Origin of the sequence: Streptomyces roseirectus (assembly GCF_014489635.1) — a bacterium.
Lineage (GTDB): Bacteria > Actinomycetota > Actinomycetes > Streptomycetales > Streptomycetaceae > Streptomyces > Streptomyces roseirectus.
On record NZ_CP060828.1, the window covers coordinates 2,455,200 to 2,512,870 of the forward strand.

Consider the following 57,671-nt stretch of genomic DNA (forward strand, 5'->3'; position numbering starts at 1 on the left):
CCGTTGAGGGAGCCGCCGGCGCCCTGGACCAGTTCGAAGTGGCCGTTGCCCTTGACCTGGGCGGAGCCCTGGAACATCAGGTGCTCGAAAAGGTGAGCCAGTCCGGTGCGCCCCTTGACCTCGTGGCGCGAGCCGACGTCGTACCAGAGGCACACCGCCGCGACGGGGGTCAGATGGTCCTCGGAGAGCACCACGCGCAGGCCGTTGGCCAGGCGGTGCTCGGTCGCTGTCAGGCCCCCGGAGCCTGCCTGGGCTGTGGCCGTGTGACCCATGGGCATGTACGTCCCTTCGATGGCGGACGCGGTCGTCGAACCGCGGACTTTCCTGCCGGTCCTGTCACTGTATGCAAGCGCGCGGACGGTCGGCGAAGTTCCCGGCGCGCGTACGCCGAGAGCGGATCGCGTAACCTGCGGGCGGCCGTGGGGGAACGGCCCGCGCTCGCCCGGCCGGGCCCGTGACACCGGGCCTTGGCCCGGGTTGTCAGTGCCACGGTCCACAATGGTCGACGTCAGACCCTTCACCACCGTACGTACGAGCAAGTCCGGCCCCTTCCCGGGGTCCGGGCTACCGGGGCAGGGGCAACCCGGCCCGCTCGGCACCGACTTGAGCGCCCCGCAGGTAAGCGACCAGAAAAGAGGAGCCGGCAGCGATGGCCCGCCGCAGCACGAAGACCCCACCGCCCGACGACTCGTTCGAGGAGCGGATCCTCGACATCGACGTCGTCGACGAGATGCAGGGCTCCTTCCTCGAGTACGCCTACTCGGTCATCTACTCCCGCGCCCTGCCCGACGCCCGCGACGGCCTGAAGCCGGTCCACCGCCGCATCGTCTACCAGATGAACGAGATGGGCCTGCGCCCCGACCGGGGCTACGTCAAGTGCGCCCGTGTGGTGGGCGAGGTCATGGGCAAGCTGCACCCGCACGGCGACGCGTCGATCTACGACGCGCTCGTGCGTATGGCGCAGCCGTTCTCCATGCGCGTGCCCCTCGTCGACGGGCACGGCAACTTCGGCTCCCTGGGCAACGACGACCCGCCCGCCGCCATGCGGTACACGGAGTGCCGGCAGGCCGAGGCGACGAGCCTGATGACGGAGTCGATCGACGAGGACACGGTCGACTTCGCGCCCAACTACGACGGCCAGGAGCAGGAGCCGGTGGCGCTGCCCGCCGCCTTCCCGAACCTCCTGGTGAACGGCTCCTCCGGGATCGCCGTCGGCATGGCGACGAACATGCCGCCGCACAACCTGGGCGAGGTCGTGGCCGCCGCCCGCCACCTGATCCGCTACCCGAACGCGGACCTGGACGCCCTGATGAAGTTCGTCCCGGGCCCCGACCTGCCCACGGGCGGGCGGATCGTCGGCCTGGGCGGCATCCGGGACGCGTACGACACGGGCCGGGGCACGTTCAAGATCCGGGCGACGGTCTCGGTCGAGACGGTGACGGCCCGCCGCAAGGGCCTGGTCATCACCGAACTGCCCTTCACCGTCGGCCCCGAGAAGGTCATCGCCAAGATCAAGGACCTGGTCGGCTCGAAGAAGATCCAGGGCATCGCCGACGTCAAGGACCTCACCGACCGCGCGCACGGGCTGCGCCTGGTCATCGAGATCAAGAACGGCTTCGTCCCGGAGGCCGTCCTGGAGCAGCTCTACAAGCTCACCCCGATGGAAGAGTCCTTCGGCATCAACAACGTGGCCCTGGTGGACGGCCAGCCGCTCACGCTGGGCCTCAAGGAACTGCTCGAGGTCTACCTGGACCACCGGTTCACCGTCGTGCGCCGCCGCAGCGAGTTCCGGCGCGGCAAGCGGCGCGACCGGCTGCACCTGGTGGAGGGCCTGCTCACCGCGCTCGTCGACATCGACGAGGTCATCCGGCTGATCCGGTCCAGCGACAACAGCGCGCAGGCGAAGGAGCGCCTGATGGAGCGCTTCTCGCTGTCGGAGATCCAGACGCAGTACATCCTGGACACCCCGCTGCGCCGGCTCACCCGGTTCGACCGGATCGAGCTGGAGTCGGAGAAGGAGCGGCTGACCGCGGAGATCGCCGAGCTGACCCGGATCCTGGAGTCGGACGCGGAGCTGCGCAAGCTGGTCTCGGCCGAACTGGCCGCGGTCGCCAAGAAGTTCGGCACCGAGCGGCGTACGGTCCTGCTGGAGGCGTCGGGCGCCACCGCGTCCGCCGTGCCGCTGCAGGTGGCGGACGACCCGTGCCGGGTACTGCTGTCGTCGACGGGGCTGCTGGCCCGTACGGCGAACGGCGAGCCGTTCGCGGCGGAGGAGGGCGCCACGCGTGCGAAGCACGACGTGATCGTCTCCGCGGTGCCCGCGACGGCGCGCGGCGAGATCGGCGCCGTGACCTCCGAGGGCCGGCTGCTGCGGATCAACGTCGTCGACCTGCCCCAGCTGCCGGACACGGCGGCCGCGCCCAACCTGTCGGGCGGCGCCCCGGTGGCGGAGTTCGTGTCGCTGGCGGAGGGCGAGACGCTGGTCTGTCTGATGACGCTGGACGAGTCGTCGCCGGGCCTCGCGCTCGGCACGGAACAGGGCGTCGTCAAGCGCGTGGTGCCGGACTACCCCTCCAACAAGGAGGAGCTGGAGGTCATCACCCTCAAGGACGGCGACCGGATCGTCGGCGCGGTCGAACTGCGCACGGGCGAGGAAGACCTCGTCTTCATCACGGACGACGCCCAGCTGCTGCGCTACCAGGCGTCCCAGGTGCGCCCCCAGGGTCGTCCCGCGGGCGGTATGGCGGGCATCAAGCTCACGGACGGCGCGAAGGTCATCTCGTTCACCGCGGTCGACCCCGCGGCGGACGCGATGGTGTTCACCGTCGCGGGCTCGCGCGGCACGCTGGACGACTCGGTGCAGACGACGGCCAAGCTGACCCCGTTCGACCAGTACCCGCGCAAGGGGCGCGCGACGGGCGGCGTGCGCTGCCAGCGGTTCCTGAAGGGCGAGGACTGCCTGTCGGTCGCCTGGGCGGGTCCGGTGCCCGCGCGGGCCGCCCAGAAGAACGGGATGCCCGCCGAGCTGCCGGAGATCGACCCGCGCCGGGACGGTTCGGGTGTGTCGCTGCCGAAGACGGTGGCGGTGGTCGCGGGGCCGTTCTAGCCCGCGCCTAGCCCTCGTCCGGGAGGTCGTCGTCCCGGGGGTCCTCGACGAGAGGGTCCTCGCCGGGGGCCTCCTGCTCGGCCTCCGGGTCGCGCACGTACCTCAGGACGCCCCACATGCCGCGCTCGTCGGCCTGTGGGGCGTCCTGCACGCACGCGTGGAGCTCTTTGGCGAGCGCGTCCCGGTCGATCCCCGCGCCGATCAGGACAAGCTGCGTACGGCGCTCCTCGCCCTCGCTCCAGGGCTCCGGGACAAACCTGAGGAACCGTCCGACCGCGTGCACGGCGTACCGGTTGAGGGGGTCGTTCGGCCCGAGGTCGACGTACCCCTTGATCCGGTACAGCCCTTCGGAACGGCCGTCCAGGAACGTCATCAGCCGCCTCGGGTCCAGGGGCGCGGCCGAGGCGAAGGAGACGCTGTCGTACGCGGTGTGCAGGTGGTCCGCGTGGTCGTCGTCATGGCGGTGCAGGTCGTCGAAGGAGAGCTGCCCGACGCGCTCCTCGCTCGGCCGGCAGTCGAACAGGAACTCCGGGTCGATGCGGCCGTAGCGGGCGGGTACGACGGCCGCACTCCCGGCAAGGGAACGAACGAGCCCGAGCACACGTTCCCCGTCGTCCGCGCGGTCCAGCTTGTTGACGACGACGAGGTCGGCGAGGCCGATGTGCCGGTCGATCTCGGGGTGCCGCGCGCGTGTGGCGTCGAACTCGGCGGCGTCGACGACCTCGACGAGCCCGCCGTACTCGATCGCCGGGTGTTCGCTCGCGAGCACCATGCGGACGAGTTCACCGGGCTCGGCGAGGCCGCTGGCCTCGATGACGATGACGTCGACACCGACGGCCGGCGCGGCCAGGCGCTCCAGGTAGGAGTCCAGTTCGCTCGCGTCGACGGCGCAGCACAGGCAGCCGTTGCCGAGGGACACGGTCGAGTCGCCGAGGGCTCCGGCGACGGCCATGGCGTCGATCTCGATCGCCCCGAAGTCGTTGACGATCGCGCCGATACGGCTGCCTCCGCTGCGGTGCAGCAGGTGGTTGAGCAGCGTCGTCTTGCCGGAGCCGAGGAATCCGGCGAGGACGACGACGGGGATCTGCTTCGGGGTGCGGCCCTGCGCCACGTACGACCTCTTTCGCGCCTGCGCGTGCGCCGGTTCACGCTCCGGAGCACGGCCGAGGGATGACTGCGACCTCAGGATACGAGCCGGAAGAATCACCGCGAAGTGAACGATTGTTAGCTGCGTGTCCGGGGCAGACGTCAGGCAAGGCGCCGGGGTGTGCGACCCTCGCTTCCTTCCGTGCGCCTCCTCTCCGCCTCCCCGCCGATCAGAGCCGCTCGGCACTCTGGGAGACGGCAAGCGCCGCCCACCGCTCGCCGGTCCCCGTCACCACACCCGCACCCCGACGACCGGCGCACGGCCGCCTGGACCGGGGGTTGACATGGCCACACAGACTGCAGGGATCCGCGGGATCGTCTCGGCCGCGAAGCAGAGATTCTCGGTCACCCTCGACTCCCTGGGCATACCGGGCGCCGGCCATCGCAGGCGGGCCGCCCTCACCGAACAGCACAGGCTGTCCTTCGACCTGCTCTGCAAGGCCATGGACGATCCCGCCCTCGCCGCCGTCCTCGACACCTACGAGTCCGACGTGCCGCTCGACAAGCAGCGGCAGTTCCTCTTCGCCAACGCCCTGTACGTCAACAACCTGTACTTCTACCGGATCGGCGCGCTCACGCGCGCGGAGCTGTACGGGCACCTGCGCGTGATGTGCCGGAACAAGGTCTTCCGCGAGTACTGGGAGGCCACCCGGCACCACCGCAAGAGCCTGCCGGAGACCTCCGAGGAGTACATCCTCGGGCGGATGATGGACGACCTCATCCACGATCTCGACGACGCCGACACGGACGAGTGGTGGGTGGTGGGCGAACCTCCGGAGGAGTCCGCGTGAGGCGGCCGGAGGGGGGCGTCACGAGGCCCGGTGCCATCGCTCCGGGCCTCGGCGGGGAGGTGGCGCGTCAGGCGTCGGGGATGTCCTGCTTGGCGCGGACGAGCGTCTCGCGCGTGATGACGACGATCCGCTCGTAGTCGGCTCGTGCGGCGTCCGAGGGCAGCTCACGGTCGAGTTCCTCGGTCGCTTCGCGCCCGATCACGGCGAAGTCGCCGTTGCTGAGCTCGAAGATGTCGGGGCAGGTCTGCCCTGTGGTGCTGCCGCGCTCCCTGGGGGACGCCCCGACCCGTCGCACGATCTTCACGAAAACGTACCGCCTTCTTATGACTTGGAGGGATGGCTGTGCCCTCCGAAGTCAGCCGCGGTGGTGGTCGGTGGTGGTCGGAGTGCGCTCTCCGCGCGCAGGGGTGTTCGCCGGAGCGCCCTGAGCGGGCCAGCACAACATACCCACTCGCTTTGCCCGGCCGCGCACGCTACTCCGGAAAGCGCAGGGAAATTCACCGGACCTGCCCGCCGTCCCGCAGTGGCCCGAAGCACCTCACCCGGAGGGGTATCTGACCTTGCGTCAGCTCCCGAAGGTGCGCTTGCCCCTGTCAGCTCACGACCGGTACCGCCACCGGTGCCTCCGGGCCCACGTACCGGGCCGCCGGGCGGATGATCTTCGGGTCCTGGGACTGTTCCAGGATGTTGGCGCTCCATCCGACGACGCGGGCAGCGGCGAAGGTCGGGGTGAACATCTCGCGGGGGAGGCCACAGAGTTCCATCACGACGCCGGCGTAGAACTCGACGTTGGTGTGGAGTTCGCGGCCGGGTTTGAGTTCGGCCAGGATCGCCTCCACCTGGCGTTCCACCTCGACGGCGAAGGCGACACGCGGCCCGCCGAAGCGCTGGGCGATCTCACGGAGCATCCGGGAGCGAGGGTCCTCGGTGCGGTAGACGGCATGACCGAACCCCATGATCCGGTCGCCGGCCAGTACATGTTCCCGGATCCATGGATCAATGCGTTCGGGGGTGCCGATCGCGTCCAGGGTGTCGAGGGCCCGGCTGGGCGCCCCGCCGTGCAGAGGCCCGGAGAGCGCGCCGACGGCGCCGACGAGGCAGGCGGCGACGTCCGCACCTGTGGATGCGATGACGCGCGCGGTGAATGTTGACGCGTTGAAGCCGTGGTCAATGGTGGAGATCAAGTATTGCTCGATCGCCCGCGCCTTGTGTTGATCAGGTTCAGCGCCAGTCAACATATACAGATAGTTCGCCGCGTAGGACAGATCCGCCCGGGGCTCGACCGGTTCGAGCCCCTTCCCCAGCCGGTACAGCGCGGTGAGCAGCGTCGGCACCGCCGCGGCCGCCACGAGCGTGTCCGCACGCCGCCGGCCGGCGTCCGTGTCGTACACCGGCCGGAACCCCTCGACCGCGCCCAGCAGCGACAGCGCCGTCCGCATCCCCGCGAGCGGCCCGGCCCCGCCCACGCTCGACGCGGCGACGGCGGGCAGGGCGGCCGCGATCTGGGCGGGCAGCGCACGCAGGGCCGCCGTCTCGGCCGCGAAGGCGGACGCCCGTGCGGGATCGGGGAGTTCGCCGTGGACGAGGAGGTACCAGACGTCCTCGAAGGAGCGGGTCTCGGCGAGTTCGACGGCGGAGTACTGGCGGTAGTGGTAGAAGCCCTCAAGGCCGCGCACGTCACCGACCCGGGTGTCGGTGACGACGACGCCGGCGAGTCCGCGCGGGACGTCGACGAAGGACGCGGTGGACCTGTTGACAGACATGGATTCCCTCCTTGAACTTGATTCGACTGTCCATCATTGACTAAATTGCTGTCAATATTGATCCAATCAATATGTACTCATCCGGATACGGTGACCCCCATGCGCGATCAGGAACCCGCCCCCGGCCACCCCGAACGGCGTCTGACCACCAAGGAGGCCGCCGAACTGCTGGGCGTGAAGCCCGAGACGGTGTACGCGTACGTCAGCCGGGGCCAGCTCAGCAGCAGACGCGTGCCCGGCGGCCGCAGCAGCACCTTCGACGCCGCCGAGGTCGAGGCACTGGCGCGCCGCAACAGGCGCGAGAGCGCCGGGACTCCGGGCACGAGCGGCGAACCGGCCGTCCGCACGCGCCTCACGTACATCGACGGCGACCGGTACTACTTCCGGGGCGTCGACGCGGTCGACCTGGCCGTCGCGCACTCCTACGAGGCGGTCGCGGAGTGGCTGTGGACCGGAGAACTGCGCGCGGGAGCCACGTTCACCGCACCCGAGGCGTCCCTGAAGGCCGCCCGCAGAGCGGCCCGCGCGCTGCCCGAGCACACCGGCCCCGCCGACCGCCTGCGCGCCGCGGCCGTGGCGGCGGCCGTGGCGGACCCCCTGCGCTTCGACCTGTCCGAGGACGCCGTCGTCGGCACCGGACGGACCCTGATCCCGACCCTGGTCGCCGCCCTCCCGCCGAAGCACCCCGGCCACCGGGACGAAGGACCCCTGGCCCGGCGTCTGTGGGCACGGCTGACGACGCGCACGCCCGACGAGGCGTCCTTGAACGTCCTGGACACGGCGCTCGGCCTGCTGGCCGACCACGACCTCGCCGCCTCGACGCTGGCCGTCCGGGTCGCCGCGTCGGCCCGCGCACACGCCTACGCGGCCGTCTCGGCGGGCCTGGGCGTCGTCGAGGGTCCGCTGCACGGCGCGGCCAGCGGACTCGCGCACCGGCTGCTGGACGAGGTCCTGGAGCGAGGCGACGCGGCGCCGGTGATCGCCGAGGAGTTGCGGGCGGGCCGGCGGATCCCGGGCCTCGGCCACCGGCTGTACCCGGGCGAGGATCCACGCGCGCGTGCCCTGTTCGCCCTCCTGGAGGAGATCCCCGACGCGCACCCGGCACGCGCGGCGGCGCGGGACGTCGTGGCCACCACCGCCCGCCACACACCCCTGCACGCCAACGTCGACCTCGCCCTCGCCGTCCTGACCCTGTCCTTCGGCATGCAGCCGGCGGCCGGCGAGGCGATCTTCGCCGTGGCCCGTACGGCGGGCTGGATCGCGCACGCGCTGGAGGAGTACGGCGAACGCCCGCTGCGGATGCGCCCCAGCGGCCTCTACGTGGGCCCCAAGCCGCCCCGACCGCTCCCCGCGGACCACGCACGCGCACCAGGCGCGCACTCTGCGTGATCCGCCAGGCCGAGCCCCCTCACGGAAACCCGACCGGATCAGGACACACCGCCGTCGACAAGTCACCCTGCGCCAAGTCAGGTTAGGCTCACCTCTGTGAGTACGTGCACGACTGTCGCGCGGGATCTCGACGAGCCCTTTTCCGGGACCGCGGCCACGGCGACGACCTGGCTCCTGCTGGAACAGCCGGGCCCCTGGGGCGCCAAGGCGCTCACCGAGAGCCACCTGGACCGGCACCTGGGCCGCGCCCTGGAGAGGGCCGCCAAGGGCACGGGCGTCCGGGTCGCGCTCATCCGCCGCCCCGGGCGCCACGCCGACGTCGGCGCCCCGCCCCCGCGCCAGGTGTTCGCCGCGCACACCGTCCCCGGCGGGGTGTGGCTGCGCGCCGCCACGATCCAGGACCCCCGACAGCTCCTGGACCTCGACCTCGGCGCGCTCGGCCGGGGCGACCACCGCACGTTCGACACCGTCCTCGGCGGGCGCCCGCACACGGGCGACCCGCTCGCCCTGGTGTGCACGAACGGCAAGCGCGACCGCTGCTGCGCCCTCCTCGGCCGCCCCCTGGCCGCCGAGCTGACGGCCTCCGACGTACCGGGCGTCTGGGAGGTCACCCATCTGGGTGGTCATCGTTTCTCCCCCACGGTGCTCGTCCTGCCCTACGGCTACGCGTACGGGCGCGCCGAGGCCCACACCGTCAAGGACGTCCTGCACGCCGCCCGCGAGGGTCGCGTCGTGGTCGACGGGTGCCGCGGGTGCTCGGCCTGGGAGCGGCCCGGCCAGGCAGCCGAACTCGCCGTCCGCACGGCCGTCCACGAGTACACCGCCGAGGCGCTGGGCGTCGTCCGCACGACGGGGGACGCGCCCCGCTGGGAGGTCACCGTCGCCCACACGGACGGCCGGCGCTGGCGGGTCGTCGTCGCCCAGAGCAACCCGCTGCCGGCCCGCCCGGAGAGCTGCGGGGCGTCGGTGCTGGGGACTCCGGCGCGGATGGACGTCGTCGAGGTGCGGGAGCTGACGGCGGCGAGGGCGGCGCTGGCGAGCTGACGCGGCCGGTCCGCGAGAGATCCCCGCCACACACCCCTACGGCACTGTCACACCCTCCGCGTACCGTCGAGGCATGAGTCCCACCGCCCCCGTCCGCCGTCTGCGCCTCGGCCTTCCCCGGCGCGCCTTCTCGCAGATCCTGCTGATGCAGCTGTCGATCGCGGCCGGCGTGGTGGTGCTCGCGACGGGCCTGTTCCTGGCCCCGCTGAGTGACCAGCTGGACGACCAGGCGATGCGCCGCGCGCTGGCGATCGCCCAGACCACCGCGGCGATGCCGCGGCTCGCCGAAGACCTGAAGCACAGCTCGCCGTCGGTGGACGGCCCGGTCCAGCGGGAGGCCGAGCGCATCCGCCGGGCCAGCGGGGCCGAGTACGTCGTGGTCATGAACGGCGCCGGGGTGCGCTGGTCGCACCCCGACCCCGCCCAGATCGGCGGCGTCGTCTCCACGGACCCGCACAAGGCGCTGGCGGGCCAGGCGGTCATGGAGATCGACGACGGCACCCTGGGCCGCTCCGCGCGCGGCAAGGTGCCCCTGCGAGGCGACGACGGGCGGATCGTCGGGGCGGTGTCGGTCGGCATCGAGTACGACAGCGTGCGCGCCCGCCTGGTCCACGCGATCCCGGGGCTGTTCGCGTATGCGGGCGGCGCCCTCGCGGTGGGCGCGCTGGCGGCCTGGCTGATCTCGCGCCGGGTGCACCGGCAGACCCGGGACCTGGCGTTCTCGGACATCTCGGCGCTGCTCGCGGAGCGCGAAGCGATGCTGCACGGCATCCGGGAGGGCGTCGTGGCACTGGACCGCGCGGGCCGCGTACGGCTCCTGAACGACGAGGCGCAGCGCCTGCTGGGCATCGGCGACGAGACGGTGGGCCGCTCCCCCGACGAAGCGCTCGGCGCGGGCCGCACGGCCGACGTCCTGGCCGGCCGGGTGACCGGCACCGACCTGCTGACCGTGCGCGGCCCGCGCGTCCTGGTCGCCAACCGCATGCCCACGGACGACGGCGGCGCGGTCGCCACCCTGCGCGACCGCACGGAGCTGGAGCAGCTGGGCCGTGAACTCGACTCCACGCGCGGGCTGATCGACGCCCTGCGCGCGCAGGACCACGAGCACGCCAACCGGATGCACACGCTCCTGGGGCTGCTCGAACTGGAGATGTACGGCGAGGCGGTGGAGTTCGTCGGCGAGGTGGTCGGCGACCACCGGGCCACCGCCGAGGAGATCACCGAGCGGATCCAGGACCCCCTGCTCGCGGCGCTGCTGGTCGGCAAGGCGACGGTCGCGGCGGAGCGCGGCGTCGCCCTGAAGGTGTCCGACGGCACGCGGCTCCCGGACCGGCTGGTCGACCCGAGGGGGCTGGTGACGATCGTGGGCAACCTGGTCGACAACGCGCTGGACGCCGTCGCGGGCACCACACACGCACGCGTGGAGGTCGAGTTGCGCGCCGAGGGGCGTACCGCCGTCCTGCGGGTGCGCGACACCGGTCCCGGGATCCCAGCAGACAAGCGTGAGCTGGTGTTCACGGAGGGCTGGTCCACCAAGAAGCCTCCGGCGCACGGCCGTCGCGGCATCGGACTGTCCCTGGTGCGCCGGCTCGCCGAACGGCAGGGCGGGCGAGCCTCCGTGGGAGAGGCCGAGGGCGGGGGCGCGGAGTTCAGCGTGATCCTGCCCGACGCGCTGTCCGAGGACGCCCCGGCGGCCCCGACAGCCCCCGCCGTCACCGCGCGTACCGCCGAGGAGGAGGCACGGTGATCGAGGTCCTGGTCGTCGACGACGACACCCGGGTCGCCCGGGTCAACGCCGCCTACGTCGAGAAGGTGCCGGGCTTCTCCGTCGCCGGTCAGGCGCACAGCGCGGCCGAGGCGCTGCGTCTGCTGGAGCTGCTGCCCCGGGTGGACCTCGTGCTCCTGGACCACTACCTGCCCGACGCGACGGGCCTCGACGTCGTCCAGGAGATGCGCCGCCGCGGCCACCAGGCGGACGTCGTCATGGTGACGGCCGCGCGGGACGTCACGACGGTCCAGGCGGCGATGCGGCACGGCGCGCTCCAGTACCTGGTCAAGCCGTTCGCCTTCGCGGGCCTGCGCGCCAAGCTGGAGGCGTACGGCGAGCTGCGCCGCACCCTGGACGTCGGCGGCGAGGCCGAACAGGCCGACGTGGACCGCATGTTCGGCGCCCTGTCCGCGCCGTCGGAGCCCGGTCTGCCCAAAGGGCACTCCCCCACCACCACCGAGCTGGTCCGCCAGTGCCTGATGCACGCCGACGGACCGCTGTCCGCCCAGGAGATCGCCGACCGCACGGGCGTGAGCCGTCAGACCGCCCAGCGTTATCTGAAGCTCCTGGAGCGCACCGGCCGCGCGCGGCTGACCCTCAAATACGGCGACGCGGGCCGCCCTGAGCACCGTTACGTGTGGGCGACCCGCGCCTGAGAGCACGGCTCGTTGAGCATCTTGACGAGTACCGAATGCCTTGATGAGTACCAGGCACCGTGATTGATGTATGGACCAACTTCTGCACGGATCATCAATGTCGTCCACATGTACGGACGACCCGCCCGCCCCTGCCCGCCGCCGCGCCTGGGCCGCGCCATGACCCAAGCCCCGCGACCCGCCGCACGGCTGTCCCGTGTGCCGTACGGCAGTGAGGGCACCGCCGCGCTACACGGCTCCCGCTCCTGTCAGCGAACGCACCTCCGTCTCCGCGTGCCGGGCCTCGTCGGGCTCCTCGGACGAGGTGACCGTGCCGAACCAGCCCGCGAGGAAGCCCATCGGGATCGAGATGATGCCCGGGTTCTGGAGCGGGAAGAGCTGGAAGTCGACGCCGGGGATCAGCGACTCGGGGCTGCCCGAGACGACCGGCGACAGCACGACGAGCAGCAGCGCCGGGATCAGCCCGCCGTAGACCGCCCACACCGCGCCCCGGGTGGTGAAGTTGCGCCAGAACAGCGAGTAGAGCAGCACCGGCAGGTTCGCCGACGCGGCGACGGCGAAGGCGAGGCCGACCAGGAACGCGACGTTGAGTTCGCGGGCCAGGATGCCGAGCGCGATCGCGACGATGCCGATGCCGACGGCCGCGACCCGTGCGACCCCGACCTCGCTGCGCTGCTTGGCGTGCTTGCGGCGCAGCGACGCGTACAGGTCGTGGGCCACGGACGCCGAGGAGGCGAGCGTGATGCCGGCGACCACCGCGAGGATGGTGGCGAAGGCGACGGCGGCGACGACCGCGAACAGCACCGTGCCGCCCATGGAGTCGGCGCCGCCGCCGAGGTCGAGGGCGAGCAGCGGGACCGCCGTGTTGCCGGCCGCGTTGGACTGGCGCACGGCGTCCGGCCCGACGATCGCGGCGGCGCCGAAGCCCAGCACGATCGTCATCAGGTAGAAGCTGCCGATCAGGCCGATCGACCAGACCACCGAGCGGCGGGCCGCCCGCGCGGTCGGCACGGTGTAGAAGCGGGACAGGATGTGCGGCAGGCCGGCCGTGCCCAGCACGAGGGCGAGACCGAGGCTGATGAAGTCGAAGCGCGAGGTCCAGTCCGCGCCGTACTTCAGGCCGGGCGCCAGGAAGTCGATGCCGTGCCCGCTGCGTTCGGCCGCGGTGAGCAGCAGCCGGTCGAAGTCGCCGTGGAAGCGGACGAGGACGAGGACGGTCAGCGCGACCGTGCCGCCGAGCAGCAGGACCGCCTTGACGATCTGGATCCAGGTGGTGGCGCGCATGCCTCCCAGCGACACGTAGATGACCATCAGCGCGCCGACCCCGATGACCGTCCACACCTGGGCCGCCGCCCCGCTGCGGCCCAGCAGGAGCGCGACCAGACTGCCCGCGCCGACCATCTGCGCGACCAGGTAGAAGATGGACACGATGACGGAGGAGGCGCCCGCCGCGATGCGCACCGGCCGCTCGCTCATCCGCGCCGCGACGACGTCCGCGAGCGTGAACCGCCCGCAGTTGCGCACGAGTTCGGCGATGAGGAGCAGCACGACCAGCCAGGCGACGAGGAAGCCGACCGAGTACAGCAGGCCGTCGTAGCCGAACAGGGCGATCAGGCCGGAGATGCCGAGGAAGGAAGCGGCCGACATGTAGTCGCCCGCGATGGCGAAGCCGTTCTCCATCGGGGAGAACAGGCGCCCGCCCGCGTAGAACTCCTCGGCCGAGCCGTGCCGGTTGCGGCTGACCCAGGTCGTGATGCCCAGTGTGACGGCGATGAACACGCTGAACAGCACGAGGGCCAGGGTCTGATGGTTACCGCTCACGACGTACCGCCCTTCACGCCGCGCGTCAGCTCCTGGGTGTCCCAGCGCAGGTCGAGGGCGGCCCGGTCCCTGCGCAGCCTGGCGTGCCTGGCGTAGGCCCAGGCCAGCACGAAGGTGGTGAGGAACTGGCCGAGACCGGCGACCAGTGCCACGTTGACGGCGCCCACGACGGGACGGGCCATGAACCCGGGCGCGGTGGTCGCGGCGACGACGTACGCCACGTACCAGAGGAAGAAGCCGATGCCCGCCGGGACCACGAACCGCCGGTAGCGGCTGCGCACTTCCTGGAAGGCGGCGCTGCGCTGGACGGCGAGGTAGACCTCCGCCATGGCGTCGCGGGCCGGTTCCTGGCGGGGAGCGGGGACCGCCGGCGCGGGTGCGCCCGGTGGTTCCGTTCCGGGCCAGTCCGGAGCCAGGGCGCCGAACCAAGGATCGTCATGACGCACGCCCGCCGGCTCTTCGGGGACCGGGGGTCGCACCTCTCGGTGCTCGCGTGCTCTCTCGGGACCGCCCCCGCCACTGCGGGCACGGTCGTTGCTCAACTGCATACCCAATGATGGACAGAACGGGAAGATCCCCTACTCTCTTTCCCGCATTCTTCACCCCATCAAGCGACAATGGGCCGACTTATCCCATTTCCGATTTTGGTGGTTTTACCAACCCCTTTCTGTATGCGTAACTCACTGCCTGCGCACGGTCCTTGAGCCCCGTCTTCGCGAACAGGTTGTTGATGTGGGTCTTTACCGTCGTCGTGGAGACGTGGAGTCTCCGGGAGATCTCCTGGTTGCTCAGCCCCTCGGCGATCAGGGTCAGAACTTCGGCCTCGCGCGCCGTCAACCCGTCGGGCGGCCCCGCCGGCTCGACCGGCTCCGGTTCCGGCTCCGACAGCCGCTCCAGCAGCCGCCGTTGGATGCTCGGCGACAGTCCCGCGTCCCCGGACAGGACGCTGTGCACCGCCCGGACGATCTCCTCGCCGCCGGCGTCCTTCGTCAGGTAGCCGCGGGCGCCTGCCCGAAGCGCCGGGAACAGGGACTCGTCGTCCGCGAACGTCGTGAGCACCACGACCTGGGTGCCGGGGTGACCGGCCCTGATCCGCCGGGTCGCCTCGACGCCGTCGCAGCGGGGCATGCGCAGGTCCATCAGGACGACGTCCGGGGCGAGTTCGGCGACCAGCCGCACCGCGTCCTCGCCGTCCACCGCGGCGCCCACCACCTCCACCTCGGGCAGCAGCCCGAGCAGCGTCACGATGCCCTCGCGGACGACGGTCTGGTCGTCCGCCACCAGCACCCGCGCGGGCCTCCTCGCCGTGTCCAGCGTCATACCGGCACCCTCAGCCTCACCGTGAACCCTTCCTCGTCCGGCCCCGCCTCCAGGGAGCCGCCCAGCAGTTCGGCACGCTCCCGCATGCCGAGGAGACCGTATCCGCCTCCGGCACCCGCGAGTTCACCCGGCGAGCCGCCCGAGTCCCGCACGTCGAGGGTCACTTCACCGGGGCCGTACGCGAGCCGGAGGCTCACCCTGGCGCCGGGGGCGTGTTTGCGGACGTTCGTCAGGGCCTCCTGCGCGACCCTGCGCACGGCCTGGGACGCCTCCACCGGCAGGGGTCTGCGCTCACCCTCCACAGTGACCTCCGTGCCGTCGGCACCGCGCGCAAGGCCGGTCAGGAAGTCCTCCAGCGGGGTCAGGTCGCCGCGCAGGGCGGACAGCGCCTGGCGGGTCTCGTCGAGGCCGTCACGGGCCATGGCGCGGGCCGCCACGACCCGGTCGAGGATCTGCTGCCGGTCGGCGCCCCGCTCGATGAGGAGCCGGGCCGCCTCCAGGTGGACGAGCTGGGCGGAGAGACTGTGGGCCAGCACGTCGTGGATCTCCCGGGCGATGCGGGCCCGTTCGGTCAGCGCGGCCGACTCCGCCTCGGCCTCCCGCGCGGCCCGCTCCTGGGCGAGCAGCCGGGCCGCGCTGCCCCGCGCCTCGGCGTCGAGGCGCAGGGTATAGCCGACCATGGCCAGGGCGCCGAGCGTGGCCGCAGTGGTCAGCCACATGTCCTCGTTGACGGCGGCGAACGCGCTCAGGGCGACCGAGGCGAAGGGGAGCGCGGCGCCCAGCGGAAGCCGCTCCAGCGCCACGACGGCGCAGCCGCACCACAGAACGATGGCCGGCGAGCCGAACCCCAGCGCCTCGGCCGCGACCGCGAGCCCCAGCAGGAGCGTCAGGAGCAGCAGGGACGGCCACAGCCGGTGAGCCAGCGTCATCCGGAAGAACCCCCGCGCCGCCCCCGCCGCGACGAGGACGATCGCTCCCCCGGCGGCCAGCGTCCAGCCGTGCGCACGCGGGCTGTCGACCGCGCTCCACAGCAGGACCCCGAGCGCCAGCAGCCGCAGCGCCCGGCCCAGCGAGCGCCGGGCCGGGGTGTCGTCTTTACGGGCCAGCGCCTCCCGGGACGGCCAGCGCGTCCATGGGTTCTCGGTCACACGCGCTCCTTCGTGCGGTACCGGGGCGTCTCGTCACCGTACGGCGCGGGGCTCTCGCGCGCCTTGTCGAGCCACTGCGCACGCCAGGCCACGACCCCGGAGCGCACGAGCAGCGTGGCCGCCAGCGACAGCATCAGGGCAGAACTGTGCGGGTGGACGCCGATCGCGGCCCCGATCCCGATGAGCCCCACCCGCAGCACGACCCCGACCCCCCAGACAGCGGCACTCGCCTTCCCGCTCCTGCACCACACGACCCCGTCCGCGGCGACCCACATCCGCGTGGTCCACGCCCACCCGGCCCCGGTCACCAGCCCGACCAGCACCTCACTCCCGAGCAGTACGGCCGAAGCGGTCCGATGCCCGGCGTCGAGCAGCCCAGGCTCCCGCACCGCCATGACGGCCAGCACCCCGGGCACGAGCCACCACCGCCGCCCGGCGTCGACCGGCGCCGCCCGGAACTGCCGCACGACCACGAGAGCGACGACCGCCCCTATCACCAACGCATCGACAAACCCGGCCATCCCAGCCTCCGTGAACGAAGAACACCGACGGCACCACCACCGCCACCTCCGAACCTACGGAAACCAGCCCCTGCACCGGATCGGAGCCAGGGTGGATCAAGGGTGGACATCCCCCTCACCCTTCTCCACCCAGAGGTGGAGAAGGGCCCTGTCAGTGCCCCCGAAGGGGCACTGACAGGGGCGCGGGGAACTGCGCGACAAGCCACACACAACCCGCACCCCGACAACACCCCGAACCCACCACGACGAACCGCCCCGGCCAAAGCCGAGCGCAGCGGCTACGCGTCGATCCGCGACCGGTCCAACGTGGCCGCCGAGCTGGAGATGAACTCCTTACGAGGTGCCACGTCGTTGCCCATCAGCAGGTCGAACACCTGCTCCGCCGCCTCCAGGTCGGACAGGTTGATCCGCCGCAGCGTCCGGTGCCGGGGATCCATCGTCGTCTCGGCCAGCTGGTCCGCGTCCATCTCGCCGAGACCCTTGTACCGCTGGATGGAGTCCTTGTACCGCACGCCCTTGGTCTGGAACTCCATGAGCTTGTCGCGCAGTTCACGGTCCGAGTACGTGTAGACGTACTTGTCCTGGCCCTTCTTCGGCTGGACGAGTTCGATCCGGTGCAGCGGCGGGACCGCGGCGAAGACGCGCCCGGCCTCGACCATGGGCCGCATGTACCGCTGGAACAGGGTCAGCAGCAGGCAGCGGATGTGGGAGCCGTCCACATCGGCGTCGGTCATCATGATGATCTTGCCGTAGCGGGCGGCTTCGAGATCGAAGGTCCGGCCGGACCCCGCTCCTATGACCTGGATGATCGCGCCGCACTCGGCGTTCTTCAGCATGTCCGTGACGGACGACTTCTGGACGTTGAGGATCTTGCCGCGGATCGGCAGCAGCGCCTGGAACTCGGAGTTGCGGGCGAGCTTGGCGGTGCCGAGCGCGGAGTCGCCCTCGACGATGAAGAGTTCGCTGCGGTCGACGTCGTCGCTGCGGCAGTCGGCGAGCTTGGCCGGCAGGGAGGACGACTCCAGGGCCGTCTTCCTGCGTTGCGCGTCCTTGTGCTGGCGGGCGGCGACACGCGTGCGCGCGGCGGCGACGACCTTCTCCATGACGACGCGGGCCTGGGCGGCGGCGTCCCGCTTGGTGGAGGTCAGGAACGCCTTGAGCTCCTTGGCGACCACCTGGGCGACGATCCGGCGGGCCGCCGAGGTGCCGAGGACTTCCTTGGTCTGGCCCTCGAACTGCGGTTCGGCGAGCCGGACGGTGACGACGGCGGTCAGGCCCTCCAGGGCGTCGTCCTTGGTGACGCCGTCCTCGGCGACGCGCAGCAGCTTCTTGGCGCGCAGCACCTCGTTCATGGTCGTCGTGACGGCCTGCTCGAAGCCGGCGACGTGGGTGCCGCCCTTGGGGGTGGCGATGATGTTCACGAACGACTTGAGTGTCGTGTCGTAGCCGGTGCCCCAGCGCAGGGCGACGTCGACGCCGAGTTCGCGGGTGACCTGGGTGGGGGTCATCTGGCCGTGCTCGTCGAGGACCGGGACGGTCTCGCGGAAGGTGCCCTGGCCGGTGAAGCGGAGGATGTCGCAGACCGGCTTGTCGGCGGCCAGGTACTCGCAGAACTCGCTGATGCCGCCGTCGAAGCGGAAGGACTCCTCGCCCTTGCTGCCGCCCTCACCGAGGCCGAGTTCGTCGCGGACGACGATGGTCAGGCCGGGCACCAGGAACGCGGTCTGGCGGGCGCGCTGGTGGAGGTGTTCCAGGGAGAGCTTGGCGTCCTTGAGGAAGATCTGACGGTCGGCCCAGTAGCGCACGCGCGTGCCGGTACGGGTCTTCGCGACCCGCTTGGTCTTGCGCAGTCCGCTGTCCGGGTCGAACTTGGCGTCGGGCCCGGCTGCCGCGAAGGCGCCGGGGACACCGCGGCGGAAGCTGATCGCGTGCGTGTTGCCGCCGCGGTCGACCTCGACGTCGAGCCGGGCGGAGAGTGCGTTGACGACGGAGGCGCCCACGCCGTGCAGACCGCCGGAGGCGGCGTAGGAGCCGCCGCCGAACTTGCCGCCCGCGTGGAGCTTGGTCATGACGACCTCGACGCCGGACAGGCCGGTCTTGGGCTCGACGTCGACCGGGATGCCTCGGCCGTTGTCGCGGACCTCCACCGAGCCGTCGTCGTGGAGCACGACGTCGATGTGGTCGCAGAAACCGCCCAGCGCCTCGTCGACGGAGTTGTCGATGATCTCCCACAGGCAGTGCATCAGACCGCGGCTGTCGGTCGAGCCGATGTACATGCCGGGGCGCTTGCGTACGGCTTCAAGTCCTTCGAGGACGAGCAGGTGCCGCGCGGTGTAGTTGGAGCCGTCCCGGTCTGCTCCTGCCAGCAGCGCTGTGGACGGCACGGACGTATCGGCGGTCACGCGGTTCGCTCCTCGCTGAATTTCAGGTGGGGCCCTTCTGGGTAAGGGCACGGCTTCGGTCGCCGTCAAGAGGGTACCGAGGCCAGGTAGAGCCGTTGTCACGCCACCCTCGTCTGGAGTTCAGACTAGTCCAGGATCGCATGCGTGTTCGATCGCTCGATGGAGTGAAGTACATATCACGTTCCCTTCGAGGCATGAACCATTTAGGCTCCGGGCACGTCCTCAAGAACGAACCGGCAACCCCGCCGGGAGGACCGACCACATGATCGACAGCGCGAAACCGTAAGCACACCAGATACGCAATACGGCACATTCGCCGCCAACCCGGCAGCAGACAGCCGCCTCGAAAGATTTTTTCGAGGGAAAGCCGCAAGCGGGAACGTTTGAGGCTGGTTGGATGTTGACCCTGGTACGACAGCTCGTCGAGCTAGAGAAGAGGCGACGTGACTACTGTTCTGACCCCCGCGAGCCCGCTGACGGCCGGCGATCGCTGCGACCGCTGCGGCGCCCAGGCATACCTGCGCGTTGTCCTGGCGAGCGGCGGAGAACTGCTCTTCTGCGCCCACCACGGCCGGAAGTTCGAGCCGGAGCTCAAGAAGATCGCCGCTGAGATACAGGACGAGACGGAGCGGCTGACGGCCGTTCCCGCGACCGCCTCCGAGGATGAGCGCTGACCTTCGGCGTTCACGACGAGCAGCAAAACCGGCACAGGCCGGCGTGAGGGCGGCGGTCCCTGGAAACAGGGGCCGCCGCCCTCACGCGTTGCCCGTCAAGGCCGCTCAGCGCCCGCCTGACGGCCCGGCAGCCCCTCCCAGCCGTGCGGTACCGCCCAGCACCCGCAGGACGTCGGACAGGCGCGTGTAGACCCCGGGGCTCCCGGCGCGTGCGCAGCCGCTCCCCCAGGACACCAGGCCGATCAGTCTGCCCCGTGCCACCAGCGGCCCGCCGCTGTCACCCTGACAGGCGTCCCGGCCACCCCCGATCTCCCCGGCGCACAGCATCGTCCGTGCGTCGTAGGTGCCCTCGGGCCCGCCCGGATAGGCCCGCTCGCAGCGCGAGTCGGCCAGCACGTGCACCCGCGCCGCCCGCAGGCTGCGCGGGTAACTGCCGTACCCGGTGGTGTCGCCCCAGCCGTAGACCGTGGCCTCCGTCCCCGCCTCGTACGCGGTGTCACCGGCGCCGGCCGCGCCGATGACCGAGGTCTCGGGCAGCGGTTCGGCGAGGATGAGGACGGCGAAGTCGCCGGAGTTGCTGTAGCGGTCGTACTCCGGGTTCACCCAGGTGTCCGACACGGCGATCTCCCGGCCGGCGTCCGAGTACAGGTCGGTGCGTCCGGCGATGACCTTGAAGTCGCGCACCTCGTTCGCGGGCGCCCCCAGGACGTCCTCGCCGACGCAGTGGGCCGCCGTGAGGACCGCGGTCGGGGCGACCACCACACCGCCGCAGAACTGGCCCGACCGCGTACCGCCGAACCGGTCACGGCTGGACAGCGCGACCGTCCAGGGGCTCTGGGAGACGTCGATCGGGAAGCCGCCGACGACGATGGTGTCGGAGGCCGCCGGGGCGGCGTTCATCAGCGGTATGGCGACCGCCGCGGTAGCCAGGACCAGCGGCCGGGCGAGCGCCCGGACCAGGGGACGACGCATGCGCATTCCTCACTCTGGGATTAGTAGTGAAAACCCAGAGTGATCGAGGGTGCTTCGGCGCGCACGCGCACGGGGAACGCGAAGGCCCGGCTCCCCTTGAGGGAACCGGGCCTTCGGCGTCGTACGACAGACCTAGTCGAGGTAGTCGCGCAGCACCTGGGAGCGGGACGGGTGGCGCAGCTTGGACATGGTCTTGGACTCGATCTGGCGGATCCGCTCGCGGGTGACGCCGTAGACCTTGCCGATCTCGTCGAGGGTCTTCGGCTGACCGTCGGTGAGACCGAAGCGCATGGAGACGACGCCCGCCTCGCGCTCGGAGAGCGTGTCGAGGACGGAGTGCAGCTGCTCCTGGAGGAGCGTGAAGCTGACCGCGTCGGCCGGGACGACGGCCTCGGAGTCCTCGATGAGGTCACCGAACTCGCTGTCGCCGTCCTCGCCCAGCGGGGTGTGCAGGGAGATGGGCTCGCGGCCGTACTTCTGGACCTCGATGACCTTCTCGGGGGTCATGTCGAGTTCCTTGGCCAGCTCCTCCGGGGTGGGCTCGCGGCCCAGGTCCTGGAGCATCTGGCGCTGCACGCGCGCGAGCTTGTTGATGACCTCGACCATGTGCACCGGGATACGGATGGTGCGGGCCTGGTCGGCCATCGCGCGGGTGATCGCCTGCCGGATCCACCAGGTGGCGTACGTGGAGAACTTGTAGCCCTTGGTGTAGTCGAACTTCTCGACCGCGCGGATCAGACCGAGGTTGCCCTCCTGGATGAGGTCCAGGAAGAGCATGCCGCGGCCGGTGTAGCGCTTGGCCAGCGAGACCACCAGACGGAGGTTGGCCTCCAGGAGGTGGTTCTTGGCGCGGCGGCCGTCCTCGGCGATGATCTCCAGCTCGCGCTTGAGCTTCGGGGCCAGCTTGTCGGCGTTGGACAGCTTGTCCTCGGCGAACAGGCCCGCCTCGATGCGCTTGGCCAGCTCGACCTCCTGCTCGGCGTTGAGCAGGGGGACCTTGCCGATCTGCTTGAGGTAGTCCTTGACCGGGTCGGCGGTGGCACCGGCGGCGGCGACCTGCTGGGCGGGCGCGTCGTCCTCGTCCTCGTCGGAGAGGACGAAGCCGGCGCTCTCGGTGCCCTCGGGCTCGTCGCCGGTCTTGCCGCCGGGCGCGTCCTCGAGGACCTCGTCCTCAAGGAGCTCGACGTCGTCCTTCTTGGCCGCGGTCTTCTTCGCGGCCGTCTTCTTGGCGGGGGCCGCCTTCTTCGCGACCGCCTTCTTGACCGGCGCGGCCTTCTTCGCGGCGGCCTTCCTGGCGGTCGTCTCCTCGGCGTCGTCGCCCGCCGGGGAGGCGGACGGGGCGGCCGTGGTGGCGGTGGCCTTCCGGGTGGTCACCGTCTTCGCGGCGACCGTCTTGGTGGCGGTGCGCTTGGCCGGACTCTTCGCCGCGACGCTCTTTCGGGTGCGCTTGGGCTCTGCGGCACTGACCATCAGCGTCACACCCTCTTCCTCAAGAATCTGGTTGAGGCTGCGCAGTACGTTCTTCCACTGAGTGGCCGGGATCTGGTCAGCTTCGAAGGCCCGACGCACATCGTCGCCGGCGATCTGCCCCTCAGCCTTTCCCCGCTCAATGAGCGCCATGACAGAGACGGACTCGGCGATCTCCGGCGGGAGCGTACGGGATGTGCTGGCCGACACGAACAACCTCTCGGAACGTTGGAAAACGGCTTCCGGCCCCGTCCATGACGGACAGGAGCCGACCACCGGCCTTGGGGATTGGGCCGACGGCGCGGGCGGGGGCCGGGAGAATGCACAGCGCCATGAACGGCGTCCGTATTCCCTCCTCGGCTGTCACCTCTTAGGTCATCGCGCTGTTCCCACGAGTGTTACGCCCAATCTACGTGGCCCGAGTCACACCCCGTAAGCGCTCAAAATCGGTCAGACATGGTCAGAGGTGTCGCTCTCGTGATCGAAGCGGCTCTCCGGCCGTGTCGCACCGTCGGACTCCGCAGGGCCCGCGACGGGTCCTGCGGAGTCCGACCGGAGGGCGGGGCACCGGCCCTGAGGGACGCGGGAGGGGAAGAGCGTCCCCGGCCGCACCGCCCGTGAGGCGCGGTCAGTGCTCGCGCGGCGCCGGGACCACGCGCTCCACCTCGGGGTGGACGGTCAGCAGCTGCCGCATGGCCGCCTCCGCGCCCGCGCCGTCACCCGCGCCGAGCGCGTCGACCATGCGCGCGTGGTGCGCGAGGGACGCCTCGTTCGGCCGGTCGCAGCCGGTGGCCGGGCCGCCGGAGACCTGGAGGGCGGCCGAGACGATCCCGGACAGGTGCTCCAGCATGCGGTTGCCGGCGACCTGGATGAGCAGCGTGTGGAACTCGGCGTCCGCGCGCGAGTACGTCAGCGCGTCACCCTGCGCCATGGCGTGGCCCATGATCTCGACCATGTCGGACAGTCGCTGCTGGACGTCCTCCCGGCCGTGCCCGGCGGCGAGGCGGGCGGCGAGCGGTTCGATGGTCCAGCGCAGCTCGGTCAGCTCGCGGCGCTGGTCGTCGCGCTGCGGCCCGAAGGCGCGCCACTCGATGATGTCGGGGTCGAGCAGGTTCCAGTCGGCGACCGGGCGCACGCGCGTGCCGACGTTCGGCCTGGCGCTGACCAGGCCCTTGGCCTCCAGGACGCGCAGCGACTCGCGGACGACGGTGCGGGAGACCTCGAAGCGCTGCCCGATCTCCTCGGGCACCAGGGGGCGGTCGGCGCCGAGGTCGCCGGAGACGATCATCTGGCCGAGCTGCTGGACGAGTTGGCCGTGCAGCCCGCGTCCTCGGCTGCCCGTGGCGCGGCGGCCCACGCGGCCCAGCTCGGGCTCGACGCCGTCCCAGATGGGAGAGCGGTCGGCGGGGGTCTCGGCGTAGGGGTAACGGTCGAGTTCGCCCGGGGCGGCCAGACCGGAGTCGGCGGAACGGGCGGCGGTCATCATGGTGTGCGCAAGGGTACTCACGGATCCTTTGTCGGCGCCGTCCCCAACTCCCTTGAGGGCTTTGGTGAAAAGCACACGAAAGGGTGATCGCTCACCCCGTCGGAATTGACGCCTTATCGGAAAGAAATGGGCTTTCTACGGGGAGTTGTGCGCACCGCGTCCACCGGCGGCCGTCAGCGGGTCCGGCCGCGCAGGGTCGTGAGCAGATACGCGCACAACAGGGTGGTGAGCGACAACGCCAGTGCGCCGCCCACGGGTTGGGCCACCACGCGCGCGGCGGCGTCGAGGTAGCGCTCGCCCCCGAAGGGCCAGCGCAGCAGGAACATCTCGCGCGCCCGCGCGGGCATCCCGGCGGCCACGCGCACGGAGGAGCCCTCCAGGAGCCGGTGCAGCAGCGGCACGACGGCCACCGGTACGGCGAGCACGGCCGCGAGCCCGGCCGTCGTCGACCGGAACACGCCGGCCGCGAGGACCCCGGCCCAGGCGCACCCGACCACCAGGCCGGTCCAACTCGCGCCGAGCGAGAGCCAGTCCGCAGGAACTTCCGCGACCTCCCGTCCGTAGACCAGGTACAGCGCCTCGGCGTCGCAGCCCACCGTGAGGAAGGCCAGCATCATCGCGGTGAGGGCGCTGACGAGGAGTTTCGCGGCCAGCAGCCCCAGCCGCCGGGGCACGGTGCCGCGGTCCGCGGCCAGCGAGGGATGCCGGAACTCGTCCCCGAAGGCCAGCGCCCCCAGCAGCCCCGCGCCCAGGGCCGCCGGAGGCAGCGGCGACTGCACGGGCCACGCCGCGAACAGCCGCTCCCGCGGGGTGTGTCCGAGCCGGGCCAGCAGCAGCGCGGTGACCACGGAGACGACCAGCACTCCGGCGCCGACGAGGAACCCCGTGCTGATCCCGGCGGCCCGGCGGAGTTCGTAGCGCAGGGGGCGCAACGGGGTGGGGGCGGGGCGGACGGCGATGGGGGGCGGGAGGGAAGTCCCCGGCGCGCGAAGGGAGGAGGCGGGCTTCGGCTCGTCCCGCCGGTCCGGGACACCGCCGTCGGAGGCGTCGTCGGAGGCGTTGTCCGGTCCCTCGCCGGAGCTCATGGTGTCCGTGCGGCCCTCCGGGCGGGCGGGCGCGCGGGTGGGCGCGCCGGGTCCCATGTCGCCGATCTCGTCGGCGAGTTGGTGGACGAGGATGCCGTGCCGGAAGGCGACGTCCCCGATGTCCGCGCAGTTGCTGCCGTACACGGAGAGGTGGTTGCCGTCCTCCTGGACGACCTCGACGGAACGCCGGGCCGTCCGGGCCTCCTTGGAGAGTTCGGCGGCGAGGCGGGCGGCGTGCGGGGTGCGGACGGCGACGCGGGGGCGCAGGCGGGTGCGCGCGAAGGCGGACGAGTCCTGGTCGGCGACGACACGGCCCTGGTCCAGGGTGACGACCCGGTCGGCCGTGCGGGCGGCCTCCTTGGGGTCGGCCATGGTCAGCAGAACGGTTCCGCCGTGCCGGGCGTGCGCCGTGAGCATGTCGTACAGCCAGCGGCTCTCGCGCGCGCCGAGGCCGTCGGCGGGGTCGTCGAGGACGAGGGTGTGCGGGTCGGCGAGGAGGGCGCAGGCGAGGCCGAGGCGGCGGTCCATGCCCCGGGAGAGGGTGCCCAGGCGCTCCTCGCGCAGGCTGACCAGGCCGACGGCTTCAAGGACCTCGTCGGCCCGCCGCACCGGTACGCCCGTCGCCGCGCACAGCATCCGCAGGTGACCGCGGACCGTTCGGCCCGGGTGCCCCGGCACGTCGCCGAGCAGGACGCCGACCTCGCGCGCGGGGTGCGCGATGCGATGCAGGGGGCGGCCTCTGAAGTACGTGACGCCACGGCCCCGTTGGAGTTCGAGCAGGAGTCTCAACGCCGTGCTCTTGCCCGCGCCGGGGGCGCCGAGCAGCACGGTGACCTGTCCGACCGGCGCCTCGAAGGAGACGTCGTCGACCGTGGGAGGGAGATCCTTGCGGGGGATGCTGGTCAGTCCGAATGCCTGGATCACCCGCAGCAAGATAGCGTCCCATTTGGGGGTTTTGAGGCAGCGCGGGGCCAAGCGGGGGTGTCTGGGCGGGGCGGGCGGGGGCGGGCCGCCTCCGGGCAGTCGGCGAGGGGCGTGTCAGGCCGGCGCCCTTCCGCTCACACCTCGGGCCGCAGCATCGGCGGGTTCAGCAGCGTCGCGCCGCCCGCGCGGAAGAGCTGGGCCGGTCTGCCGCCCTGGCGGGTGGTGGTGCCGCCCGTGGGGACGAGGAAGCCCGGGGTGCCCGTGACCTTGCGGTGGAAGTTGCGCGGGTCGAGGGCGACGCCCCACACGGCCTCGTAGACGCGGCGCAGCTCGCCGACGGTGAACTCGGTGGGGCAGAACGCGGTCGCGAGGGAGGAGTACTCGATCTTGGAGCGGGCGCGTTCGACGCCGTCGGAGAGGATCTGGGCGTGGTCGAAGGCGAGCGGGGCGACCGGGTCGCCGTCGCGGCCGTAGCCGCCCTGGTGCAGCAGTTCCTCGACCGGCGCCCAGCGCGCGTTGCTGGCGTCGCCGCCCGCGCGGGGGGCCGGCAGGTCGGGGGCGAGCGCGAGGTGGGCGACGCTGACGACGCGCATCCGGGGGTCGCGCTTGGGGTCGCCGTAGGTGGCGAGCTGTTCCAGGTGGGCGCCGTTGTCCTGGGCGGGGACGGCGGGGTCGTGAGCGCGCAGCCCGGTCTCCTCGGCGAGTTCGCGGGCCGCCGCCTGGGACAGGTCCTCGTCGGCCCGTACGAAGCCGCCGGGCAGCGCCCATCTGCCCTGAAACGGCGGTTCGCCCCGGCGGACCGCCAGTGCGCACAGGGCGTGGCGCCGCACGGTCAGCACGACCAGGTCCACGGTGACGGCGAAGGGCGGGAAGGCTGACGGGTCGTAGGGCATGCGGCGATCTTAGTCGTCTGCCTGACGATAAACACTCCCTTCGCCGGCCCCGGGACAGGCCGGCCCGCTTGGGCCGGACATCGCTGTCATCCACTCTCGCGCGCACCCCGTCCCCGGCCGCTCACACCCCCAGCTGGAGCCCGTCGCCGGCCTCCTCGACCATGGCAAGACCGAGCCTGCTGACGCGCACGGCGAACGGCTCGCCCGCCACGCGCAGTCCGCTGAGGCCGATCTCGCCGAGGGGCGCGCTGTGGACGGGGCGCAGGGTGACCGTCCGGGCCGGGGCGTCGGGGCGGATGCCCGCCAGCGTGGTCAGCAGCAGAATCCCGGCGCCGGCCGCGGTGGCGGCGGGACGGCAGGCGGCGGGGTGAGGCACAGGGGCGCTCCCGTCGGTGCGCTGCTCGCCCGCGTACATCTCGGGCAGCCGGTACCCGAACGCCTCGGCGGCGCCCAGGACGCCCTTCAGCAGGGAACCCGCCTCCTTCTCGTACCCGGCGGCGGCCAGGCCCGCGACGGCGAGCGCGCTCTCGTGGACCCGTACGGCGCCACCGCGGTGGCCGAAGGGGTTGTAGCCCGGCTCCTTCGTGCCGAGCCCGCGCAGGCCCCAGCCGGAGTCGAGCGCCGGACCGCCGAGCAGGCGCGCCAGGTGCTCGGTCTGGACCCGGTCGAGCAGCCCGGGGGCGAGTTCGCCGCCGCCCAGCAGGCCCGTGTCCAGGAGGTGTACGGCGCTCGCGCCGAGGTGGGCCACGGGGCGTCCGTCCGGCAATCGCCCGGCGAGAGGTCTGCCGCCGCCGAGGTCGTCGGCCCAGAACTCCTCGCGGAACGCCGCCCGCAGCCTGCGCGCCCACTCCCGCAGCGCCTCGCCGCCCGGTCTGCCGCAGGCGTCGAGGAGGTCGGCGCCGAGCAGGGCCGCGCGGTGGGCGTGTGCCTGGGTCTCGCAGCGGACGGGGCCGCCGGGCTGCGGGTCGCACAGGTAGGTGCCCGTGCCCACGGTGGTCCGCAGCCAGGACAGGCAGCGCTCGGCCGCCGGCAGCAGCTCCGCGACCTCCGCCTCCAGCAGGCCCCAGCGGCGGGCCTCCGCCAGGAGCGCGGGGAACAGCAGCGTGGCCTCGGTCCCGGTGCACGCGGGCGGCAGGTGGGCGCCCGCGTCCCTGCGGGGGCCGGGGACGAGGCCGTCGGCGCGCTGGGTACGGGCGAGGGTGCGCAGGGTGCCCGCCGCGAGCGCGGTGCCGAGGGGCAGTGTCATGCGGGCGGCGGCCAGTGCGTCGGCCGGGGCGAGTCCGCAACGCCAGGGGGCGCCGGCCGCGAGGTGGGTGTCCGTGGGGTGTGCCGGGTCGCGGACCAGGAGCGCCTGAAGGTCCTCGACGCCGGCCCGCAGCAGGGGGCCCACGCGCGGGTCGTCGCCGCGCGCGTGGGCGGACGCCAGGGGGTTCGTCGCGGACCGGCCCACGGTCCGCATCGGCCCGCTCCCGTCGAGGCGGACCTTCAGCTCTACTGTCGCGCTGCCGCCGGGCGGGACGTCTAGGTCCCAGCGCAGCAGGCCGGCGGAGGCCAGCGCGTCGGAGGGCGGCGGGTCGGCCGTGACGGTCGAGGCGCCCGGTGGGCCGGTCCAGCGCAGCCCCGAGTCGTACACCCCGGCGGGCAGTTCGGGCGCGCTCGCCCCGGCGGCGATCGCGCCCAGGTCGGCCAGGTCCGTCCCGAGGGCCACCTCGACCGGGAGGCGCAGCGGGCGGGGCACCGCGCTGTGGAGGGTGATCCGTTCCGTGCCGTCGGCGCGGCGGCTGCGCTCGACGACGACGTCCGGGTCCGGGCCGCTCTGGGGCGAGACGCGCAGGGTGCCGACGAAGCGGACCTCGTCGGCGGCCGTCATCCGGGCCTGCGCCACGAGCGGTTCCCGTCCGGCCACGCGCACCTGGCAGCGGGACAGCAGGCGCCGGCCCGCCCGGTAGAACCCTTCGAGGCCGCGCCCGATGAGCTGCCCTTCCGGCGAGGAGACGGCGAGCCCCGGAAGGGAGACGCAGATCAGCGCGGTGTGGACGGGCGGGAGACCGGCGGGGCGGGGTGCCGGGCGGCGCCCCTGGTCGGGCAGCGGGGGCCTGTTCGGGTCCGGCCTCGTCCCGCCGGCCGCGCCGCGGGGCGTCTGGCCCAGGAGCCGCTGGGGGATCTCGTCCCGGTCAGACGGCGGGCGTCCGCCGTGGGCAAAGGGCGGAGTCGGTTGGTGCATGCGGTGACTTCTTCTGCTCTCTGTGCGCCACGGGAGGGTGCGACGCCGGGGAGGGGCCCCGGCGGGACGGGGGCGGGACGGCGCCGTGGGCCGCGCGGAGGTTCCGCCACTCAGGTGAACGGGGCGGGGCTCCCCCTGGTCACGCCCTGGGCCGCGAGGCACCTCCGAATGGCGGTGTGGAGCGGGGGTGTCCTGGTGGGCCCGGAAGCGGAGGCGGGTGGGCGTCTCACCGTTCCGGCGTCCGCCGGAACGGCTCCCCTGGGGGTCGCGGGCCGCGCGGCGGGGGTGCCCGCACGCAGGTCCTCCGGCGGGCCGACGTGTACTGCGGAACGGCCAGGGCCACCGGGGCGCTTCCCGGAACCCGGTCGGGGAATGCCGCGCCGTGCCAACAAGGACTACGTCCAGTGGTGCCCCGACCTGCTCTGCCCGGAACCCGGTCGGGCAGTGCCGCGCCCCGGTCTCCCGGAGACCGTCCAGGGTGCGCCGGGGCCGCCGCCCGGCGAAGAGGGCCGGCGGCCACAGCGTGGTCACTCCGCCTCCGTCGTCTCGTCCGTGCCGGGCAGGGTGCCGTCCTCAGGGGAGCGCCGCTGGCGGACGACGCGGGTGCTCCTGGTGCGGGGGCGGGTCTCGTCCTTGGCCCCACCCCTCGTGGCGGGGCGAGTACGGGAGGAGCGCCGGACCACCGTCACCTGTTCGCCGGAGCGGGTTCGGCGGCGGGGGGCCTGCTGCGGCGTCCTCTCAGCCGACGGCGTACGGGGCTCGGCCTGGAGGTCCTGAAGCGTCTCCCCGGCCTCGCTCCGCAGGGCCTGGAACGTCTCGCCCGCCTCGGCCGCGAGCGTCCGGGACGCCTCCGCCGTCTCGCCCGGGAGAGTCACGGACGCCGCCTCGGCCCCCTCACCTCGCCGCTCCTCCCGCTCCGACCGCAGGCACCGCCGGATCGACTCCGGGTCGAGCCCCTGGTTGCACGCCTGGTGGAGCAGCGCGGCGAAGAGGTAGTCGGGGTCGGCGCCCAGGGCCATGGCAAGCGCCTCCCGCGCTTCGAGCTCGTCGCCGGTGGACCAGGCGACCCAGCCGACGAGGGCGAGGGGCGCGGCGGCGTACTCGCCGTAGGAGCGGACGCAGCGGCGGGCGAGGGCACGCCACAGGCGCAGGGCGGGGACGGCGTCGTCGCCCTCCATCCACTCGGCGGCGCGGTCACGGGTCGTGCGGTCCTGGAGCCCGAGGATCACGCGGGCCGCCTCGTCCTTGCCGATCAGCGCGTCGTCCCTGCGGTCGCACAGGATCGGGCCGGCGATCGGGGGCGCCGCGGCGAGGCGTCGCATGAGCCGGTCGGCGAGGGCCAGCGTCTCCTCGGCGACCTGGGTGCTCTCGCCGTCGAGGATGCGGGGGACGATCTCCTTCGCCATCTCGTCCAGGGCCTCCTCCTGCTCCCGGACGTCACCGGTCTCCCAGGGGAGCATCCGGGCCCGGAAGTCGCGCAGGGTGCCGCGGACCTGGAGGCCGGCGTAGGTCGCGGCCGCGGCGAGGACGGAGGTCCCGGGCAGGGCCATCGGGGCACCGTCCTCCGGGCAGCAGCCGTTGCCTCGGCAGCAGTAGGACCAGAAGCGCCCGCCGGAGACGCACAGCGCCTCGATGACGGGGATGTCGAGGAGACCGCACTCGACGCGCAGGTGCTGGGCGAGGGGCCGCAGGCGCTCCATGACGTCGCGCCCCGTCTCGCCGGGTCCCGGCTCCTGGCAGACGTAGGCGACCATCTGCTCGGGCCGCATGCCCCGGCGCTCCGCTCCCTTCACCAGCCCTTCGGCGAAGGTCCGGGCGGCCTCCTTCCAATGGCCGGGGTTCTTGGGGATGCCGAGCCCGCCCCGGGCGCCGAAGCGGCTGTGGCCGTCCCGCTCGCGCAGGGAGACGAGGACCATGCTGTCCTCGGGGCGGTAGCCGAGCAGGTAGGGCACGGCGTCCGCGAGTTCGGCCGGGGTCTTGAGCGTGAGGCCGTGGGTGTCGTAGGGCGCCGGACCATCGAATGCGCCGTTGTCGAAGGGTTCGGGTGTTTCGCTGTGATTCGTCATGCCGTGACGATCTCGCGAATCGCGAGTTCCCGCTCGGCCTGTGGATAACTCCGGGCAGGGACACGACATTTCACGGTCCGAACCCACCGAACTCACCCACAGAACTCCCCCACCGAACTCGCCCGGCAAGAACACCGTCACGGCCACGGGAAACGCCCTCGAAGACCAGCCGACAAGACGTGAGCGGAGACGCCCGCCCCCTCTCCGCCCCTCTCTCCGCCCGCTCTGTCAGTCCCGTCCTGTTGTATGGACGCATGCAGCACACCAGCAACGCGGATCTCCGGGCAGAAGCGGACACCGTCCTCGCCCGGCTCGTCGGGGACCCGAGAGGAACGGCCCGGCTGAGGGAGGACCAGTGGCGGGCCGTCGAGGCGCTGGTCGCCGAGGGGCGGCGGGCGCTGGTGGTGCAGCGGACCGGGTGGGGCAAGTCGGCGGTGTACTTCGTGGCGACGGCCCTGCTGCGGACCAGGGGCGCGGGCCCGACGGTGATCGTGTCGCCGCTGCTCGCGCTGATGCGCAACCAGGTCGACGCGGCGGCCCGCGCCGGGGTCCGGGCACGGACGATCAACTCGGCCAACACGGAGGAGTGGGAGTCGGTCCAGGAGGAGATCGCGGAGGGTGCCGTCGACGTCCTGCTGATCAGCCCCGAACGACTCAACCACCCGGACTTCCGCGACCGCGTCCTGCCCTCGCTCGCCGCCGCGACGGGCCTGCTCGTGGTCGACGAGGCGCACTGCATCTCCGACTGGGGCCACGACTTCCGCCCGGACTACCGCCGGCTGCGCACGATGCTGGGCGACCTCCCACCGGGCGTCCCGGTGCTCGCGACGACGGCGACGGCCAACGCGCGCGTGACGGCCGACGTCGCCGAACAGCTCGGCACGGGCGGCGCGTCGGACGCGCTGGTGCTGCGGGGCCCGCTGAACCGGGAGAGCCTGAGCCTGAACGTGCTACGGCTGCCGGACGCCGCGCACCGGCTGGCCTGGCTCGCCGATCACCTCGACGACCTGCCGGGCTCCGGCATCGTCTACACGCTGACGGTGGCCGCCGCCGAGGAGGTGACCGCGTTCCTCAGGCAGCGCGGGCACACGGTCGCGTCGTACACGGGCCGCACGGAGAACGCGGAGCGCCAGCAGGCCGAGGAGGACCTGCTCGGCAACAAGGTCAAGGCGCTGATCGCGACGTCCGCCCTCGGGATGGGGTTCGACAAGCCGGACCTCGGTTTCGTCGTCCACCTCGGCTCGCCCTCGTCCCCGATCGCCTACTACCAGCAGGTGGGCCGCGCGGGGCGTGGCGTCGACCACGCGGAGGTGCTGCTGCTGCCGGGCCGGGAGGACGAGGCGATCTGGGAGTACTTCGCCTCGCTCGCCTTCCCCGCCGAGGAACTGGTGCGCCGCACGCTCGACGTCCTCGCGCGCGCGGCGGGCCCGGTGTCGCTGCCGGCGCTGGAGCCCCTGGTGGAGCTGCGCCGCTCGCGCCTGGAGACCATGCTGAAGGTCCTGGACGTGGACGGGGCGGTCAAGCGCGTCAAGGGCGGCTGGATCGCCACCGGGCAGCCGTGGTCGTACGACACGGACCGCTACGCGTGGGTGGCGCGCCAGCGCGAGGCCGAGCAGCGCGCCATGCGGGAGTACGGCGCGACGACGGGCTGCCGGATGGAGTTCCTGCAACGGCAGCTGGACGACGAGACGGCCGAGCCGTGCGGCCGGTGCGACAACTGTGCGGGCGCGCGGTTCACCGCCGACGCGTCGACGGCCGCGCTGGACGCCGCGCGCGTGGACCTCGGCCGGGCGGGCGTCGAGGTGGAGCCCCGCAAGATGTGGCCGACGGGGCTCGCCTCGGTCGGCATGGACCTCAAGGGGCGCATCCCGGCCGGTGAGCAGGCGGCGCCGGGACGGGCACTGGGGCGGCTGTCGGACATCGGCTGGGGCAACCGGCTGCGCCCCCTGCTCGCCCCGCAGACGCCGGACGGGCCGGTGCCGGACGACGTGGCGAGGGCCGTGGTGGGGGTGCTGGCCGACTGGGCGAAGGGGCCCGGCGGCTGGGCCTCCGGCGCGGCGGACGCGCCCGCGCGCCCGGTCGGCGTGGTGACCGTCCCTTCGCGTACGCGCGCGTCGCTGATCGGTTCGCTGGGCGCGCACATCGCGGAGGTCGGCCGGCTGCCGCTGCTGGGCGGCCTGGAGTACGCCGAGGGCTCCTCGCGGGTCGCCCGCAGCAACAGCGCGCAGCGGCTCAAGGCGCTCGACGGGGCGCTGTACGTGCCGCCCGCCCTGGCCGCCGCGCTCGACGGGGCGCAGGGGCCCGTCCTCCTGGTGGACGACTTCACGGAGACCGGCTGGACGCTGGCGGTCGCCGCGCGGTTGTTGCGGCGGGCAGGCGCGCGAGGGGTGATGCCGCTGGTCCTGGCCTTGCAGGGGTGACGTGCGGGGCGGGGACGTACGGGTGCGTCGCCCGTCCTGACCCTGCTGTCACGCGGAAAATCCGGGGTAGTGATATAAGCCATGTAACGGCACATAACCGTCGGTGATCCCAATTGCTCGTTGCCGCATCCCAGTTCGACAGCAAGAATTGAGGTCCGCTCCCCGCAACGGTCCCCGCCCGAGGTCAGGCAGGGCCTTGTTTGCGGTGCGTACCCCCCGAATTCGCCCCGCCCGCCGCGCGGGCCGTAGCCGAAGGGAGGATCGTGACCTTCGGATTCGCGCCGTCCTCGGCGGCATCGCTCTCGACGTCCGCGTCCGCCGCTTCCGCCAGCCGCTTGCTCGAACCCGCGGAATGGTCCGCGGCGGGTATCCCGCTGCTGCGCAATCCGCGTGAGGTCGTCAGCGGGCTGCACGCGCGCCACCGGCCGAGACCGTCGACCGCGATCGTGGCCGTGCTCGATCCCGACGAACGGCTGCGGGCCAGCGCCTCGTTCACGCGCCGTCCGGCACCGGCCGACGGCTGGATGTTCCGCAACGCGCTGCTCGCGCAGTTGCGTCGGGTCATCCCGCACGACCTACGGCGGCGGACCCCGGTGCGTACGGCGGTGCTGCTCTACTGCCGGGACGGCGACGCGCGTTGGACCGAGGAGGACGGGGCGTGGATGTGGGGTCTGCGGGACGCGTGCACGCTGCACGGGCTGCGCTGCGGCGCGTACATCACGCTCACGCGTGACGGCTGGCAGGTCCTGGGCGAGGGCAGGGGCGGCCGGCGGCCCAACTCCGAGTCCCTGCCGGAGCCGTTCGGCCTCTCCGAGGCCCCGCCCCCGCTCCCCCGGACCGGTGGCGCCGTCTCGGACGTCCTCAGGCGCGCCGCGGCCCGCTGAAGCACGCCGGGAACGGCAACGACGTCAGGCACGACAGACGGCCGCGGCGCGTCGTACGGACGAACCGCGGCCCCGCCGAACCGGCCCGCCCCGGACGGCCGTCCTACCGGCCTGCGGGCGCGCCGAAGGACGCGTGCGCCGGAACACCCCCGTTCACGCGCGCACGCGTACACCCCCCGCCGGAGTCGGTCAGACCCCGGCGCCGAGCACCGAGCCGATCCGCTGCGGGTCACCGCAGGCGATCACCAGGGCGCCGGCCTTGGAGCGGGCCAGGAGCAGGGCAGCGGAGTCGTCCGGACCACCGTTGACGGCGACCACGACGACGGGGCGCTGGGCGGCACGGCTCGCGAGGGCGGCGTCCGTGTAGAAGACGTCGTCGCGCGCGTCGTGCTGCGCCCAGTAGGACGCCTCGCCGAAGGACAGTTCGTGGGCGGTCCAGGGGTGCTGGGCGCCGGTGGTGACCACCAGCACGTCACCGGGGGCACGGCCCGACTCCAGCAGCAGGTCCAGGGCCTCCTCGGCGGCGTCCAGGGCGCCGTCCGCCGAAGCCGGGATCAGCTGGATCTGGACCGCCGCCGGGGCGGCAGGGGCCGTGTCGCGGGGCGTGCGCTGCGCCGGGGGCGTGGGCCGCAGGGGGCCCGGACGACCGGGGCGCGGCGGGGCCACGGGACGGGGGCCGGGTACGGGACGAGGGGTCTGCGCGCTGCGGCCGGCGGCCGGAGTGACGCGGGGACCCTGGGCACTCTCGTGAATCTGAGGCTCCTCGGGAATGAGAGGCATGAGCTGATTTTTATCAAACACTGGTGCGACTCGCGCGAGTGGGTGGCACATCAGTGCGAACGGTCACGTCAGAAGTCGAAGCCGAGCTGGCCCTCGATCTCCGGAGCGCTTCCGTCCGCCCAACTGCGGGCCTTCTTGAGGTGCCGCCACTGGGGCAGCGCATCGAGGTACGCCCACGAGAGCCGGTGGTACGGGGTGGGCCCCCGCTCCTCCAGCGCGGCCTTGTGCACGGGTGACGGATACCCGGCGTTGTCCGCGAAACCGAAGTCTGCATGGTCGACGCCCAGTTCGGCCATCATTTTGTCGCGCTGGACCTTGGCGATGACCGAGGCGGCCGCGACCGCCACGCACGACCGGTCGCCCTTGATGACGGTACGGACCCGCCAGGGCGTGCCGAGGTAGTCGTGCTTGCCGTCCAGGATGACCGCGTCGGGCCGGACCGGAAGGGCTTCCAGGGCACGGACCGCCGCGAGTCGCAGGGCCGCGGTCATGCCCTTCTCGTCGATCTCCTCGGGCGAGGCGTGGCCCAGGGAGTAGGACGTCACCCAGCCGCGAAGTTCCTCGGCGAGTTCGGTACGTCGTCGGACGGTCAGCAGCTTGGAGTCGGTGAGGCCCATGGGGGCTCGGCGCAGTCCGGTGACCGCCGCGCAGACGGTGACGGGACCGGCCCACGCGCCCCGGCCCACCTCGTCGACACCGGCAATGACCTTCGCTCCGGTCGTCGCGCGAAGGGAGCGCTCGACGGTGTGAGTGGGTGGTTCGTACGGCATGGCGCCCATAGCCTACGCCGCGCGGATCGGTGCGCGACACCCCGGTCCCGCCGGTGAGTTCACAGCGCGACGGCGGCGGTGGTCCGTTCGCTGCCGCATCGGCCGGGGTGCCGTCGCGACAGCCGTCCGCCGTCCGCGCCCGCCTCGGGTTTCCCGGCGTGCGGAGGCTCCCGCGCGCCGTCCGCGGTCGCACCTGTGAAGCGGCCTCACGAAGGCATCCGCAGCCACCTGGGCAGCGCCTCCGTACGCGCCGTCCACTCCCTGGGCGGTGCTCCGGTGCTCCCCGCCGCGACGATCCCGCCGACGATGGCGCACGTCGTGTCGACGTCGCCGCCCGCCTGGGCCGTCGTCCAGAACGCCGACTCGTAGTCGCCGAGGGCGCGGGCGGCCGACCAGAGGGCGAAGGGGACGGTGTCGTGGGCGGTGGTGCGGCGGCCGCAGCCGAGGACGGCGGCGACGGTGTCCGGGTCGGAGTAGTCGAGCATGTCGCGGGCGCGCCGCAGCCCGGCCGAGACGGCGCTCCTGGGGACGAGGGCGACGACGCCGTCGAGCAGGGCCTCGGGGGCGGGCGGGCCGTCGTCCGCGGCGGCCAGGGCCGTGGCTGCGGCGACGGCCATGGCGCCGGCGACGGCCTCGCGGTGCTGGTGGGTGGGGTAGGCGGAGATCTCGGCCTGGTGGGTCGCCTGCTCGGGGTCGTCGGCGTACCAGGCGCCGAGCGGGGCGATGCGCATGGCGGCGCCGTTGCCCCAGGAGCCCTGGCCGTCGAAGAGCGCGGCGGCCAGTTCGCGCCAGTCGCCGCCCTCGCGCACCAGCCGCAGGAGCCGGTTGACGGCGGGCCCGTAGCCGCGGTCGAAGTCGTGGTGCTCGGCGAACGAGCGGGCCAGGGCGTCCTGGTCGACGCGGTGGTGGGCGGTGAGGACGGCGACGACGGAGCAGGCCATCTCCGTGTCGTCGGTCCACTGCCAGTCGCCGGGCGGCAGCTCGCGGCGGCCGAGCAGCGGGTAGTTCTCCGGGACGAAGAACTGGGAGCCCAGCGCGTCTCCCACGGACAGGCCGCGCAGGCTGGCCAGGGCGCGGGCCAGACGCGGGTCGGCCGGGGCGGTGGAGGGGTCGTAAGGGTCGAAGGGGACGGAAGTCATCGCCGTCACCCTATCCGGTGACGCCGTACGACTCCGGGTCTCGCCAGCGTTCAAAGGGCTTGTCCAGTGTGTAGCGGCCGTCTTCTCCCAGAACGAGCATCCGCATCTCCGCGTTCCCGGGATTGGACAGGGATTCGAAATCGGCGACGGTCCAGTGGAACCAGCGCATGCAGAACAGCCGCATGGCGAGGCCGTGGGTGACGATCAGGACGTTCGGCGGGTGGTCGGGGTCCTCGAAGCTGCGGAACAGGCTCTCCAGGAAGCCGCCGACCCGGTCGTACACGTCGGCGCCGCTCTCGCCCTGGGCGAAGCGGTAGAAGAAGTGCCCGTAGGCGTCCCGGTACGCCTTCTGGAGGCGTACGTCGTCGCGGTCCTGCCAGTTGCCCCAGTCCTGTTCGCGCAGCCGGGGCTCCTCGCGCACGCGTATGCGGTCGGGGTCGAGGTGGAAGGCGCGCAGGGTCTCGTGGGTGCGCCGGTAGGGGGAGACGTACACGCTCACCCGTTCGTCGCCGAAGACCTCCCGGATGGTCTTCCCGGTCTCCTCCGCCTGCCGCCATCCCCGGTCGGTGAGGGCGAGCGCGTGGTCGGGTTCGCGTTCGTAGACGGTGTCATCAACATTGCCCGTTGACTCCCCGTGCCGGACAAGGACGATGCGCCGTGGTCGTGCCATGCCGAAACCCTAGATCGAGTCACGTCGTTTCGAGCACTCGTACGGTCCTCATACGGCGTAGGTCACACGGAACAGGGGCCACGCGTACGCGTGCGCGAAGCGGTCGTCAGACCGTCCAGGCGGACTCCATCTCGACGATGTCGCCGGTGAGGGCGGCGATGTCGGCCTCGGTCTGGGCGCGCAGGGCGAGGCGTTCGATGCGTTCGGTGCGGTACTTGCCGTGCTCGGCCTCGGAGCGCCACATCGACAGGACCATGAACTCGTTGCCGGGTGCCTCGGCGAACAGGCCCCGGATCATGCCGGGCGAGCCGGCCATGGCGGGGTTCCAGACCTTCTCCTGCATCAGCGTGAAGTGCTCGGCGCGCTCCTCGTGGACCCGGGACAGGGCGACGCGCAGCAGGTCGGCGTCGGTGAAGCGGGGTTCGAAGCCGGTCTTGACGTCGAAGCGGTAGTCGAACAGCCGGACCTGGGCGTCCCGGAAGGTGCCGACCTGGGCGGCGGCGAGCCGGTCGTGGGAGCGGGCCATGAAGGAGTCGTAGAAGGCGCGGCTCTCCCAGAAGGCGAAGACGTGCGCGACCGCAGGACGGCTCCGGCTCCAGCCGCCGCCCTGTCCGCGGAATCCCGGCTCCCCCAGAAGCCCCGCCCACTTTCGCTGTCCGCGTTCGAAACCTCGGCGGTCCACCACGGTGCAGCGAATCCACTTGACCAGCACCGCGCCATGGTAAGGCCCCGGGGCGTGGCGCCGGTCACGCTCAGCCGGGCTCTCTCGTACGCGCGCGTGGCAGGATGGACAACCGGCCCTGACGACCGGGCAGTTCGGGCCGCGAACCACAGAAGGGGAAGCCTGATGAACGGCATCGTCAAGGGGATCCGCAAGGTCGAGATCTCGGTCAAGTGGGACCCCAGCCCGGCAGGGCAGCCGGCCACCGATCTGGACGTCGTCGCCGCGACGTATCTCCAGAGCGACCCGCAGGGCGCTCCCGGTTACGTCGTGCACTTCGACAGCCGGTCCCCCGACGGCACGATCTACCTCAACCGCGACAGCAAGGACGGCAAGGGCTTCGGCTGGGACGAGGTGATGACGATCGAACTCGACCGCCTGGACGCCCGTTACGCGCGCGTGGTGGTCGGTCTGGTCATCCAGCAGCGCCCCGACCACCGGACGTTCGTCAGCGTCGTCAACCCGAGGTTCCGCATCCGCGAGGGCTACACGGTCCTGGCGGAGGGCGACTTCGGCGGCATCCTCGGCTCCACGGCGGCCACCGTCGCCGCGTTCGTCCGCGACCCCAAGGACGGCTGGGAGTTCCACGAGGGCGTCCACGGCTTCGAGGACGACCCTGCCGAGTTCACCCGCGTCATGGGCACCACCCGCCCGTCCTGACCTCGCGCGCGCGTACGACGCGGTAAGGGGCGTCGGCCATGGCCGACGCCCCTTACCTGTGACGCCTACCGGTCAGACCGGTGAGCGTCCCTGCTCATGATCAGCTGCAGCCGCTGGTCGAGCCGCAGCCCTCGCAGATGTAGCAGGAGCCGGCGCGCTGCATCTTGGTGCCGCAGGAGAAGCAGAGCGGAGCGTCGGCCTGGATGCCGAGTTGCATCTCGACCAGTTCCGCACTGGTGTGCGCCTGCTTGGGGGCGGGCACGGCGACCGGGGCGGCCACGGGCGGGGCGGTCACCGGGGCCGACTGGAGCGGGGCGGACTGGGCCAGACCCTCGACGTCGACCTCGTCCTCGACGGGCTCGTACGAGCCCGTCTCCAGGTGGCGCTGGCGCTCCTCGGCGGAGTGGATGCCGAGCGCGGAGCGGGTCTCGAAGGGCAGGAAGTCCAGCGCCAGGCGGCGGAAGATGTAGTCGACGATGGACTGGGCCATCCGCACGTCCGGGTCGTCGGTCATGCCGGCCGGCTCGAAGCGCATGTTGGTGAACTTCGAGACGTACGTCTCCAGGGGCACGCCGTACTGGAGGCCGACGGAGACCGCGATGGAGAAGGCGTCCATCATGCCCGCGAGGGTGGAGCCCTGCTTGGACATCTTCAGGAAGACCTCGCCCAGGCCGTCGTCGGGGTAGGAGTTGGCCGTCATGTAGCCCTCGGCGCCGCCGACCGTGAAGGACGTGGTGATGCCGGGGCGGCCCTTGGGGAGGCGCTTGCGGACCGGGCGGTACTCGATGACCTTCTCGACGGCCTCGCGGATCGCCGCCTCGGTCTTCTCGGTGACCTCGGCCTTCTCGTCCTTGTCGGACTTGGTCTTCGCGGAGAGGGGCTGGCCGACCTTGCAGTTGTCGCGGTAGATCGCGAGCGCCTTGACGCCGAGCTTCCACGCCTCGAAGTAGATCTCCTCGACCTCCTCGACGGTCGCCGTCTCCGGCATGTTGACCGTCTTGGAGATGGCGCCCGAGATCCAGGGCTGGATCGCGGCCATCATCCGGACGTGGCCCATCGGGGAGATGGCGCGCTCGCCCATGGCGCAGTCGAAGACCTCGTAGTGCTCCGGCTTGAGGCTCGGGGCGTCGATCACGTTGCCGTGCTCGGAGATGTGGGCGACGATCGCCTCGATCTGCTCCTCCTGGTAACCCAGGCGGCGCAGGGCCTGCGGGACGGTGCCGTTGACGATCTGCATCGAGCCGCCGCCGACGAGCTTCTTGAACTTGACCAGGGCGAGGTCGGGCTCGACGCCGGTGGTGTCGCAGGACATCGCGAGACCGATGGTGCCGGTCGGCGCGAGGACGGACGCCTGGGCGTTACGGAAACCGTTCTGCTTGCCGAGCCGCAGGACGTCCTGCCATGCCTCCGTGGCGGCGGCCCAGACGGGGGTGTCCAGGTCGTCCATGGTGGTGGCGGCGCCGTTGGCGTCCGCGTGCTGCTTCATGACGCGGTTGTGGGCGTCGGCATTGCGCGCGTAGCCGTCGTAGGGGCCGACGACGGCGGCGAGCTCGGCGGAGCGGCGGTAGGCCGTACCGGTCATCAGGGAGGTGATGGAACCGGCGAGGGCGCGGCCGCCGTCGGAGTCGTACGCGTGGCCGGTCGCCATCAGGAGGGCGCCGAGGTTGGCGTAGCCGATGCCGAGCTGGCGGAAGGCGCGGGTGTTCTCGCCGATCTTCTGGGTGGGGAAGTCGGCGAAGCAGATGGAGATGTCCATCGCGGTGATGACCAGCTCGACGACCTGCTGGAAGCGCTCGGTCTCGAAGGACTGGTTGCCCTTGCCGTCGTCCTTGAGGAACTTCATCAGGTTCAGCGAGGCGAGGTTGCAGGACGTGTTGTCCAGGTGCATGTACTCGCTGCACGGGTTCGACGCGGTGATCCGGCCGGACTCGGGGCAGGTGTGCCAGTGGTTGATCACGCCGTCGTACTGGATGCCCGGGTCGGCGCACGCCCACGCGGCCTCGGCGAGCTTGCGGAACAGCGCCTTGGCGTCGACCTTCTCGATGACCTCGCCGGTCAGGCGCGCGCGCAGGCCGAACTCGGTGCCGTTCTCGACGGCCGTCATGAACTCGTCGTTCACGCGCACGCTGTTGTTGGCGTTCTGGTACTGGACCGACGTGATGTCGTCGCCGCCGAGGTCCATGTCGAAGCCCGCGTCGCGCAGGGCTCGGATCTTCTCCTCCTCCTTGACCTTGGTGGCGATGAAGTCCTCGACGTCCGGGTGGTCGACGTCCAGGACGACCATCTTGGCCGCGCGGCGGGTGGCGCCGCCGGACTTGATGGTGCCGGCCGAGGCGTCGGCGCCGCGCATGAAGGAGACCGGGCCCGAGGCGTTGCCGCCGGAGGAGAGGAGTTCCTTGGAGGAGCGGATGCGCGAGAGGTTCAGGCCGGCGCCGGAGCCGCCCTTGAAGATCATGCCCTCTTCCTTGTACCAGTCGAGAATCGACTCCATGGAGTCGTCGACGGCCAGGATGAAGCAGGCGGAGACCTGCTGGGGCTGCGGGGTGCCGACGTTGAACCAGACGGGGCTGTTGAAGCTGAAGATCTGGTGCAGGAGGGCGTACGCCAGTTCGTGCTCGAAGATCTCGGCGTCGGCGGGGGAGGCGAAGTACTTGTTGTCCTCGCCGGCCTTCGTGTAGGTCTTCACGATGCGGTCGATCAGCTGCTTGAGGCTGACCTCGCGCTGCGGGGTGCCGACCGCTCCGCGGAAGTACTTGCTGGTGACGATGTTGACCGCGTTCACCGACCAGAAGTCGGGGAACTCGACGCCACGCTGCTCGAAGTTGACCGAGCCGTCGCGCCAGTTGGTCATGACGACGTCACGGCGCTCCCAGGCCACCTCGTCGTACGGGTGCACGCCGGGGGTGGTGTGGATGCGCTCGATACGCAGGCCCTTCGTGGCCTTGGCGCCCTTGGCTCGGGAACCTCGTGCCGGACCGCTCGCCGTCTCTGTCATGCCGCCTCCCTGGTACAGGCAAAAACGCCCAGAAATGCCACGTTGTTCCCGTGACACAGTGTGATTTCTGAAGTTGCGGGCACAACGCTCTACCGCCCGCAACAGGTCTCTTCCTCGCCGCCGTCCGGCCGGTCCCGGCCCTCGGATCAGTCGGCGGTACGCGCGGGTTGGGGCACGTGCGCGGCCCCGGTCCCGCCGTCTTCCTCCAGGCTCCCTGGGGCGGCTCCCTCGCGGACGTCGTCGTCCGCGCGCGGGGGCGCCGTCTCTTCCCTGAGTTCCGCGATCGCGGCCTCGAAGTCCTCCAGCGAGTCGAACGCCCGGTAGACCGAGGCGAATCGCAGGTAGGCGACGAGGTCCAGCTCCTGCAGCGGGCCGAGTATGGCCAGGCCCACGTCATGGGTGGTCAGCTCGGCGCTTCCGGTGGCCCGTACCGCCTCCTCGACCCGCTGGCCGAGCTGGGCGAGGGCGTCCTCGGTGACAGGCCGTCCCTGGCACGCCTTGCGCACGCCGTTGATGACCTTGGTGCGGCTGAAGGGTTCGGTGACTCCGGAGCGCTTGATCACCATCAGTGAGCAGGTCTCCACCGTCGTGAAACGACGGGAGCAGTCAGGGCACTGACGGCGTCTGCGGATCGACGTGCCGTCGTCGGTCGTACGGCTGTCGACCACACGGCTGTCGGGGTGCCTGCAGAAGGGGCAGTGCATGGATTCCCAACCCTCCTCACAGCAGACTCGATCAGCTTCACGGGCCCCTCGGGCCTCACGAAGCAGCCCCCAGCATAGGCGATCCCCGGGGGTGCGAAGACACCGGACACCACAACTTCTGGGCCACTGCTTCAATCCAACCACTACATGTGGGGATTGACGCACAAACACATGCCGTTCCCGCGTGTCGCACCGATACGGGACATGCGGAGATTGCGTGAGCGCCGCACGGAGGAGAGGTGGGACTCGGGGCGCGGCCCCCGCCGGGCGGGACGGCGGCTGGCAGACTGACACGACAGCGCACGGAGCCACCGAACACGGCGTGAGCTATACACCTGGACTCATGATCAAGTCCAACTCTTCGGAGTTTTTCACTCGAACGTGTGTTTGGCGCAACCTTTCGAAAGCAACTACCGTTGTCAAGCAGGGAGACCATCGAGAGGGGCCGCCGTGACCACCACCGCAGACAGTGCCACCATCAGCGCCCAGGGCCGGCTCGACCCGGTGCACGCGATGAACGAAGCCACCAGTCCCGAGGGGCACAAGCGCTCCCTGCCGGGCCGACCTCCGGGCATCCGGGCGGACAGCTCGGGCCTGACCGACCGGCAACGCCGGGTGATCGAGGTCATCAGGGACTCCGTGCAACGGCGCGGATATCCACCGTCCATGCGCGAGATCGGCCAGGCGGTCGGCCTGTCGAGCACGTCCTCGGTGGCGCACCAGCTGATGGCGCTGGAGCGCAAGGGCTTCCTGCGCCGCGACCCGCACCGCCCGCGCGCGTACGAGGTGCGCGGCTCCGACCAGTCGGTCGCCGTGCAGCCGACGGACACCGCGGGCAAGCCCGCCGCGTCGTACGTCCCGCTGGTCGGCCGGATCGCCGCCGGCGGCCCGATCCTCGCGGAGGAGTCCGTCGAGGACGTCTTCCCGCTGCCCCGCCAGCTCGTGGGCGACGGTGAGCTGTTCGTGCTGAAGGTCGTCGGCGACTCGATGATCGAGGCCGCGATCTGTGACGGCGACTGGGTCACCGTCCGCCGTCAGCCCGTCGCCGAGAACGGTGACATCGTCGCCGCGATGCTCGACGGCGAGGCGACCGTCAAGCGCTTCAAGCGCGAGGACGGCCATGTGTGGCTGCTTCCGCACAACGCCGCGTACGAGCCGATCCCCGGTGACGACGCGACGATCCTCGGCAAGGTGGTGGCCGTACTGCGCCGCGTCTGACGACGCCTGCGGTCGGCCCGCCCTGTTGACTGGGCCCCGGGATCCCTGCGCCGGTTCCGGGGCCCTGTGTTGTGTCCGGGGGCTGCGTTGTGTCCGCCGGGGCTTGCGTTGTGCCTGGGGGCTTGAGGGCCGCCTCAGAGGGCTCCCGCTGACGGCGTACCGCGGCTCCAGGGGGCGAGCTTCCGGCTCGCCCCCTTCTTCACGTCCTCAGGCCCTTCAGGCCCTCAAGGGTGCGCTCCCTCACGCCCCCGCCTGCTTCGCCGTCGCGTCGATCGCCGCGAGCGACCTGCGGACCTGGTTGCGGTCCGTCGTGTACCAGAAGTCGGGCATGGACGCCTTCAGGTAGCTCCCGTAGCGCGCGGTGGCGAGGCGCTGGTCCAGGACGGCGACGACGCCCCGGTCGCCCGTGGCGCGGACGAGACGGCCGGCGCCCTGGGCCATGAGGAGCGCGGCGTGGGTGGCGGCCACGGACATGAAGCCGTTGCCCCCGGACTCCTCGACCTTCTTCTGCCGGGCGCTCATCAGCGGGTCGTCCGGACGGGGGAACGGGATCTTGTCCATGACGACGAGCTGACAGCTCGGTCCCGGCACGTCCACGCCCTGCCAGAGCGACAGCGTGCCGAAGAGGCACGTCTTCGGGTCCGCCGCGAAGTTCTTGATCAACTCGCCCAGCGTCTCCTCGCCCTGGAGGAGGATCGGGAACTCGGGGATGCGCGCGCGCAGCTCCTCGGCGGCGAGCTGCGCGCCGCGCATCGAGGAGAACAGCCCGAGGGTGCGGCCGCCCGCCGCCTGGATCAGCTCGGTCAGCTCGTCCAGCATGTCCGCGCGGTCACCGTCGCGCGCGGGGCGCGCCAGGTGCTTGGCGACGTACAGGATGCCCTGCTTGGGGTAGTCGAACGGCGAGCCGACGTCGACGCCCTTCCACTGCGGCAGGTCCTCGCCCTCGACCCCCTCCGGGGCGAGCCCGAGGGACGCGCCCACGCCGTTGAAGTCGCCGCCCAGCTTGAGCGTGGCGGAGGCCAGGACGACCGAGCGGTCCGCGAACAGCTTCTCCCTCAGGAGGCCCGACACGGACATCGGGGCGACGCGCAGTGACGCGCCGAAGCGGTCGTGGCGCTCGTACCAGACGACGTCGTACTCGGAGGCCGCCACGATCCGCTCCGCCACACCGTGGACCGTCTCCACGGACGCGAGCGCCTGTTTGCGGACCGCGTCCTCGTCCTGGACGGACTTGTCGCGGGTCGTGCCGAGCGCGGAGACGACCGCACGGCCGGCGTCACGTAGGGCCATCAGCGCGTAGTTGAGGTCTTCCGGGATCTCTTCGAGCCGTCCCGGCAGGGCCAGTTCCATCAGCCGTTCGAAGCCCTCGGCCGCCGTCTGGAGCTGGTCGGCGACCTTCTCGTCGACCAGTTTCGCGGCACGTCGCACCGCCCGGTTGACCTGCCCCGGGGTCAGCTCGCCGGTGGCGACGCCGGTGACGCGGGAGACCAGTTCGTGCGCCTCGTCGACGATCAGGACCTCGTGCTGCGGGAGGACCGGGGCGCCCTCGATGGCGTCGATCGCGAGCAGCGCGTGGTTGGTGACGACGACCTCGGCGAGCTTGGCGCGCTCGCGGGCCGTCTCGGCGAAGCACTCCGCGCCGTACGCGCACTTCGAGGCTCCCAGGCACTCGCGCGAGGAGACCGACACCTGCGCCCACGCGCGGTCGGAGACGCCCGGCGTGAGGTCGTCGCGGTCACCGGACTCCGTCTCGTCCGACCAGTCGCGCAGGCGCAGCAGGTCCTGGCCCAGCTTGCTGCTCGGGGCCGCCGCCTCGAACTGGTCGAACAGGCCCTCCTCCTCGTCCTGCGGCACGCCCTCGTGCAGCCGGTGCAGGCACAGGTAGTTCGATCTGCCCTTGAGCATCGCGAACTCCGGGCGGCGGCGCAGGAGGGGGTGCAGCGCGTCCACCGTGCGCGGGAGGTCGCGTTCCACGAGCTGGCGCTGGAGGGCGAGGGTGGCGGTCGCGACCACCACCCGCTCTCCGTGCGCGAGCGCGGGCACGAGGTACCCCAGCGACTTTCCGGTGCCGGTGCCGGCCTGTACCAGCAGATGGGAGCCGTCGTCGATCGCCTCCGCGACGGCTTCGGCCATGGACACCTGACCTGGGCGCTCCGTGCCGCCGACGGCGGCGACGGCGGCATGCAGGAGTTCGGGGAGAGAGGGCTTCGTCATAGCGCGACCACCCTACGGCTCGGGACTGACAATCGTGTGGTCGAAGGGGAAGGGAGGGGTGGGAGGGAGAGGCGGAGGAGGGGAGCGGGAGGGGGCAGAGGAGGGCGGATCAGAAATAAGTCGGGCGGGCAGGGAACTCGGACGGCACACGAAGCGTCACTATGAGTAACCATCGAATCTCGGAATCTCGTAGGGGTAGAGAGTGAGTCGGTCCCGGATCATGAGCGCGGCTCGTTTGGACAGCAGGTCGACCTCGGCGACGAAGTCGAAGCCCGCCTTGCGGAAGACGCGGCGGGAGGAAGCGTTACGGACGTCGGGCTCGCCGACGACCTGGCGACAGGCGGGGCGCTTGTCGAGGACGAGTTCGGTGACGGCCCGCAGCAGAATCCCGCCCACTCCCCTCCCCCGGTCCTCCGGGGCGCCGATGAGGAGGTGGATGCCGGTGTCCTGAGGCAGGGCCGGGTAGTAGCGGGCCAGTTGGTCGAGGTCCGCCCGGTAGATCTCCCAGTAGCTCATGGGCGTGCCGTTCAGCACCCCCAGGCAGGGCACGCTGCGGCCGTCGCCGTGGAGCTGGACGCGGATGTGCCGCGTGGTCCGGATCTCGGGGCCCGCCAGGTCCCAGTAGGCCGCGACGGCGGGGTCGTTCATCCAGCGGGCGACCAGGGGGATGCCGAGGTCGAACGTCACGGGGACGAGTTCGAAGATCCCCAGATGGCACAGGACGGGTCCCCAGCCGGCGACCCCGTCCAGGAGGTCTTCGGTGACATCGCGGTCGGCGTGGCCCTTCGTGGTCGACACGGGACCGCTCCTTTCAGGAGGCAGATAACGGATGGCAGACAGGGTTCGTGGAGCCGGCGAACGGGCTCAGAGCGCGAGGGGGTTGGGGACGGTGACGTAGACGGACTGGGTGTCCACGGGGCCGACGAGTTCGTCGAGGCCGTGCAGCCGGGTCAGCAGGTTGGCCTTGCAGCGCAGGACGGGCGAGTCGAGCAGCCGGGCGGGCAGGGAGCTGCGCATCCGGCGGGGTCCGGCGGCGGCCGCTTCGAGGAAGCGGCGGAAGGCGGCGAGCAACAGGCGTTCGTCGGCGAGGCGTTCGGCGCCGAACGCGCCGATCAGGCCGAACACGTTGTTGATCCCGAGGTAGTAGGCGAAGCGTTCGTCGGTGACCTCGTCGGAGACGAACGTGTCGCTCGCCTCACCGATGCCGGGCAGCCGGGCGTCGAGTTCCGGGCGCCGGGACTCGCGGAAGTAGTAGCCCTGGTTGTCCCGGTACCGGCCGCCCGCGGGCCAGCCCTCGGCGTCCAGCAGCAGGAGCGTGTTCTGCTGATGCGCCTCCAGGGCGATCCCCGCCTCCCCGTCGAGCCACAGCACCGGGCGGACGACATGGTCGAGGTAGCGCAGGAACCACTCGACGGACACGGCATCTCGCGGGCGCGCGGTGCGGGAGGCGAGGCGGTCGATGAGCGTCGCGAGGCGAGAACGGAGAGGGCTCATGGGTGGGTCGGGGATCGGGCGGCGGGCGCTGGGGAGGTGCGCCGAGGCAGGTCGGCGGGGGGCCGCCGAGGCGTACGGGTCGAGGGGCGCCGGGGCGTACGGGCCGGGATCCGCCGAGGTGTGCGGGCCGAGGCTCGCCGGGACGTACGGGCCCAGGTCCGCCGGGGCGTGCGGGCGGGGCGAGAGCAGGCCGGCGATGCACGAGACGTCGTCCGAGGGGGCGAAGGGGTTGTGCCGGATCACCACGTCCAGGCCGGTCACCGGACGGCCGTCGTGGTCGTCGACGGCCAGCCACGCCGGGTCGCGGACGATGTCGAAGGAGGGATGGGCCGCGTGCCACTGCCGGGCAAGGCCGGTGCGCAGCAGCCGGTGCACCTCGACGCCCCGGTGGAGTTCCTTGCGCAGGTTCTCCCGGCGGGAGTTGGTGATGCGCAGGGCCAGCGACAGCTTGAGCATCGCGGGGGCGCCGGAGCGGTGGACGGTGCGGACGGAGGAGGTGGGGTGCCAGGACGGACCGTACGGGCCGAGGTCCCTCAACAGTCCGGCGTCGAACAGGGCGGCGGCCTCGGGGCGGTGCCGGATCTCGCGCAGTTGCCAGGGGTGCAGCGGGAGGGCGGCGTGTCCGTCGGGCAACGGGAGCCCGGGGCCGGCGAGGCGGGCGGTCAGTCGCTGCGCGGGGACCGGGCGTCCGCTCTCGGTCCAGGCGGAGTCGGCGGCCAGGACGGCGGGGGCTACGGCCAGCCAGTGGAGGGGGAAAGAGCCGTGGGACTCGGGCGAGTAGCGGCGGGCTTCGGTGTCGGTCAAGCCCTCCCGGCTCTTCGGGGTCGGGTGCAGGGGGTGGCCCAGGAGGAGGGACTGCTCGGCGGCGAGGAACAGGTCGGGAGCGGTGGGCGCGGAGACGGCCGTCCGCGCGCGGTGCTCGGTGAGGAACAGGGTCGTGCGACGGAGGGAGTCGGCGACGCGGGTGACGAGGTCGGAGGTGTCGGGAGAGGGCGAGGTCGCCGGACCCCCGGCCGCCGGGGTTTCGCGGGCCGCCTGTGCCTGCGCCTCGCGGGCCAGCAGCGCGGCGACGGTGATCGCGTCGAGCGGCGGGGACGGTTCGGGGACGCCGGCGAGCGAAGGGGCGCCGAAGCGGTGCAGGCCGGTCGGGGACCAGTGGTGGACGGGGGCGATGAGGGTGAGGCCGCTGGACGGGAGCGGGATACGCAGGTGGCCGGCGTCGGGCGGCGGTACGGAGGTCTCGCGGACCCAGCAGCGGAGAAGGTTCTCCGTGGCGGCGGCCTGGGCCAGGGTGTGGGGGGTGGTGACCTGGTGAGGAGTGTCGGTGTGCACGGGGGTTCCTCGTGGGGGTGGGTGACCCGTGGGGTGGCGGGCGTGAGGGGGGCTGGGGCTGTGGGGTGGTCAAGCGGGGCCGGTGGGGCGTCCGGTCGGTCGGCTGCCGTCGTCCGCGCGTTCTGGTCCGTCGTCCGACTGGTCGTCGGGCGGTTGGTTTTCCCGGTCCGGCAACTGGCGCTGCTGAGGAGCTGGTTGCCGTCCTCGAGCGGGCGACCATCGGCGCGGGCTGTGCTGGGCGGGCACCGTGAGGTGGCCCGTGGGGTCGCGGGTGACCGCCGCGACCGCGTCGGCGAAGCGGTCGAGCACGGCCGTCGCCTGGTCATCGGTGATCGTGAGGGGCGGGAGGAGGCGCACGACACTCTGGTGCCGTCCGCCGAGTTCGACGATCAACCCCCGGTCCAGGCAGGCGCGTTGGACGGCGGCGGCGAAGGCGGGGGCGGCCGGGCGCGGGGCGGGTGCGGGGTCGGCGGGCGGGCGCGGGCCGCGGGCGGTGGAGCCTGGGGCGGTCAGCTGCGCACCGGAGGGCGCCGGGTGCGCGCCGGAGGAGGCCGGGTGCGCGCCGGAGGGCGCCGGAGTCGAGGTGGGAACGCCGGTGCCGGAAACGGCCTGCGGCGAGCTCTCCGGGTCGACCATCTCGACGCCGATCATGAGGCCCCGGCCGCGTACGTCGCCGAGGTGCGGGAACTCCCCGGCGAGGGCGCGGAGCCGGCCGAGCATACGGGCGCCGAGGCCGGCCGCGTGGTCGGCGAGGCGATGTTCGCGGACGTGGGCGAGGGTGGCGGTGCCGGCGGCCATGGCGAGCTGGTTGCCGCGAAAGGTGCCCGCGTGGGCGCCGGGTTCCCACAGGTCGAGGTCGTCCCGGTAGACGACGACCGCAAGGGGCAGGCTGCCGCCGATCGCCTTGGAGAGGACCATCACGTCGGGGGTGATCCCACTGTGCTCGACGGCCCAGAAGGCGCCGGTGCGGCCGACGCCGGTCTGGATCTCGTCGGCGATCAGGGGGATGGAGCGGTCGGCGGTGATCTGCCGCATGCGGCGCAGCCAGCCGTCCGGCGCGGGGATCACCCCGCCCTCGCCCTGTACGGGCTCCAGGATCATGCAGGCCGGGCCGGGCACGCCCGACTTGGGGTCGTCGAGGACCGACTCGGCCCAGCGGGCGGCGAGTTCGGCCCCGCGCTCACCGCCGACGCCGTAGGGGCAGCGGTAGTCGTACGGATAGGGCAGGCGCGTCACGCGGACGTCGGAGGCGTGGCCGGACGCCTCGGCGGCGCCGGCGGTCATGCCGTGGTAGGCGCCGGTGAACGCCAGGACCCCGGTGCGGCCGGTGGCGGTGCGGGCCAGTTTGAGCGCGGCCTCCACGGCGTCCGTCCCGGCGGGACCGCAGAACTGCACGCGCGCGTGGTCAGCGAGTCCGGGCGGCAGCGTGCGGAACAGCTCGGTGACGAAGGCGTCCTTCACCGGCGTCGCGAGGTCGAGCGCGTGCAGCGGGGCACCGGAGTCGAGCACCTTGCGGATCGCTTCGAGGACGACGGGGTGGTTGTGCCCGAGCGCGAGCGCCCCCGCGCCGGACAGGCAGTCGAGGTAGCGCCGTCCGTCAGCGCCCTCGATGGTCAGCCCGCGCGCCCGCACCGGCACGATCGGCAGGGACCGCGCGTAGGTCCGGGCCGCGGACTCCCGCGCGGACTGCCGTCGCAGGATCCCCTCGTACAGGCTCCGCCCGTCATCATCCGCCCCGGCGCTCCCGTCGCCTTCGCGCGCCCCGGAGCGCGCTGTCTCGCGCTCCTCCGCCGCCCCGCTCACCGCCACGGCTCCCCGCCTTCCCCTCGCCCGGGAAGGGGCCTTGAAGAACCCGGCCCCCAGGGCTACCAACCCCGCTTCGGCCTGCGGGTTACGGCCTGGGCGGAGATCGTCAGGGCGCCGGAAGGGCGCACGGCACCGGCCGTCCGCGCAGAGCCCTTCGTACGACTGACAGGAACCGTTTTTCCGGCTAACTGCCCTGTTCAGGCAGCTCGTAGCGAAACCGTTGCCGTTCCCACGGAAGTCCCCCACAGCGAGCGCATATCGTGTGTTGCCGTTCCACACAGCCGCGAGGTCGGCCCGAACTCGCCGTTCAAACGGCCGATTTCACGATTTCGCGCCAAGTTCTCAGCACACAGGGGGAGTTCAGACCATGCCATCCATACGGCCGCCGTTCACCGCTCGTCGAGGCAGGAGGGCGCGCCGGGGCTCCTCCCCCGCCTTGTCCGCGCTCGCCCTGGTCTCGGTGCTCGCGCTCACCGCCACCGCGTGCGACGGCGGCGACGACCAGGCGAGCGGTTCCCCGTCGGCGTCCGCCGCCGAGAGCGACGGCGGGAAGGTCCAGCTCCCGTCCGACCTGGTGGACCGGCTCAGGCAGCACGGCATCGACCTCGACAAGTGGAAGAACGGCGCCTGGAAGAACTGGGACAAGAACGACTGGCTGCGCGAGGCGCAGGACTTCATCAACCCGATCATCGAGGGCCTGTGGGACCCGGACCGGATGCGGGACGCCCAGGACCCGGACCGGGGTGTCGACGACAGCGACCTCGCGGGCGACCAGGGCGTGACGGACCCGGAGCCGGCGCCGGTCGACGCGAAGACGGTGCCGGCGAAGTACCACGCGAACGTGCCCGAGGCGGGCAAGCTGCTGTTCGACTCCCCCGAGGGCTCGATGGTCTGCTCGGCGACGGTCGTGCAGGACCCGGCGCACCCCGGCAAGTCCAACCTGGTGTGGACGGCCGGCCACTGCGTGCACGCGGGCAAGAACGGCGGCTGGTACCGCAACATCGCGTTCGTCCCGTCGTACAACGACAGCGCGATGGCGACGTCCGCGCTGCAGAGCGCGACGCGTGAGCAGGTGGCCCCGTACGGCGTGTGGTGGGGCGACTGGGCGCAGACCTCGCAGCAGTGGATCGCGCAGGGCGGTCCGACGGGCGGCGACGGCGCGCCGTACGACTTCGCGGTCATCCACGTGACCCCGGAGAAGGGCGGCTCCGGCAAGTCGCTGGAGGAGACCGTCGGCGGGGCGCTGCCGGTGGACTTCGCGGCCCCGGCCGTCGCGGACGTCGCAAGCATCACGGCGACGGGTTACCCGGCGGCGGAGCCGTTCGACGGGCAGAAGCTGTACCAGTGCGCGGACAAGCCGGGCCGGCTCTCGCTGTCCACGGCGGACCCGACGATGTACCGGATCGGCTGCACGATGACGGGCGGCTCGTCCGGCGGCGGCTGGATCGCGAAGGGCGCCGACGGCAAGCCGGCGCTGGTGTCCAACACGTCGATCGGCCCGGCCACGTCCGGCTGGCTCGCGGGACCGCGCCTGGGTGAGGTCGCCAAGGGCGTGTACGAGTCGGTGAGCAAGAAGTCCGCAGGTCAGTGACGCGCCGAAGCGCCGCCCCCGCGTGTGAGGGGGCGGCGCTTCGGCGTATCCGCGCTCTCCGCGTCAGGCCGCCGGCGTCGGCACGTACGGCGCGAGTTCCGCGGCCAGCTCCTCGTGGACCCGGGCCTTGAGCAGCGTGCCCTCCACAAGGTGCTCGGCGGAGATCACCTCGCCCTCGGTGTGGGCGCGCGCGACCAGCTTGCCGTGCGTGTACGGCACGAGCGCCTCGACCTCGACGGACGGTCTCGGCAGCTCGTCGTCGATCAGCGCGAGCAGCTCGGCGATGCCCTCGCCGGTGCGCGCGGAGACCGCGATGGAGCGCTTCTCGATCCGCAGCAGCCGCTGGAGCGTGAGCGGGTCGGCGGCGTCCGCCTTGTTGATGACGACGATCTCGGGGACGGCGGTGGCGCCGATGTCCGTGATCACCTCGCGGACGGCGGCCAGCTGCTCCTCCGGGGCGGGGTGCGAGCCGTCCACGACATGGATGATCAGGTCGGACTCGCCGACCTCCTCCATGGTGGAGCGGAACGCCTCGACCAGGTGGTGCGGCAGGTGCCGGACGAAGCCGACCGTGTCCGCCAGGGTGTAGAGGCGCCCGCTCGGGGTCTCCGCACGGCGGACGGTCGGGTCCAGGGTCGCGAACAGGGCGTTCTCGACCAGGACGCCCGCGCCCGTGAGCCGGTTGAGCAGCGAGGACTTGCCGGCGTTGGTGTAGCCCGCGATGGCGACGGACGGCACCTTGTGGCGCTTGCGCTCCTGGCGCTTGATCTCGCGGCCGGTCTTCATCTCCGCGATCTCCCGGCGCATCTTCGCCATCTTCTCGCGGATCCGGCGCCGGTCCGTCTCGATCTTGGTCTCACCGGGGCCTCGGGTGGCGAGGCCGCCGCCCTTGCCGCCGCCCATCTGCCGGGACAACGACTGACCCCAGCCGCGCAGCCTCGGCAGCATGTACTGCATCTGCGCGAGCGCGACCTGCGCCTTGCCCTCACGGGACTTGGCGTGCTGGGCGAAGATGTCAAGGATCAGGGCCGTACGGTCGATGACCTTGACCTTGACGACGTCTTCGAGGGCGATCAGCTGGCCGGGGCTCAGCTCGCCGTCGCAGATCACCGTGTCGGCGCCGCTCTCCAGGACGATGTCGCGCAGTTCCTGGGCCTTACCGGAGCCGATGAAGGTGGCGGCGTCGGGCTTGTCGCGGCGCTGGACCAGGCCGTCGAGCACGAACGCGCCGGCCGTCTCGGCGAGGGCCGCGAGTTCCGCGAGGGAGTTCTCCGCGTCCAGCGCGGTGCCGGTGGTCCAGACGCCGACGAGGACGACCCGCTCCAGCCGCAGCTGGCGGTACTCGACCTCGGTGACGTCCTCGAGCTCGGTGGAGAGGCCCGCCACGCGGCGCAGGGCCGCGCGCTCGGAGCGGTCGAACTGGTCGCCGTCCCGCTCCTCGTCGATCGTGTGGCTCCAGGCGACGTCCTCTTCCATCAGGGCATCGGCCCGAAGACCGTCGGCATAGGAGTGCGCGGCGCGCTGGGTGTCCTGGGAAGGGGAAGAAGAGGAGGTCATTGGTTCCTTACGTCGTCGAAGATGCCGCTAGGGCGCCTGTCACCCTGCTCAACGCACGAGCCGCGCGGAAGATTCCCGCGTTGTCGGCCGTACCTCGCCGGCCCGAAAATGGTCGCACGGCCCACCCCGGCTCGTCACCGGCTTATCGCGGGCACGTCCAGCCGTGCGGCTCCCTGGGGGTGTCAGGGCCCGCCGGGGCGGTCCGCGCCGCTCGGACGTCGTACGCGCGGTACCTCCCCAGGCGGGCCCGCGCGGTCAGGGCCGCCCGTGCCGTGCCGCCAGCTTCGTCTTGGCCGGGGCCTGGGACGTCCAGTCCGGGTGGCCCGGCATCGGCGGGGTCGTCGTGCTGTAGAGCCAGGCGTCGAAGAAGGCGGTGAGGTCGCGGCCGGAGACGCGTTCGGCGAGGCGGACGAAGTCGGCGGTGCTCGCCACGCCGTCGCGGTGGCCGGTCACCCAGGCTCGCTCCAGGCGCTCGAACGCCGGGCGGCCGATCACCTCGCGCAGCGCGAACAGGACGAGGGCGGCGCCGTCGTAGACGACCGGGCGGAAGATGCTGATCTTCTGGCCGGGCTCGGGGCCCTTGGGGAGCGCGGGCGGGCCGCCGGCCGCGCGCCAGCGGTCGGACGCCCCGTACGCGGCCTTCATGCGCGCCTCCAGCGTGCGGCCCGCCCGCTCCTCGGCGTACAGGGCCTCGTACCAGGTGGCGTGCCCTTCGTTGAGCCACAGGTCGGACCACGTGCGCGGGCTGACGCTGTCGCCGAACCACTGGTGCGCGAGCTCGTGGACCATGATCGACTCGACGTACCAGGCGGGGTAACCGGGCTCGGTGAACAGGCCCTTCTCGAACAGCGACAGGGTCTGCGTCTCCAGCTCGAACCCGGTGCTGACGTCCGCCATGAGCAGGCCGTACGTCTCGAACGGGTACGCCCCGACCTTCGACTCCATCCAGGAGATCTGGTCCGGCGTCTTCGCCAGCCACGGCTCCAGGACGTCGCGGTCCTTCACGGGGACGACGTCCCGGACGGGCAGTCGGTGCGGCCCCTCGCGGCGCAGGACGGCCGAGCGGCCGATGGAGACCTGGGTCAGCTCGGTCGCCATGGGGTGCTGCGTGCGGTACGTCCATGTCGTCGCCCCGCGCGCGCGGTCGACGCCCGTGGGGAGGCCGTTGGCGACGGCGGTGTAGCCGTCGGGGGCGGTCACCCTGATGGTGAACATCGCCTTGTCGGAGGGGTGGTCGTTGCACGGGAACACCAGGTGTCCGGCGTCCGCCTGGTTGGCCATCGCGAGTCCGTCGGAGGTCCGCACCCAGCCGCCCTCGCCGTCCTCGGGGGGCACCGGGTCGCTCGTGTGCCGGACGGTGATCCGCGTCCAGCTGCCCTCCGGAAGGGCGCGCGCGGGGGTGACCACGAGGTCGTCGCCCACGCGCGCGTAGGACGCCGGTTCGCCGTCGACCTCCACCGCGTCGACGTCGCCGTGCGCGAAGTCCAGGTTGACCCGCTCCAGCCGTTGCGTCGTCCAGGCGTCGATCGTCGTCACCGCGCGCAGGGGCTTGTCGTTGCTGCCCGGGTAGGTGAAGTCCAGGTCGTACGAGGCGACGTCGTAGCCGGGGTTGCCGAGGTACGGGAACAGGCGGTCCCCGACGCCCAGTTGCTCGGGGGGCGCGCTCGCGGCGACGAGGCACAGGGAGATCGCGGAGGCGAGGAGGGCCGTCCTGGCGAGGCGGCGGGCTCTGGGGCGGCCGGGGGCGTCGGTCGAGGGGCCGGCGGTCACCGGGGCTTCGGGGCCGGCGGTCACGGGAGCTTCGGTTCGGGCGCTGCGCAGCATGCCCCACGGCTACCAGCGCCCGCGTGCCCCGCGGTGCCGACTCGCGTCCGGCCCACCCGAACGTGTTGCCCGGGTGGGCCGAGTTGCCGGGAACGGGTGTCCCGCGCGCGTGGGCTTGCCGGAGCCGGGGGCGGCCGAGCGCGCGTGGGGTGCCGAACCGGTGTCCCACACGTGCGTGCCCGTCAGCCCGTGCCGTTCGAGGCGCCGCCCTCCGCGCGCGTGCCCCTCAGTGCGTCTCCGCGTGGTGCTGGGCCCGGCTCACGTCGTACACGCCAGGAACGTTTCTCATCGCCCGCATGAGGGTGGGCAGCCGGGCCGCGTCGGGGAGTTCGATCGTGTAGGTGTGCCGGACACGCTGCTGGGACGGCGGTTCGACGGTGGCCGAGACGATCTCGGCGCCCTCCAGGGCCATCGCCTCGGTGAGGTCGGCCAGGAGGTGCGGGCGGCCGAACGATTCCGCTACGAGGGTGACGCGGCACTCGGTGGAGTCGCCCCAGTGGACGTCGGCCTCGGGCCGCCCGGCACTGCGCATGCGCGCGACGGCGGCGCACCCGACCCGGTGGACGGTGACCACGCCCCCGCGCACGGCGAACCCGGTGACCTCGTCGGCGGGTACGGGCGTACAGCACCCGGCGAGCCGCGCGCGGGCGTCCGGCCGTCCGACGACGGAGAGCGCGCTGCCCGCGCGCGGGGTGGACGACGGATGCGGCAGGGGCCCGTCGGAGCCGCGCCGGCCGCCGCGTTCCCGCAGGGCTGCCTCCTGGTCGTCCCCCGGAGTGTCCTGGCCGTCCGAGGGGTGGGTGGACAGCCAGCGCTGGATGGCGATCCGGGCGGCGGGGGTGTGGGCGTGCTCCAGCCACTCCTTGGAGGGCTCCGAGGCGGGGTCCTGGCCCATCAGGAGCTGGACGGTGTCCCCGTCCCGCAGAACGGTGCTGAGGGTCGCCAGGCGGCCGTTCACGCGGGCTCCGATGCAGGCGTGCGCGTCCTCGCCGTACTGGGCGTAGGCGGCGTCGACGCACGTGGCCCCGTCGGGCAGGCCGAGCGTGCCGCCGTCGGGGCGGAAGACGGTGATCTCACGGTCCTGGGCCAGGTCCTCGCGCAGGGTCGACCAGAAGGTGTCCGGGTCGGGCGCGGCCTCCTGCCAGTCGAGGAGGCGCGAGAGCCAGCCGGGCCGGGTCGGGTCGACGCGCTCGTCGCTCGCGGCCTGTTCCTCGGCGGGGGTCGCGTACGGGTTCCCGAGGGCGACGACGCCGGCCTCGGCGACCTTGTGCATCTGGTGCGTGCGGATGAGGACTTCGGCGACCTGGCCGTCCTCGCGCGCGACCGCCGTGTGCAGCGACTGGTAGAGGTTGAACTTCGGTACGGCGATGAAGTCCTTGAACTCCGAGACGACGGGCGTCATGCAGGTGTGCAGTTCGCCCAGGACGGCGTAGCAGTCGGCGTCCTCGTTGACGAGCACCAGGAGCCGTCCGAAGTCCGAGCCGCGCATGCTGCCGCGTTTTCGGGCGAAGCGGTGGACGGAGACGAAGTGCCGTGGCCTGATGTGGATCTCGGCCTGGATGCCGGCCTCGCGCAGGACGGCGCGCATGCTCTCGGCCGTCTCGGCGAGCGGGTCGTCCGCGCGGGAGGTGTTGGCGATGATCAGCTCGCGTGTGTGCGCGTACTCCTCGGGGTGGAGAATCGCGAAGACCAGGTCCTCCAGCTCGGTCTTCAGCGCCTGTACGCCCAGGCGTTCGGCGAGCGGGATGAGGACGTCCCGGGTGACCTTGGCGATGCGCGCCTGTTTCTCGGGGCGCATGACGCCGAGGGTGCGCATGTTGTGCAGCCGGTCGGCGAGTTTGATCGACATCACGCGCACGTCGCTGCCGGTGGCGACGAGCATCTTGCGGAACGTCTCGGGCTCGGCGGCGGCCCCGTAGTCGACCTTCTCCAGCTTGGTGACGCCGTCGACGAGGTAACGAACCTCCTCGCCGAACTGTTCCCGCACCTGGTCGAGCGTCACATCGGTGTCCTCGACGGTGTCGTGGAGCAGGGACGCCGTCAAGGTCGTCGTCTCGGCGCCGAGTTCGGCGAGGATCAGGGTCACCGCGAGGGGGTGGGTGATGTACGGCTCGCCGCTCTTGCGCATCTGGCCGCGGTGCGAGGACTCGGCGAGCACGTACGCGCGGCGCAGTGGTTCGAGGTCGGCCTCGGGGTGGTGGGCGCGATGGGCCTCGACGACGTGGC

Annotated in this window: 43 protein-coding genes (2 of these 43 cut by a window edge); 12 read left to right on the forward strand and 31 right to left on the reverse strand. The window is 72.2% G+C overall.

The window, feature by feature from the left end; genetic code table 11:
• Nucleotides 1-278: the beginning of a M16 family metallopeptidase gene (locus tag IAG44_RS10005; RefSeq protein ID WP_187746783.1), read on the reverse strand. The gene continues 1,117 nt to the left of window position 1, outside the view; 278 of the gene's 1,395 nt are visible here — the first part of the coding sequence; the start codon lies at nucleotides 276-278; the stop codon falls past the left edge of the window.
• A 371-nt stretch (nucleotides 279-649) separates the two neighbouring features.
• Here IAG44_RS10005 and IAG44_RS10010 point away from each other — a divergent pair, with 371 nt between their 5' ends.
• Entirely contained in the window at nucleotides 650-3,106 is a 2,457-nt protein-coding gene (locus IAG44_RS10010; RefSeq protein ID WP_187746784.1) for a DNA gyrase/topoisomerase IV subunit A, read from the forward strand.
• 7 nt (nucleotides 3,107-3,113) lie between these two features.
• Here IAG44_RS10010 and IAG44_RS10015 read toward each other — a convergent pair whose 3' ends face one another.
• A complete protein-coding gene (locus IAG44_RS10015; protein ID WP_187746785.1) occupies nucleotides 3,114-4,217 on the reverse strand; it encodes a CobW family GTP-binding protein in 1,104 nt (367 codons plus the stop codon).
• 319 nt (nucleotides 4,218-4,536) lie between these two features.
• Between IAG44_RS10015 and IAG44_RS10020 the strand changes: the two genes are divergently transcribed.
• Nucleotides 4,537-5,043 carry a DUF6082 family protein gene (locus IAG44_RS10020; RefSeq protein ID WP_187746786.1) on the forward strand — a complete coding sequence of 169 codons (507 nt, stop codon included), beginning with the start codon at nucleotides 4,537-4,539 and terminating at the stop codon, nucleotides 5,041-5,043.
• 67 nt (nucleotides 5,044-5,110) lie between these two features.
• Here IAG44_RS10020 and IAG44_RS10025 read toward each other — a convergent pair whose 3' ends face one another.
• Both IAG44_RS10025 and IAG44_RS10030 read right to left on the reverse strand, forming a co-directional pair.
• Nucleotides 5,111-5,347 (reverse strand): hypothetical protein, encoded by a 237-nt coding sequence (locus IAG44_RS10025; protein ID WP_187746787.1) that lies wholly within the window; start codon nucleotides 5,345-5,347, stop codon nucleotides 5,111-5,113.
• 289 nt (nucleotides 5,348-5,636) lie between these two features.
• Nucleotides 5,637-6,806 (reverse strand): citrate synthase/methylcitrate synthase, encoded by a 1,170-nt coding sequence (locus IAG44_RS10030; RefSeq protein WP_187746788.1) that lies wholly within the window; start codon nucleotides 6,804-6,806, stop codon nucleotides 5,637-5,639.
• A 99-nt stretch (nucleotides 6,807-6,905) separates the two neighbouring features.
• Between IAG44_RS10030 and IAG44_RS10035 the strand changes: the two genes are divergently transcribed.
• From IAG44_RS10035 to IAG44_RS10050, 4 genes are all read left to right on the forward strand, one after another.
• A complete protein-coding gene (locus IAG44_RS10035) occupies nucleotides 6,906-8,195 on the forward strand; it encodes a citrate synthase (protein WP_187746789.1) in 1,290 nt (429 codons plus the stop codon).
• A 96-nt stretch (nucleotides 8,196-8,291) separates the two neighbouring features.
• The gene (locus IAG44_RS10040; protein WP_187746790.1) at nucleotides 8,292-9,239 is read left to right on the forward strand and encodes a ferredoxin family protein; all 948 of its coding nucleotides are present in this window, start codon (nucleotides 8,292-8,294) and stop codon (nucleotides 9,237-9,239) included.
• 73 nt (nucleotides 9,240-9,312) lie between these two features.
• On the forward strand, nucleotides 9,313-10,986 hold the full coding sequence (locus IAG44_RS10045) for a sensor histidine kinase (protein ID WP_187746791.1): 1,674 nt from the start codon (nucleotides 9,313-9,315) through the stop codon (nucleotides 10,984-10,986).
• The gene (locus tag IAG44_RS10050; protein ID WP_187746792.1) at nucleotides 10,983-11,663 is read left to right on the forward strand and encodes a response regulator; all 681 of its coding nucleotides are present in this window, start codon (nucleotides 10,983-10,985) and stop codon (nucleotides 11,661-11,663) included. Before IAG44_RS10045 ends, IAG44_RS10050 begins: the two co-directional genes overlap by 4 nt.
• Before the next feature lie 228 nt (nucleotides 11,664-11,891).
• Here IAG44_RS10050 and IAG44_RS10055 read toward each other — a convergent pair whose 3' ends face one another.
• The 6 genes from IAG44_RS10055 to IAG44_RS10080 form a co-directional block, all read right to left on the reverse strand.
• Nucleotides 11,892-13,484 (reverse strand): solute symporter family protein, encoded by a 1,593-nt coding sequence (locus IAG44_RS10055; RefSeq protein ID WP_187746793.1) that lies wholly within the window; start codon nucleotides 13,482-13,484, stop codon nucleotides 11,892-11,894.
• Nucleotides 13,481-14,032: a DUF485 domain-containing protein gene (locus IAG44_RS10060; protein ID WP_187746794.1), complete on the reverse strand. Its 552-nt coding sequence runs from the start codon at nucleotides 14,030-14,032 to the stop codon at nucleotides 13,481-13,483. The genes IAG44_RS10055 and IAG44_RS10060 overlap by 4 nt, the downstream gene beginning before the upstream one ends.
• 79 nt (nucleotides 14,033-14,111) lie before the next feature.
• Nucleotides 14,112-14,804 (reverse strand): response regulator transcription factor, encoded by a 693-nt coding sequence (locus IAG44_RS10065; RefSeq protein ID WP_187746795.1) that lies wholly within the window; start codon nucleotides 14,802-14,804, stop codon nucleotides 14,112-14,114.
• Nucleotides 14,801-15,952, reverse strand: coding sequence for a sensor histidine kinase (locus IAG44_RS10070; protein WP_187746796.1), 1,152 nt, complete (start codon nucleotides 15,950-15,952; stop codon nucleotides 14,801-14,803). The genes IAG44_RS10065 and IAG44_RS10070 overlap by 4 nt, the downstream gene beginning before the upstream one ends.
• Nucleotides 15,949-16,473, reverse strand: coding sequence for a DUF1453 domain-containing protein (locus IAG44_RS10075; RefSeq protein ID WP_187746797.1), 525 nt, complete (start codon nucleotides 16,471-16,473; stop codon nucleotides 15,949-15,951). The genes IAG44_RS10070 and IAG44_RS10075 overlap by 4 nt, the downstream gene beginning before the upstream one ends.
• 278 nt (nucleotides 16,474-16,751) lie before the next feature.
• Nucleotides 16,752-18,875, reverse strand: a complete 2,124-nt coding sequence (locus IAG44_RS10080; RefSeq protein WP_187746798.1) for a DNA gyrase/topoisomerase IV subunit B — start codon at nucleotides 18,873-18,875, stop codon at nucleotides 16,752-16,754.
• A 443-nt stretch (nucleotides 18,876-19,318) separates the two neighbouring features.
• Between IAG44_RS10080 and IAG44_RS10085 the strand changes: the two genes are divergently transcribed.
• Nucleotides 19,319-19,549 (forward strand): DUF7455 domain-containing protein, encoded by a 231-nt coding sequence (locus tag IAG44_RS10085; RefSeq protein WP_055721807.1) that lies wholly within the window; start codon nucleotides 19,319-19,321, stop codon nucleotides 19,547-19,549.
• A 105-nt stretch (nucleotides 19,550-19,654) separates the two neighbouring features.
• On the opposite strand, the gene IAG44_RS10090 is transcribed toward IAG44_RS10085, so the two are convergent.
• The 7 genes from IAG44_RS10090 to IAG44_RS10125 all read right to left on the reverse strand — a co-directional run bounded on the left by IAG44_RS10090 (nucleotide 19,655) and on the right by IAG44_RS10125 (nucleotide 30,666).
• The gene (locus tag IAG44_RS10090) at nucleotides 19,655-20,521 is read right to left on the reverse strand and encodes a S1 family peptidase (protein ID WP_187746799.1); all 867 of its coding nucleotides are present in this window, start codon (nucleotides 20,519-20,521) and stop codon (nucleotides 19,655-19,657) included.
• 132 nt (nucleotides 20,522-20,653) lie between these two features.
• Nucleotides 20,654-22,198: an RNA polymerase sigma factor gene (locus IAG44_RS10095; protein WP_281404284.1), complete on the reverse strand. Its 1,545-nt coding sequence runs from the start codon at nucleotides 22,196-22,198 to the stop codon at nucleotides 20,654-20,656.
• Between the two features lie 418 nt (nucleotides 22,199-22,616).
• Nucleotides 22,617-23,495: a FadR/GntR family transcriptional regulator gene (locus IAG44_RS10105; protein ID WP_187746801.1), complete on the reverse strand. Its 879-nt coding sequence runs from the start codon at nucleotides 23,493-23,495 to the stop codon at nucleotides 22,617-22,619.
• A 152-nt stretch (nucleotides 23,496-23,647) separates the two neighbouring features.
• Nucleotides 23,648-25,483 carry an ABC transporter ATP-binding protein gene (locus IAG44_RS10110; RefSeq protein WP_187746802.1) on the reverse strand — a complete coding sequence of 612 codons (1,836 nt, stop codon included), beginning with the start codon at nucleotides 25,481-25,483 and terminating at the stop codon, nucleotides 23,648-23,650.
• A gap of 134 nt (nucleotides 25,484-25,617) precedes the next feature.
• Nucleotides 25,618-26,376, reverse strand: a complete 759-nt coding sequence (locus IAG44_RS10115; protein ID WP_187746803.1) for an NUDIX hydrolase — start codon at nucleotides 26,374-26,376, stop codon at nucleotides 25,618-25,620.
• 121 nt (nucleotides 26,377-26,497) lie between these two features.
• Nucleotides 26,498-28,600 carry a glycogen debranching N-terminal domain-containing protein gene (locus IAG44_RS10120; protein WP_246561617.1) on the reverse strand — a complete coding sequence of 701 codons (2,103 nt, stop codon included), beginning with the start codon at nucleotides 28,598-28,600 and terminating at the stop codon, nucleotides 26,498-26,500.
• Nucleotides 28,601-29,127: 527 nt separating this feature from the next.
• A complete protein-coding gene (locus IAG44_RS10125; protein ID WP_187746804.1) occupies nucleotides 29,128-30,666 on the reverse strand; it encodes a DUF4192 domain-containing protein in 1,539 nt (512 codons plus the stop codon).
• A 254-nt stretch (nucleotides 30,667-30,920) separates the two neighbouring features.
• Here IAG44_RS10125 and IAG44_RS10130 point away from each other — a divergent pair, with 254 nt between their 5' ends.
• A complete protein-coding gene (locus IAG44_RS10130) occupies nucleotides 30,921-33,086 on the forward strand; it encodes a RecQ family ATP-dependent DNA helicase (protein ID WP_187746805.1) in 2,166 nt (721 codons plus the stop codon).
• A gap of 263 nt (nucleotides 33,087-33,349) precedes the next feature.
• Entirely contained in the window at nucleotides 33,350-33,970 is a 621-nt protein-coding gene (locus tag IAG44_RS10135) for a hypothetical protein (protein ID WP_187746806.1), read from the forward strand.
• Between the two features lie 189 nt (nucleotides 33,971-34,159).
• Here IAG44_RS10135 and IAG44_RS10140 read toward each other — a convergent pair whose 3' ends face one another.
• The 5 genes from IAG44_RS10140 to IAG44_RS10160 all read right to left on the reverse strand — a co-directional run bounded on the left by IAG44_RS10140 (nucleotide 34,160) and on the right by IAG44_RS10160 (nucleotide 38,041).
• Nucleotides 34,160-34,750 (reverse strand): hypothetical protein, encoded by a 591-nt coding sequence (locus tag IAG44_RS10140; RefSeq protein ID WP_187746807.1) that lies wholly within the window; start codon nucleotides 34,748-34,750, stop codon nucleotides 34,160-34,162.
• 68 nt (nucleotides 34,751-34,818) lie between these two features.
• The gene (locus tag IAG44_RS10145) at nucleotides 34,819-35,520 is read right to left on the reverse strand and encodes a ribonuclease HII (RefSeq protein WP_187746808.1); all 702 of its coding nucleotides are present in this window, start codon (nucleotides 35,518-35,520) and stop codon (nucleotides 34,819-34,821) included.
• 206 nt (nucleotides 35,521-35,726) lie between these two features.
• Nucleotides 35,727-36,659: an ADP-ribosylglycohydrolase family protein gene (locus IAG44_RS10150; RefSeq protein WP_187746809.1), complete on the reverse strand. Its 933-nt coding sequence runs from the start codon at nucleotides 36,657-36,659 to the stop codon at nucleotides 35,727-35,729.
• A 10-nt stretch (nucleotides 36,660-36,669) separates the two neighbouring features.
• Nucleotides 36,670-37,329 (reverse strand): histidine phosphatase family protein, encoded by a 660-nt coding sequence (locus IAG44_RS10155; protein ID WP_187746810.1) that lies wholly within the window; start codon nucleotides 37,327-37,329, stop codon nucleotides 36,670-36,672.
• A 106-nt stretch (nucleotides 37,330-37,435) separates the two neighbouring features.
• Complete coding sequence (locus IAG44_RS10160; RefSeq protein WP_187746811.1) at nucleotides 37,436-38,041, reverse strand: YdbC family protein; 606 nt, start codon at nucleotides 38,039-38,041, stop codon at nucleotides 37,436-37,438.
• A gap of 135 nt (nucleotides 38,042-38,176) precedes the next feature.
• Here IAG44_RS10160 and IAG44_RS10165 point away from each other — a divergent pair, with 135 nt between their 5' ends.
• Complete coding sequence (locus IAG44_RS10165; protein ID WP_187746812.1) at nucleotides 38,177-38,710, forward strand: TerD family protein; 534 nt, start codon at nucleotides 38,177-38,179, stop codon at nucleotides 38,708-38,710.
• A 100-nt stretch (nucleotides 38,711-38,810) separates the two neighbouring features.
• Here IAG44_RS10165 and IAG44_RS10170 read toward each other — a convergent pair whose 3' ends face one another.
• Both IAG44_RS10170 and nrdR read right to left on the reverse strand, forming a co-directional pair.
• Nucleotides 38,811-41,705: a vitamin B12-dependent ribonucleotide reductase gene (locus IAG44_RS10170; RefSeq protein WP_187746813.1), complete on the reverse strand. Its 2,895-nt coding sequence runs from the start codon at nucleotides 41,703-41,705 to the stop codon at nucleotides 38,811-38,813.
• Nucleotides 41,706-41,851: 146 nt separating this feature from the next.
• Nucleotides 41,852-42,409 (reverse strand): transcriptional regulator NrdR, encoded by a 558-nt coding sequence (gene nrdR, locus IAG44_RS10175; RefSeq protein ID WP_187746814.1) that lies wholly within the window; start codon nucleotides 42,407-42,409, stop codon nucleotides 41,852-41,854.
• A 450-nt stretch (nucleotides 42,410-42,859) separates the two neighbouring features.
• Between nrdR and lexA the strand changes: the two genes are divergently transcribed.
• Nucleotides 42,860-43,627 (forward strand): transcriptional repressor LexA, encoded by a 768-nt coding sequence (gene lexA / locus IAG44_RS10180; RefSeq protein WP_187746815.1) that lies wholly within the window; start codon nucleotides 42,860-42,862, stop codon nucleotides 43,625-43,627.
• Nucleotides 43,628-43,867: 240 nt separating this feature from the next.
• On the opposite strand, the gene IAG44_RS10185 is transcribed toward lexA, so the two are convergent.
• The 4 genes from IAG44_RS10185 to IAG44_RS10200 all read right to left on the reverse strand — a co-directional run bounded on the left by IAG44_RS10185 (nucleotide 43,868) and on the right by IAG44_RS10200 (nucleotide 50,476).
• Nucleotides 43,868-45,841, reverse strand: coding sequence for an ATP-dependent DNA helicase (locus tag IAG44_RS10185; protein ID WP_187746816.1), 1,974 nt, complete (start codon nucleotides 45,839-45,841; stop codon nucleotides 43,868-43,870).
• 159 nt (nucleotides 45,842-46,000) lie between these two features.
• Complete coding sequence (locus IAG44_RS10190; protein ID WP_187746817.1) at nucleotides 46,001-46,639, reverse strand: GNAT family N-acetyltransferase; 639 nt, start codon at nucleotides 46,637-46,639, stop codon at nucleotides 46,001-46,003.
• A 66-nt stretch (nucleotides 46,640-46,705) separates the two neighbouring features.
• Nucleotides 46,706-48,667 (reverse strand): IucA/IucC family protein, encoded by a 1,962-nt coding sequence (locus tag IAG44_RS10195; RefSeq protein WP_187746818.1) that lies wholly within the window; start codon nucleotides 48,665-48,667, stop codon nucleotides 46,706-46,708.
• Between the two features lie 69 nt (nucleotides 48,668-48,736).
• Nucleotides 48,737-50,476, reverse strand: coding sequence for a diaminobutyrate--2-oxoglutarate transaminase family protein (locus IAG44_RS10200; protein ID WP_425508434.1), 1,740 nt, complete (start codon nucleotides 50,474-50,476; stop codon nucleotides 48,737-48,739).
• 364 nt (nucleotides 50,477-50,840) lie between these two features.
• Between IAG44_RS10200 and IAG44_RS10205 the strand changes: the two genes are divergently transcribed.
• Nucleotides 50,841-52,064: a trypsin-like serine peptidase gene (locus tag IAG44_RS10205; protein ID WP_187746820.1), complete on the forward strand. Its 1,224-nt coding sequence runs from the start codon at nucleotides 50,841-50,843 to the stop codon at nucleotides 52,062-52,064.
• Between the two features lie 63 nt (nucleotides 52,065-52,127).
• Here IAG44_RS10205 and hflX read toward each other — a convergent pair whose 3' ends face one another.
• The 3 genes from hflX to IAG44_RS10220 all read right to left on the reverse strand — a co-directional run.
• A complete protein-coding gene (hflX, locus tag IAG44_RS10210) occupies nucleotides 52,128-53,621 on the reverse strand; it encodes a GTPase HflX (RefSeq protein WP_187746821.1) in 1,494 nt (497 codons plus the stop codon).
• Nucleotides 53,622-53,876: 255 nt separating this feature from the next.
• Nucleotides 53,877-55,445, reverse strand: coding sequence for a M1 family metallopeptidase (locus IAG44_RS10215; protein WP_187746822.1), 1,569 nt, complete (start codon nucleotides 55,443-55,445; stop codon nucleotides 53,877-53,879).
• Between the two features lie 226 nt (nucleotides 55,446-55,671).
• A protein-coding gene (locus IAG44_RS10220; protein WP_187746823.1) for a RelA/SpoT family protein crosses the window boundary here: on the reverse strand, nucleotides 55,672-57,671 show its 3' portion. Its footprint extends 151 nt past the window's final position; only the last 2,000 of its 2,151 coding nucleotides appear in the window; its start codon lies off the right edge, out of view; its stop codon occupies nucleotides 55,672-55,674.

Bases quoted from the DNA above. Each gene is read 5' to 3' on its own strand.
- IAG44_RS10075 (WP_187746797.1), bottom strand. From the start codon at position 16,473: ATGGCCGGGTTTGTCGATGCGTTGGTGATAGGGGCGGTCGTCGCTCTC.
- IAG44_RS10020 (WP_187746786.1), top strand. From the start codon at position 4,537: ATGGCCACACAGACTGCAGGGATCCGCGGGATCGTCTCGGCCGCGAAG.
- IAG44_RS10115 (WP_187746803.1), bottom strand. From the start codon at position 26,376: ATGCCCTACGACCCGTCAGCCTTCCCGCCCTTCGCCGTCACCGTGGAC.
- IAG44_RS10155 (WP_187746810.1), bottom strand. From the start codon at position 37,329: ATGGCACGACCACGGCGCATCGTCCTTGTCCGGCACGGGGAGTCAACG.
- IAG44_RS10140 (WP_187746807.1), bottom strand. From the start codon at position 34,750: ATGCCTCTCATTCCCGAGGAGCCTCAGATTCACGAGAGTGCCCAGGGT.
- IAG44_RS10215 (WP_187746822.1), bottom strand. From the start codon at position 55,445: ATGCTGCGCAGCGCCCGAACCGAAGCTCCCGTGACCGCCGGCCCCGAA.
- hflX (WP_187746821.1), bottom strand. From the start codon at position 53,621: ATGACCTCCTCTTCTTCCCCTTCCCAGGACACCCAGCGCGCCGCGCAC.
- IAG44_RS10090 (WP_187746799.1), bottom strand. From the start codon at position 20,521: ATGCGTCGTCCCCTGGTCCGGGCGCTCGCCCGGCCGCTGGTCCTGGCT.
- IAG44_RS10170 (WP_187746813.1), bottom strand. From the start codon at position 41,705: ATGACAGAGACGGCGAGCGGTCCGGCACGAGGTTCCCGAGCCAAGGGC.
- IAG44_RS10185 (WP_187746816.1), bottom strand. From the start codon at position 45,841: ATGACGAAGCCCTCTCTCCCCGAACTCCTGCATGCCGCCGTCGCCGCC.
- nrdR (WP_187746814.1), bottom strand. From the start codon at position 42,409: ATGCACTGCCCCTTCTGCAGGCACCCCGACAGCCGTGTGGTCGACAGC.
- IAG44_RS10010 (WP_187746784.1), top strand. From the start codon at position 650: ATGGCCCGCCGCAGCACGAAGACCCCACCGCCCGACGACTCGTTCGAG.
- IAG44_RS10130 (WP_187746805.1), top strand. From the start codon at position 30,921: ATGCAGCACACCAGCAACGCGGATCTCCGGGCAGAAGCGGACACCGTC.
- IAG44_RS10065 (WP_187746795.1), bottom strand. From the start codon at position 14,804: ATGACGCTGGACACGGCGAGGAGGCCCGCGCGGGTGCTGGTGGCGGAC.
- IAG44_RS10145 (WP_187746808.1), bottom strand. From the start codon at position 35,520: ATGCCGTACGAACCACCCACTCACACCGTCGAGCGCTCCCTTCGCGCG.
- IAG44_RS10045 (WP_187746791.1), top strand. From the start codon at position 9,313: ATGAGTCCCACCGCCCCCGTCCGCCGTCTGCGCCTCGGCCTTCCCCGG.
- IAG44_RS10120 (WP_246561617.1), bottom strand. From the start codon at position 28,600: ATGCACCAACCGACTCCGCCCTTTGCCCACGGCGGACGCCCGCCGTCT.
- IAG44_RS10165 (WP_187746812.1), top strand. From the start codon at position 38,177: ATGAACGGCATCGTCAAGGGGATCCGCAAGGTCGAGATCTCGGTCAAG.
- IAG44_RS10150 (WP_187746809.1), bottom strand. From the start codon at position 36,659: ATGACTTCCGTCCCCTTCGACCCTTACGACCCCTCCACCGCCCCGGCC.
- IAG44_RS10205 (WP_187746820.1), top strand. From the start codon at position 50,841: ATGCCATCCATACGGCCGCCGTTCACCGCTCGTCGAGGCAGGAGGGCG.
- IAG44_RS10035 (WP_187746789.1), top strand. From the start codon at position 6,906: ATGCGCGATCAGGAACCCGCCCCCGGCCACCCCGAACGGCGTCTGACC.
- IAG44_RS10030 (WP_187746788.1), bottom strand. From the start codon at position 6,806: ATGTCTGTCAACAGGTCCACCGCGTCCTTCGTCGACGTCCCGCGCGGA.
- IAG44_RS10125 (WP_187746804.1), bottom strand. From the start codon at position 30,666: ATGACGAATCACAGCGAAACACCCGAACCCTTCGACAACGGCGCATTC.
- IAG44_RS10060 (WP_187746794.1), bottom strand. From the start codon at position 14,032: ATGCAGTTGAGCAACGACCGTGCCCGCAGTGGCGGGGGCGGTCCCGAG.